51 protein-coding genes and 1 riboswitch (1 of these 52 only partly in view) are annotated in these 55,858 nt (G+C 68.2%); of the genes, 24 read left to right on the top strand and 27 right to left on the bottom strand.

Features of this window, described 5'->3' with window-relative positions; translation table 11 throughout:
* Positions 1–1,883: the 3' portion of a putative bifunctional diguanylate cyclase/phosphodiesterase gene (locus ASG62_RS00450; RefSeq protein WP_162246014.1), read on the top strand. 19 nt of this gene lie to the left of the window's left edge; only the last 1,883 of its 1,902 coding nucleotides appear in the window; its start codon lies beyond the left edge, outside the window; it ends in the stop codon at positions 1,881–1,883.
* 54 nt (positions 1,884–1,937) lie between these two features.
* Here ASG62_RS00450 and ASG62_RS00455 read toward each other — a convergent pair whose 3' ends face one another.
* The 8 genes from ASG62_RS00455 to ASG62_RS00490 form a co-directional block, all read right to left on the bottom strand.
* Positions 1,938–3,041, bottom strand: coding sequence for a substrate-binding domain-containing protein (locus ASG62_RS00455; RefSeq protein WP_056694789.1), 1,104 nt, complete (start codon positions 3,039–3,041; stop codon positions 1,938–1,940).
* A 65-nt stretch (positions 3,042–3,106) separates the two neighbouring features.
* Positions 3,107–4,051 carry an ABC transporter permease gene (locus ASG62_RS00460; protein WP_056694787.1) on the bottom strand — a complete coding sequence of 315 codons (945 nt, stop codon included), beginning with the start codon at positions 4,049–4,051 and terminating at the stop codon, positions 3,107–3,109.
* A gap of 14 nt (positions 4,052–4,065) precedes the next feature.
* Positions 4,066–5,019 carry an ABC transporter permease gene (locus ASG62_RS00465; protein WP_056694785.1) on the bottom strand — a complete coding sequence of 318 codons (954 nt, stop codon included), beginning with the start codon at positions 5,017–5,019 and terminating at the stop codon, positions 4,066–4,068.
* Positions 5,016–6,536: a sugar ABC transporter ATP-binding protein gene (locus ASG62_RS00470; RefSeq protein WP_056694782.1), complete on the bottom strand. Its 1,521-nt coding sequence runs from the start codon at positions 6,534–6,536 to the stop codon at positions 5,016–5,018. Before ASG62_RS00470 ends, ASG62_RS00465 begins: the two co-directional genes overlap by 4 nt.
* The gene (locus tag ASG62_RS00475) at positions 6,526–7,251 is read right to left on the bottom strand and encodes an SDR family oxidoreductase (protein ID WP_056694780.1); all 726 of its coding nucleotides are present in this window, start codon (positions 7,249–7,251) and stop codon (positions 6,526–6,528) included. The genes ASG62_RS00470 and ASG62_RS00475 overlap by 11 nt, the downstream gene beginning before the upstream one ends.
* A gap of 115 nt (positions 7,252–7,366) precedes the next feature.
* A complete protein-coding gene (locus ASG62_RS00480) occupies positions 7,367–8,440 on the bottom strand; it encodes an NAD(P)-dependent alcohol dehydrogenase (protein ID WP_056694778.1) in 1,074 nt (357 codons plus the stop codon).
* Positions 8,441–8,518: 78 nt separating this feature from the next.
* Positions 8,519–9,466: a helix-turn-helix domain-containing protein gene (locus ASG62_RS00485; RefSeq protein WP_082537204.1), complete on the bottom strand. Its 948-nt coding sequence runs from the start codon at positions 9,464–9,466 to the stop codon at positions 8,519–8,521.
* The gene (locus ASG62_RS00490) at positions 9,459–9,854 is read right to left on the bottom strand and encodes an acyl-CoA thioesterase (RefSeq protein WP_056694775.1); all 396 of its coding nucleotides are present in this window, start codon (positions 9,852–9,854) and stop codon (positions 9,459–9,461) included. Before ASG62_RS00490 ends, ASG62_RS00485 begins: the two co-directional genes overlap by 8 nt.
* Positions 9,855–10,027: 173 nt before the next feature.
* Between ASG62_RS00490 and ASG62_RS00495 the strand changes: the two genes are divergently transcribed.
* Together ASG62_RS00495 and ASG62_RS00500 are read left to right on the top strand one after the other, a co-directional pair.
* Positions 10,028–10,420, top strand: a complete 393-nt coding sequence (locus ASG62_RS00495) for a type II toxin-antitoxin system RelE/ParE family toxin (RefSeq protein ID WP_200944685.1) — start codon at positions 10,028–10,030, stop codon at positions 10,418–10,420.
* A complete protein-coding gene (locus tag ASG62_RS00500; RefSeq protein ID WP_056694773.1) occupies positions 10,392–10,715 on the top strand; it encodes a helix-turn-helix domain-containing protein in 324 nt (107 codons plus the stop codon). Before ASG62_RS00495 ends, ASG62_RS00500 begins: the two co-directional genes overlap by 29 nt.
* 77 nt (positions 10,716–10,792) lie before the next feature.
* Here ASG62_RS00500 and ASG62_RS00505 read toward each other — a convergent pair whose 3' ends face one another.
* The gene (locus ASG62_RS00505) at positions 10,793–11,971 is read right to left on the bottom strand and encodes an alpha/beta hydrolase (RefSeq protein WP_056694771.1); all 1,179 of its coding nucleotides are present in this window, start codon (positions 11,969–11,971) and stop codon (positions 10,793–10,795) included.
* 231 nt (positions 11,972–12,202) lie between these two features.
* Between ASG62_RS00505 and ASG62_RS00510 the strand changes: the two genes are divergently transcribed.
* The 8 genes from ASG62_RS00510 (at position 12,203) to ASG62_RS00545 (ending at position 19,292) form a co-directional block, all read left to right on the top strand.
* Positions 12,203–13,369, top strand: coding sequence for a Gfo/Idh/MocA family protein (locus ASG62_RS00510; RefSeq protein WP_056694768.1), 1,167 nt, complete (start codon positions 12,203–12,205; stop codon positions 13,367–13,369).
* 122 nt (positions 13,370–13,491) lie between these two features.
* A riboswitch (TPP riboswitch) is annotated at positions 13,492–13,597 on the top strand.
* A 122-nt stretch (positions 13,598–13,719) separates the two neighbouring features.
* Positions 13,720–14,484, top strand: coding sequence for an ABC transporter permease (locus ASG62_RS00515; protein ID WP_056695022.1), 765 nt, complete (start codon positions 13,720–13,722; stop codon positions 14,482–14,484).
* Positions 14,485–14,504: 20 nt separating this feature from the next.
* The gene (locus ASG62_RS00520; protein ID WP_056695021.1) at positions 14,505–15,452 is read left to right on the top strand and encodes an ABC transporter substrate-binding protein; all 948 of its coding nucleotides are present in this window, start codon (positions 14,505–14,507) and stop codon (positions 15,450–15,452) included.
* The gene (locus ASG62_RS00525) at positions 15,449–16,186 is read left to right on the top strand and encodes a hydroxyethylthiazole kinase (protein WP_056694766.1); all 738 of its coding nucleotides are present in this window, start codon (positions 15,449–15,451) and stop codon (positions 16,184–16,186) included. The genes ASG62_RS00520 and ASG62_RS00525 overlap by 4 nt, the downstream gene beginning before the upstream one ends.
* On the top strand, positions 16,173–16,832 hold the full coding sequence (gene thiE, locus ASG62_RS00530) for a thiamine phosphate synthase (protein ID WP_056694764.1): 660 nt from the start codon (positions 16,173–16,175) through the stop codon (positions 16,830–16,832). Before ASG62_RS00525 ends, thiE begins: the two co-directional genes overlap by 14 nt.
* Positions 16,829–17,638: a bifunctional hydroxymethylpyrimidine kinase/phosphomethylpyrimidine kinase gene (thiD, locus tag ASG62_RS00535; RefSeq protein WP_056694762.1), complete on the top strand. Its 810-nt coding sequence runs from the start codon at positions 16,829–16,831 to the stop codon at positions 17,636–17,638. Before thiE ends, thiD begins: the two co-directional genes overlap by 4 nt.
* Positions 17,635–18,309 (top strand): thiaminase II, encoded by a 675-nt coding sequence (tenA, locus tag ASG62_RS00540; RefSeq protein WP_056694761.1) that lies wholly within the window; start codon positions 17,635–17,637, stop codon positions 18,307–18,309. Before thiD ends, tenA begins: the two co-directional genes overlap by 4 nt.
* Entirely contained in the window at positions 18,306–19,292 is a 987-nt protein-coding gene (locus ASG62_RS00545) for a TRAP transporter substrate-binding protein (protein WP_056694759.1), read from the top strand. The genes tenA and ASG62_RS00545 overlap by 4 nt, the downstream gene beginning before the upstream one ends.
* A 41-nt stretch (positions 19,293–19,333) precedes the next feature.
* Here the strand turns inward: ASG62_RS00545 and ASG62_RS00550 are convergent, their stop codons facing one another.
* Together ASG62_RS00550 and ASG62_RS00555 are read right to left on the bottom strand one after the other, a co-directional pair.
* On the bottom strand, positions 19,334–21,109 hold the full coding sequence (locus ASG62_RS00550; RefSeq protein WP_056694757.1) for a TRAP transporter large permease subunit: 1,776 nt from the start codon (positions 21,107–21,109) through the stop codon (positions 19,334–19,336).
* A 17-nt stretch (positions 21,110–21,126) separates the two neighbouring features.
* Positions 21,127–22,683 (bottom strand): phospholipase D family protein, encoded by a 1,557-nt coding sequence (locus ASG62_RS00555; RefSeq protein WP_056695020.1) that lies wholly within the window; start codon positions 22,681–22,683, stop codon positions 21,127–21,129.
* 773 nt (positions 22,684–23,456) lie between these two features.
* Here ASG62_RS00555 and ASG62_RS00560 point away from each other — a divergent pair.
* Positions 23,457–24,491, top strand: a complete 1,035-nt coding sequence (locus ASG62_RS00560; RefSeq protein ID WP_056694755.1) for a helix-turn-helix transcriptional regulator — start codon at positions 23,457–23,459, stop codon at positions 24,489–24,491.
* Between the two features lie 488 nt (positions 24,492–24,979).
* On the opposite strand, the gene ASG62_RS00565 is transcribed toward ASG62_RS00560, so the two are convergent.
* Positions 24,980–26,026 carry a glutamine synthetase beta-grasp domain-containing protein gene (locus ASG62_RS00565; protein WP_056694753.1) on the bottom strand — a complete coding sequence of 349 codons (1,047 nt, stop codon included), beginning with the start codon at positions 26,024–26,026 and terminating at the stop codon, positions 24,980–24,982.
* A 447-nt stretch (positions 26,027–26,473) separates the two neighbouring features.
* Between ASG62_RS00565 and ASG62_RS00570 the strand changes: the two genes are divergently transcribed.
* Positions 26,474–26,650: a DUF2735 domain-containing protein gene (locus ASG62_RS00570; RefSeq protein ID WP_162246013.1), complete on the top strand. Its 177-nt coding sequence runs from the start codon at positions 26,474–26,476 to the stop codon at positions 26,648–26,650.
* Positions 26,651–26,788: 138 nt separating this feature from the next.
* On the opposite strand, the gene ASG62_RS00575 is transcribed toward ASG62_RS00570, so the two are convergent.
* A complete protein-coding gene (locus ASG62_RS00575; protein WP_056695019.1) occupies positions 26,789–27,760 on the bottom strand; it encodes a glutaminase in 972 nt (323 codons plus the stop codon).
* A gap of 236 nt (positions 27,761–27,996) precedes the next feature.
* Between ASG62_RS00575 and uxuA the strand changes: the two genes are divergently transcribed.
* From uxuA to ASG62_RS00605, 6 genes are all read left to right on the top strand, one after another.
* Complete coding sequence (gene uxuA, locus ASG62_RS00580; RefSeq protein ID WP_056694751.1) at positions 27,997–29,175, top strand: mannonate dehydratase; 1,179 nt, start codon at positions 27,997–27,999, stop codon at positions 29,173–29,175.
* Positions 29,176–29,445: 270 nt separating this feature from the next.
* Positions 29,446–30,666, top strand: coding sequence for a tonB-system energizer ExbB (gene exbB / locus ASG62_RS27450; RefSeq protein WP_244487571.1), 1,221 nt, complete (start codon positions 29,446–29,448; stop codon positions 30,664–30,666).
* Positions 30,667–30,670: 4 nt separating this feature from the next.
* Complete coding sequence (gene exbD / locus ASG62_RS00590; protein ID WP_056694750.1) at positions 30,671–31,183, top strand: TonB system transport protein ExbD; 513 nt, start codon at positions 30,671–30,673, stop codon at positions 31,181–31,183.
* A 2-nt stretch (positions 31,184–31,185) separates the two neighbouring features.
* Positions 31,186–32,178 (top strand): energy transducer TonB, encoded by a 993-nt coding sequence (locus ASG62_RS00595; RefSeq protein WP_056694748.1) that lies wholly within the window; start codon positions 31,186–31,188, stop codon positions 32,176–32,178.
* A gap of 113 nt (positions 32,179–32,291) precedes the next feature.
* On the top strand, positions 32,292–32,672 hold the full coding sequence (gene rpsU, locus ASG62_RS00600) for a 30S ribosomal protein S21 (RefSeq protein WP_244487570.1): 381 nt from the start codon (positions 32,292–32,294) through the stop codon (positions 32,670–32,672).
* 168 nt (positions 32,673–32,840) lie between these two features.
* Entirely contained in the window at positions 32,841–33,317 is a 477-nt protein-coding gene (locus tag ASG62_RS00605; RefSeq protein WP_056694744.1) for an OsmC family protein, read from the top strand.
* Positions 33,318–33,333: 16 nt separating this feature from the next.
* On the opposite strand, the gene aroQ is transcribed toward ASG62_RS00605, so the two are convergent.
* The 3 genes from aroQ to ASG62_RS00620 form a co-directional block, all read right to left on the bottom strand.
* Entirely contained in the window at positions 33,334–33,759 is a 426-nt protein-coding gene (gene aroQ, locus ASG62_RS00610) for a type II 3-dehydroquinate dehydratase (protein WP_056694742.1), read from the bottom strand.
* A 99-nt stretch (positions 33,760–33,858) separates the two neighbouring features.
* Positions 33,859–34,734, bottom strand: coding sequence for a rhodanese-related sulfurtransferase (locus ASG62_RS00615; protein WP_056694740.1), 876 nt, complete (start codon positions 34,732–34,734; stop codon positions 33,859–33,861).
* Positions 34,735–34,744: 10 nt separating this feature from the next.
* Entirely contained in the window at positions 34,745–35,803 is a 1,059-nt protein-coding gene (locus tag ASG62_RS00620) for a succinylglutamate desuccinylase/aspartoacylase family protein (protein WP_056694738.1), read from the bottom strand.
* 166 nt (positions 35,804–35,969) lie between these two features.
* On the opposite strand from ASG62_RS00620, the gene ASG62_RS00625 reads away from it, so the two are divergent.
* Complete coding sequence (locus ASG62_RS00625; RefSeq protein WP_056694736.1) at positions 35,970–36,671, top strand: GntR family transcriptional regulator; 702 nt, start codon at positions 35,970–35,972, stop codon at positions 36,669–36,671.
* Here the strand turns inward: ASG62_RS00625 and mntR are convergent.
* Entirely contained in the window at positions 36,668–37,102 is a 435-nt protein-coding gene (gene mntR / locus ASG62_RS00630; protein WP_056694735.1) for a manganese-binding transcriptional regulator MntR, read from the bottom strand. The two genes, ASG62_RS00625 and mntR, sit on opposite strands and share 4 nt — an antisense overlap.
* A 419-nt stretch (positions 37,103–37,521) precedes the next feature.
* On the opposite strand from mntR, the gene ASG62_RS00635 reads away from it, so the two are divergent.
* The gene (locus ASG62_RS00635; RefSeq protein WP_056694732.1) at positions 37,522–38,235 is read left to right on the top strand and encodes a TerC family protein; all 714 of its coding nucleotides are present in this window, start codon (positions 37,522–37,524) and stop codon (positions 38,233–38,235) included.
* A gap of 419 nt (positions 38,236–38,654) precedes the next feature.
* Here the strand turns inward: ASG62_RS00635 and ASG62_RS00640 are convergent, their stop codons facing one another.
* The 5 genes from ASG62_RS00640 to ASG62_RS00660 form a co-directional block, all read right to left on the bottom strand.
* The gene (locus ASG62_RS00640) at positions 38,655–38,840 is read right to left on the bottom strand and encodes a hypothetical protein (RefSeq protein ID WP_056694731.1); all 186 of its coding nucleotides are present in this window, start codon (positions 38,838–38,840) and stop codon (positions 38,655–38,657) included.
* A gap of 188 nt (positions 38,841–39,028) precedes the next feature.
* Positions 39,029–40,276: an NAD(P)/FAD-dependent oxidoreductase gene (locus ASG62_RS00645; protein WP_056694729.1), complete on the bottom strand. Its 1,248-nt coding sequence runs from the start codon at positions 40,274–40,276 to the stop codon at positions 39,029–39,031.
* A 377-nt stretch (positions 40,277–40,653) separates the two neighbouring features.
* On the bottom strand, positions 40,654–42,177 hold the full coding sequence (locus ASG62_RS00650; protein ID WP_056694727.1) for an amino acid permease: 1,524 nt from the start codon (positions 42,175–42,177) through the stop codon (positions 40,654–40,656).
* Between the two features lie 103 nt (positions 42,178–42,280).
* The gene (gene eutC, locus ASG62_RS00655) at positions 42,281–43,063 is read right to left on the bottom strand and encodes an ethanolamine ammonia-lyase subunit EutC (RefSeq protein ID WP_056694726.1); all 783 of its coding nucleotides are present in this window, start codon (positions 43,061–43,063) and stop codon (positions 42,281–42,283) included.
* Positions 43,063–44,433 (bottom strand): ethanolamine ammonia-lyase subunit EutB, encoded by a 1,371-nt coding sequence (locus ASG62_RS00660; protein WP_056694724.1) that lies wholly within the window; start codon positions 44,431–44,433, stop codon positions 43,063–43,065. The genes eutC and ASG62_RS00660 overlap by 1 nt, the downstream gene beginning before the upstream one ends.
* Before the next feature lie 170 nt (positions 44,434–44,603).
* Here ASG62_RS00660 and ASG62_RS00665 point away from each other — a divergent pair, with 170 nt between their 5' ends.
* Positions 44,604–47,114 carry a heavy metal translocating P-type ATPase gene (locus tag ASG62_RS00665; RefSeq protein ID WP_056694722.1) on the top strand — a complete coding sequence of 837 codons (2,511 nt, stop codon included), beginning with the start codon at positions 44,604–44,606 and terminating at the stop codon, positions 47,112–47,114.
* A gap of 75 nt (positions 47,115–47,189) precedes the next feature.
* Positions 47,190–47,537, top strand: a complete 348-nt coding sequence (locus ASG62_RS00670) for a hypothetical protein (protein ID WP_056694720.1) — start codon at positions 47,190–47,192, stop codon at positions 47,535–47,537.
* Between the two features lie 108 nt (positions 47,538–47,645).
* On the opposite strand, the gene ASG62_RS00675 is transcribed toward ASG62_RS00670, so the two are convergent.
* Positions 47,646–49,715 (bottom strand): NADH:flavin oxidoreductase, encoded by a 2,070-nt coding sequence (locus tag ASG62_RS00675; RefSeq protein WP_056694718.1) that lies wholly within the window; start codon positions 49,713–49,715, stop codon positions 47,646–47,648.
* A 303-nt stretch (positions 49,716–50,018) separates the two neighbouring features.
* On the opposite strand from ASG62_RS00675, the gene ASG62_RS00680 reads away from it, so the two are divergent.
* Positions 50,019–51,743 carry a methyl-accepting chemotaxis protein gene (locus ASG62_RS00680; protein WP_056694716.1) on the top strand — a complete coding sequence of 575 codons (1,725 nt, stop codon included), beginning with the start codon at positions 50,019–50,021 and terminating at the stop codon, positions 51,741–51,743.
* A gap of 65 nt (positions 51,744–51,808) precedes the next feature.
* On the opposite strand, the gene rpe is transcribed toward ASG62_RS00680, so the two are convergent.
* From rpe to ASG62_RS00700, 4 genes are all read right to left on the bottom strand, one after another.
* On the bottom strand, positions 51,809–52,495 hold the full coding sequence (rpe, locus tag ASG62_RS00685) for a ribulose-phosphate 3-epimerase (protein WP_056694715.1): 687 nt from the start codon (positions 52,493–52,495) through the stop codon (positions 51,809–51,811).
* The gene (cbbX, locus tag ASG62_RS00690; RefSeq protein ID WP_057180244.1) at positions 52,492–53,436 is read right to left on the bottom strand and encodes a CbbX protein; all 945 of its coding nucleotides are present in this window, start codon (positions 53,434–53,436) and stop codon (positions 52,492–52,494) included. The genes rpe and cbbX overlap by 4 nt, the downstream gene beginning before the upstream one ends.
* A 226-nt stretch (positions 53,437–53,662) precedes the next feature.
* Entirely contained in the window at positions 53,663–54,082 is a 420-nt protein-coding gene (locus ASG62_RS00695) for a ribulose bisphosphate carboxylase small subunit (RefSeq protein ID WP_056694711.1), read from the bottom strand.
* 230 nt (positions 54,083–54,312) lie between these two features.
* On the bottom strand, positions 54,313–55,782 hold the full coding sequence (locus ASG62_RS00700; protein ID WP_056694709.1) for a form I ribulose bisphosphate carboxylase large subunit: 1,470 nt from the start codon (positions 55,780–55,782) through the stop codon (positions 54,313–54,315).
* Between the last annotated feature and the right edge of the window lie 76 nt (positions 55,783–55,858).

The following is a 55,858-nucleotide window of genomic DNA, read 5'->3' on the forward strand; positions in this document are numbered from 1 at the left end:
AGGAACTGCGACGGCAGATCCCGATGCTCTACGCCCTCCTCAGCGTCAACGCGCTGGCGGTCGCCTACACCCATGTCGGCTACGCGCCGAACTGGATGACGATCTACGTCCCGGGTGCGCTGATCTCGGTCAGCCTCTACCGAATGTTCGCCTGGTGGTTTTCGGCGGAGTATCGGAACGCGGACGCCGAGCGCGCGAAGATCCTCCTGCAGCGCACGATCCTCCTCGCCGACGCCCTCGCGGCCGCCTTCGTCAGCTGGGCGCTGATGCTCAACTCCTATGGCGACGCCTACGAGCACGCCCATGTCGCCATCTTCATCGCGATCACCGTCATCGGCTGCATCTTCTGCCTGATGAAGTTGCCGCAGGCCGCGCTCAGCGTCACCGTCATCGTGACGGTTCCCTATCTCCTCTATTACGGCGTCGGGCAGAACACGGTCTTCGTGGCCATCGCCCTCAACATCCTGCTCGTGACGCTGGTCATGGTCCGGATCCTGATGAACAGCTTTCGCAGCTTCACGCAGCTGATCCTGTCGCGCTCCGAGACCGAGCGGCTCGGCCGCGAGAACCTACGGCTGGCCCATACGGATGCCCTGACGGGCCTGCCGAACCGGCGCTACTTCTTCCTGGAACTGTCCGAGCGGCTCGAGGCGGCGCGGCTGAAGGGCAGCCCTCTCGCCATCGGCATTCTCGATCTCGACCGCTTCAAACCGGTCAACGACACGTTCGGCCATGTCGTCGGCGACCGGCTGCTGGAACAGGTCGGCCAGCGTCTCGGCGCGCTCTCGGGGGCCGATGTCGTCCTGTCGCGTCTCGGCGGCGACGAGTTCGGGTTCTTCGTGGAACTGTCCGAAAAGGACGCGCGGGCGCTCGGCCAAAGCTTCTGCGACAGCCTGTCGGAGCCCTTCCAGATCAACGGGCTCACCATCGCGATCGGCGGCTCCTGCGGCGTCGCCGTCTTCCCGGATGGCGGATCAACGCCGCACGAACTCTTCGACCATGCCGACTACGCGCTCTACGATTCCAAGAGCGCCGGCCGGGGCACGACAACGCTCTACAGCGCGGCTCACGAGACCAGGATTCAGTCGGACCGCGCCATCGAGGCCGCGCTGCGCACCGCCCATTTCGAAACCGAGATGGAGGTCCATCTCCAGCCGATCGTCCGGGGCCCGGATGCGCGGGTCATCGGCGTCGAGGCGCTCGCCCGCTGGACGCATCCGGTGCTCGGCAACGTGCGGCCCGATCTCTTCATCGTCATCGCCGAGCGCGCCGGCCTCATCCACGACCTGACGCTCGTCCTTCTGCGCAAGGCGCTGAGCGCGCTGGAAAAGCTGCCGGCAACGCTCGATCTGTCCTTCAATCTCTCCGCGCACAACGTCACCAGCCCGCGAACGGCGCTGGCCATCGTCGCGCTCGTGCGCAACGCACCGATCGATCCGGCCAGACTGACGCTCGAGCTGACGGAGACGGCGGTCATGCGCGACTTCGAGGTCGCGCGGCGCTCGATCCAGATGTTCCGCGCCATGGGCGCGCGCGTCGCGCTCGACGATTTCGGCACGGGCTATTCCAGCCTTAGCCATCTCCACCGGCTGCCGATCGACCGCATCAAGATCGACCGCAGCTTCGTTCGCGACTGCGCGAATCCGACGGGCTTCAGCATCCTCGCCTCGATCCTGGCGCTCTGCGCCTCGATGAATCTCGAATGCGTCGTGGAGGGGGTCGAGGATGCCGAGCAGCTGGCGGTTCTCAACACGCTCGGCTGCGACTGCTTCCAGGGCTATCTCTTCGCAAAGCCGATGCCGCCTCAGGCGCTGACGGCCTGGCTCGCCGAGCGCCCGGCGCTGGATGCCGTGGCGACGCCACCGGCCCGTCGTCTCGGCTGAACGAGGAAGCGGGACGGGACCTTCGCCCCGCCCCGCCCGCTCTTCGTGCTTCGATCAGAAGTCGAAGTCGTTGATGTCGGCCTTGGTGAAGACCTTCGGCGCGCCGAGCAGGATCTGGCTCTGGTTGACGATCTGCAGCTCGCCGAGGCGGCCGGCCTTGAAGCTGGTATCGCCGGGCTTCAGCGTGCCGTCCGCGACCGCGCGAAGGGCAAGACCCGCCGCATAGCCGAGATCCACCGTCGACCAGAGGATGGTCGACTTGATGCAGTCGCCGTTGACATAAGGCTTCATGGCGTTCGGCAGCGCGAGGCCGACGACGGAGACCTTGCCGCAGAGCTGGCCCTGCTGCACGGCCTCGGCCGCCGCAGGCGTCGCGACGGAGGTCATGCCGAGAATGCCCTTCAGCTCGTCGCCATACTTGTTGATCAGCGTCTGAGCCTGATTGAAGGAGAGGATGTTGTCCTCCTGGGCCTCGACCGTCTCCAGGAACTTCAGCTTGGGATGGCACTTCTCGGCATAGCCGGCCATCTCGGAGATCCAGCGCGCCTGGTTCGGCGTGGTGAAGGTCGAGGTGACGATGGCGAAGGAGCCCTCCTCGCCGATCTCGGAGGCGAGCTGGTCGATCATCGCCTTGGCGACGCCGTTCGGCTGCGCCTGGTTCACGAACCACTGGCGCGCGTCCGGCTCGGCCTCGGCGTCGTAGCCGACGACGTTGATGCCCGCTTCCAGCGCCCGCTTCAGCACCGGCGCGATGGCGACGGGATCGTTGGCGGCGAAGAGAATGCCGTCGACGCCCGACGTGATGTAATTGTCGATGAAGGTGATCTGTTCGTCGATGTTCGCCTTGGTCGGGCCGTCCGTGGTGACGGTCATCGAGCCCGTCTCCTTGGCGGCTTCCTGGATGCCCTGCGCCGTCGAGTTGAAATAGCCGACGCCGACGAGCTTCGGCACGTCCACCACCTTCAGCGGCTTGCCCTTGCGGTCGGGCGCGCCCGTCGGCACGCCGCCATTGTACTCGCCGGGGGGAACGGGCGTGACGCTCGCGTCGCAGGCGAGCGGGTTGGCCGGCTGGTCGTCGCCGCCGGTCCAGGCGCTCTGCGCCATGGCGGGGGCCGAAAGTAGGCTCGTCGAGACGAGCAGGGCGAAGAGCTTGCGCATCGGGGTGTTTCCTCCAGAGGTCCGTGTTTTCGTCGGCCGGCCTCCCGCCGGGACGCTTGCATCCCTCAGTCGTCGGTGAATCGGCTGAGGAAGTTCGAGATGAGGACGGCCGCGATCAGCACGACCCCGATGATGACGATCGTGCCGTCGCCCTTGACGCCGGACAACGCGAGCCCGCTCTTCAGGACCTGGACGAGGCAGAGCCCGACCAGCGTGCCGACGACGAGCCCCCGTCCGCCGAAGATCGAGGTGCCCCCCAGCACCACGGCGGTGATCACGTCGAGCTCGATGCCCGAGCCCATGTCCGAGCGCGTGGTCGAGACGCGCGACACGAAGACGACGGCGGCAAGACCCGAGACGAGACCGGAGGCGGCGTAGATGAGAAGCTTCACGCGCGTCACGTCGATGCCGGAAAAGGCCGCGCCCGCCTCGTTGTTGCCGATGGCGTAGACCGCGCGGCCGAAGGGCGTGTAGCGCAGGACGAAGAAGCCGATGGCCGCGACGCCCGCCAGCAGCCAGAGCTGCGTCGGCAGGCCGAGAACATTGCCCTGGCCGAGCGTGAAGAACCATTTGGGATAGCCGCGGATCGACTGCGCCTGGCTGATCCCTTCGGCCAAGCCGCGATAGAGCGCCAGCGTCGCCAGCGTCGCGATCAGCGGCGGCACGCGAAAGCGCGTGACGATGATCCCGTTGACCACGCCGCAGATCGTGCCGACGACGACCGAGAGGCCCATGGCGACCGGCAGGGGCAGGCCGAGCGTCTTCCAGAAGACGCCGACGAGGATCGCGCAGAGGCCGAGGATCGAGCCGACCGAGAGATCGATGCCGCCGGTGATGATGACGAAGGTCATCGGCACGGCGATCAGCCCGACCTCCGTCATCAGGCGGCCCTGGTTGAGAAGGTTCGCCGAGGTGAAGAAGCGCTCGTTGTTCATCGCCAGGATGGCGAGAGCGACGACGAGGATGAGGGTCAGGATCGCCTCGTGGCGAAGAAGGATGCGAAGGCTCATGGGTTCGCGCTCCTTCAGCCGGACCGGCCGCGCCGCGCCATGTCGGCGAGAACGGTTGCGAGGATGAGAATGCCCTGCACGGCCCGCAGCCAGTAGGCGGAGACGTTGAGGAAGATCAGCGAGGAGCCGATCGCGGCAAAGAGGATCGCGGCCAGCGTCGAGCCGGTGACGGTGCCGATGCCGCCGAGGATCGACACGCCGCCGACGACCGAGGCGGTGATGATGATGAGCTCCAGCCCGTTCGGCACGGTCGACTGGATCACCTGGAGCTGCGTGGCGAAGAGAATGGCCGCGACGCCGGCGATGAGGCCGTGGATCGCGAAGACCTTCACGATCGTCGTCTTGTAGGGAATGCCCGAGGCCTCCGCCGCCTCGCCGTTTCCGCCGACCGCGTAGATCGAGCGGCCGAAGGCGGTGGAGCGCAGGAAGAAGGCCGCCGCGATCGTCATGCCCACCATGAACCAGACCGGCGAGGGCACGCCGAGAAGCCGGAACTGCGCCAGCTGGAACTCCGGCGGCAGGCCGGATATCCAGGCGCCGCCGGTGAAGGTGATGAGCCCGCCCCGCAGGATCGAGAGCATGGCGAGCGTCGCGATGATCGAAGGCACCTTGAGATAGGCGATCAGCGCCCCGAGCCCGGCATTGACGAGGCCGCCGGCGAGAATCGGCAGGAGCCAGGCGAGCCAGACGGGATAGCCGTTGGTGACGAGCAGGCCGGACAGAGTGGCGAGAACGCCGATCAGCGCGCCGACCGAGACGTCGATATGGCCGGAGATGATGACCATCGACATGCCGATCGCGGCGACCGCGATATAGGCGTTGCCGACGAAGATCGTGGTGAGGTTGTTCGTCGAGACGAAGCGCGGATTGATCCAGCCGACGACGGCGAAGAGCGCCACCAGCGCCAGGACGAGGAGGATCTCCTGGCCGGACGCCGAAAAGCGGCGCGAGAGCGTCGGGCCCTTCATGCCGCATGCCCCCGCATCATGGCCGCGCCGACCCGGTCGGACGTCGCCTCCGCACGGGTCAGGATGGCGGACATGCGCCCGCCGTTCATGACGAGCACGCGGTCGCTCATGCCGAGCACTTCGGGAAGTTCGGACGAGATCATCACGATGGCGATTCCGCTCCGGGCGAGCTGGTTCATGAGCTTGTGGATTTCCGTCTTGGCGCCGACGTCGACGCCGCGCGTCGGCTCGTCGAGAATGAGGATGCGCGGGTCGGTCGCCAGCCATTTGGCGATCACGACCTTCTGCTGGTTGCCGCCGGAGAGCTGCGCCACGACCTGTCCCGGCCCCCGCGCGCGGATCTGGAAGCGCTTGATGGCGTCGGCGGCGAGCACCTCCTGCCGCTTGGTGTCGACGACGATGCCGCGCTTCACCCGGTCGAGGATCGCCATGGAGACGTTCTCGCGGATCGACTGCGCCCGCACGAGCCCGTGCTGCGCGCGGTCCTCCGGCACGTAGGCGATGCGCCTGGCGATGGCCTCGCGCACGGAGCGGATCGTCACCGCCTCTCCGTCGATGCGGATCTCGCCCGACGTCGCGGGCGTGATGCCGAAGATCGTCTGCGCCAGTTCCGTGCGGCCGGACCCGACGAGGCCGGCAATGCCGAGGATCTCGCCCGCCCGCACCGAAAAGGAGACGCCCTCCACCTTGCCGGCATGGGTGAGGTCCTTCACCTCCAGCACGGTCTCGCCGAGCGGAATGTCCTCCTTGGGGAAGAGCTGCTCGATGTCGCGCCCGACCATCATCGAGACGAGCGCGGCTTCCGTGACCTCGGGCGTCGGACGCGTTCCGATCGTCTGCCCGTCGCGCAGGACCGTCACGCGGTCGGCAATCTCGAAGATCTCGTTCATGCGGTGGCTGACATAGACGATGCCCACCCCCTCCGCCCGCAGCGAGCGCACGACGTCGAGCAGCCGCTTCACGTCGGCCTCGGCGAGCGCGGCCGTCGGCTCGTCCATGATGAGGACGCGGGCGTTGCGCGACAGGGCGCGGGCGATCTCCACCCGCTGGCGGTTGGCGACGGACAGGCGCGAGACCGGCTCGTCCACGTCGAGATCGGGGCAGTCCAGCCGGTCGAGGATGGCGCGGGCGCGCGTGCGCATCGCGGCCCAGTCGAGGAGGCCGCTCGCCTTGCGCGGCTGGTGGCCGAGGAAGACGTTCTCGGCCACCGTCATGGCGGGGAAGAGCAGAAGCTCCTGATGCACGACCGCGATGCCGAGGCCTTGCGCCTCGCGGGGACCGGAGAAGCGGATCGCCTGCCCGTCCAGCTCGACGCTGCCCTCGTTCGGCTGGTGCGCGCCGGACATGACGCGGATCATGGTCGACTTGCCCGCGCCGTTCTCGCCCATCAGCGCATGGACCTCGCCGGCGCGGAGATCGAAATCGACCCCGCGAAGGACGTGAACCGGGCCGAAGGACTTGTTCAGGCCGCGAAGCGCCAGGATCGGGCCGCCCCCCGGCGAAGGCTCAGTTGACAAGGAAGCCTCCTTCGACCGGAAGCGCCAGACCGTGGAGCATGGCGCTCTTCTCCGACAGAAGGAAGCAGACGACCTCTGCGACGTCGCCGGTCTCGCAGAAGCGGCCGAGCGGCGTGCGCGCCAGCATGGGGCCGCCTTTCTCCGGCGCCTCCCAGGCGACGCGGGCGAGATCGGTCAGCGTGATGCCGGGATTGACCGCGTTGACGCGGATGCCGTGCGGCCCGAGCTCCGTCGCCATCACGCGGGTCAGCCCGTCCATGCCGCCCTTGGAGGCGCAATAGGCGGCGTGGTCGCGAAAGCCGAGGAAGGAGGAGAGCGAGGAGACGTTGACGATCGCGCCGGGGCGCCTGGCGGCGACCAGCGAGCGCGCGACGACCTGGGAGACGATCGCGGTGGCGCGCAGGTTCACGGCCTGGATGAGATCGAAGGACTCGTCCTTCATCTCCAGAAAGGGCTCGAGGATGTTGATGCCCGCGCAGTTGACGAGAAGCTCCGCCGGCAGCGCCGCCTCGGCCGCCCGCCGCGTGGCGCCCGCATCGGACAGATCGACCGCGATGCCGCGGCTGCCGATCTCCGCGCCGAGAGAGGCGAGATCGTCGTCCGACCGCGACAGCGCGACGACGCTCGCGCCCCGCTCCGCCAGCATCCGCGCGACGTTCCGCCCGATGCCCTTGCCGGCGCCCGTCACGAGCGCCGTCTTCCCCGCAAATTCCATCCCCGCCCCTCCCAAGGCATCATGGGTCCGATCGAAACGGCGACCCTCCCGGCCGCCTCCCTTCAGTCGCGCATCCTCGCGAAAGCGCGATCCGTCACGACGGCATCTCGATCCGTCACGACGGCATCTCGATCTGCATCTTCACCTCGCCCTTCGGCGCGCTCGCGGCGAGTTCGAAGGCCCGGACGCTCTCCTCGAAGGCGAAGGTCTTGGTGATCAGCGGCGAGACGTCGATCGCCCCCGATGCGAGCATGGCGACGCAGCGCGGGAAGACGTGAGCGTAGCGGAAGACATGCTCGACGCGGGCCTCCTTCAGCATGGCCGCCGAGACGTCGTAGGCCACCGGCTTCAGCGGCAGGCCGACGAGCACCACGACGCCGCCCGGGCAGAGCGCATCGAAAATGCCCGCGATCGCCCGGTCCGAACCCGCGCATTCGTAGATCACGTCCGCGCCCCAGCCGGCGCTCATGCGCTTTACCGCCTCCGCGAGGTTCTCGCGGGCGACGTTGACGGTCGTCACCTTGCCGAGCCCGGCCGCGATGGCGAGCTTGGAATCGTCGACGTCGCTGACGACCACCTCCGACGCGCCGGCGGCGAAGGCGGAGAGCACGGTGACGAGGCCGATCGGCCCGGCGCCGATGACGACCGCCAGATGGCCCGGCGCGCCCCGCGCCTTGGTCGCGGCATGAACCCCGACCGCCAGCGGCTCGACCATCGCGCCCGCCGCGAAGGACACGGTGTCCGGCAGCTTGAAGGTGAAGGCTTCCGGATGGACGACGCTGGAGCGCAGCACGCCGTGGACCGGCGGGGTCGCCCAGAAGCGCACGGCCGGATCGAGATTGTAGAGGCCGAGGCGGGTCGCTCGGCTCGCCGGGTCGGGCACGCCCGGCTCCATGCAGACGCGGTCGCCGACGGAGAGCGTCTCCACCTCGGCGCCGATCTCCGTCACCGTGCCGGAGGCCTCGTGCCCGAGGATCATCGGCTCCTTCACGACGAAGGGACCGATGGCGCCATGGGTGTAATAGTGCACGTCCGAGCCGCAGATGCCGACCGTATGGACCCTGATCCGCACGTCACGCGGCCCGAGCGGCTCCACGACGGGCAGTTCGCGCAGGCTCAGCCGATCCTTCGCCTCCAGGACCAGCGCCCTCGTCTCGTCACCTGCATCGCGCTTGGCTGCAACACTCATCGCCGACGCCCCCCGACATTCTAGAAGCCCACTTTGGGCGGGAGACTAGTCCGGGAACGGCCCGATCGAAAACGCCTTTTAGGACGAGCTTGCAAACTTTCTTGGCAATGACGCGTCTTCCGGAGCCCTCTCCGGCGATGGTGCGTTGCGGCGAATCTGGTGTGCGTCGCGGCGATAGGCGGAGGGCGTCTGGCGGCACACGGCGAAGAACTGACGATTGAAATTGGCCGTGTTGTTGAAGCCCGCGTCGTAACAGATCTTGGTGATCGGCAGGTCGCTGCCGGAGAGCAGCGTGCAGGCATGCTGGACCCGCAGCTGATTCACGTAGAACGAGAAGTTATGCCCCGTCTGGTGCTTGAAGAAGCGCGAGAAGGCGGTCGCCTCCATGTTGCAGACCTCGGCTGCCTCCGCGAGGCCGAGATCGCGCTGGTAGTTCTCGCCGAGAAAGGCGATCACCCGCTCCAGCCGCCGCGAGGTGACGCTGTGAAGGCCGAGACTCGGCGCCCCGCGCGAGAGCGTCCGGCGCCCCGCCGGATCGGCCGACAGCTCCGCCATCATGTCGAGGAAGAGGATCAGCCGGCGCGGCCCCGCAGCCGGCCCGATTTCGCAAAGTTTTCTGGCACCGCGCCGAGCGGTCTCGCCGATGAACTCGACCCCGAAGGCGCTCTCCGCGATCAGCGCGCCCACCTCCGCCAGCTCCGCAAAGCCTTGGGACAGCGTGTCCGCGAAACCCTGGCCGAACTGCACGAGCATGTCGCGGTCGCAGACCCGCTCCCCCGGCCCGATCGCGCTGACCCAATTGTGCGGCAGGTTCGGCCCGGTCAGGACGAGGCTCCCCGGCTCGAACGGGCCGACATGGTCGCCGATCATCATCTGCCCGCTCGTCGCCTGGATCAGATGCAGCTCATATTCGGGATGGCGGTGCCACTTGGCCAGATGGTGCGGATGGTCGTGGACGGCCCAGCGAAAGGACTCGCCGGGGCCGCAGATGACGACCTCGCCGGCCGGATGCGGCCCGCTAGCCATCGATCACACGGGGTTTGCGAAGGGCATCGATGGCGACGAAGGTGAAGAGGCCCCGCGTCACCTGCTCGGTCTCCTCGCTCTCGCGCGAGCGGCGCCAGGCCTCGACCGAAATCTTCATCGAGGTCCGGCCGACCGAGACGACGTCGGCATAGAGGCTGACCTCGTCGCCGACGATCACCGGCTTCAGGAACTGCATCGCGTCGATCGCCACCGTCGCGCAGCGCCCCCGCGCACGCCGCGCCGCAGCGGCCCCCGCCGCGAAATCCATCTGCGCGAGCAGCCACCCGCCGAAGATATCGCCGGCCGGATTGGTGTCGGCGGGCATGGCGATGGTCCGAATCGTCGGCGCGGACAACTGCCGGTGCTCCATCGCGGACACATCTTCCATGTTTAGAACGCCTCTCGTGTACCCCATCCGATAGGGCCGCAAACGCCCGCCGGCCGCAAGGGCGGAACACGAGGGAAAAACGAGAATCCGACGGGCCTCACGCCTTCGACGAAGCGAACGGCCCGAAACGCTTCTCCGTTGAATAAGGTAGCACCAAGAGCTACCTTGCAAAGATGATCGCTTCCGCGAAGCCGACGAGGGCTTTCAAGACCCGCTGGTTCTCCAAGGCCGCAGCGAAGGCGCGCATTGCGGACGAGGAGCTTTGCGAAGCGGTGGCCCAGGCGATGCTGGGGCAGATCGACGATCTCGGCGGAGGAGTCTTCAAGAAGCGCCTCGACAAGAACCGGCACCGCAGCATCATCCTCGCCCGGGGCGGGCGAAACTGGTTCTACACCTATCTTTTCGCCAAGAAGGACAGGGACAATATCGATGCGGACGAACTCGCCGCCTTTCGCGACCTTGCCGACATCTACGCCGCCAAGACGGAGGAGTCGCTGCTCAAGGAGCTGGCGGCAAACGAACTGACGGAGATCTGCCATGACGACGAAATCCAAGTTCAAGAGTGACGCCTTCGAGGCGATCCACAGCAGCGCTGCCGGCATGTTCCGGGCCGGCACGATCGACAAGGCGACGATGCGGCATTTCGACGAGTCCTGCCTGTCCGTTCCACGAGCCATCGAGCCGGCCGAGATCAAACAGCTTCGCGAAGCGAACCATGTCAGCCAGCCCGTCTTCGCCCGCTATCTCAACACAAGCGAAAGCACGATCGAGAAGTGGGAGACCGGCGCCAAGAAGCCGAGCGCCATAGCGCTGAAACTCCTGTCCATCGTGCAGAAGCACGGGTTGCAGATCCTGACTTAGAGCCTAGAGCCTCGGACGGTCGGCAGAGCATTCTGCGGGACCGAGCGGATCGACCGCCCCGGTCTCTTCGATGACTTTCAACGCCCTGCCAGCGCACCGCCGACGAGGGTGAAGGGGCTCGCGATGGCGGCGCCCGCCGCGTTGAAGACGTAGGCGCCCGCCTGGCGCAGGCCGTTCGGCTCGCCCGCGACATCGGCCGTGGAGGCATAGACGCTGGCGAAGGCGACGAAGCGGTCGTGGTTCAGCCGGTCGCTTGCGCTCAAGGTGGAAATGTCGACGATGCGCAGGTCGAAGCGCCGCGCGATTTCCAGCGATCGGGGGTCCTGCACGTCGATCGCGCCGATGCGCGGCCGCCCGCCGGCGACGCGGCTGGAGACGGCCAGCGCCCGGTCGTCCTGCGAGACGAGGATCATCAGGGGGCGCTTCATCGACCCGAGCGTCTCCATCTGCGTGCGGAAGACGTCGACGTCGATGTCGGGCGCGGCCAGGACCACGTCGAGCCCGGCAAGGACTGGGTCGTGCTTCAGGAGGCGAAGCTGGCGGAGGGACTCCACGACCAGCCAGCCGCCCATGCTGTGGCCGATGAGGGTCGTCTTGCGAACGCCCGGCACCTCGTGGACGGTTGAAAGCAGCTTGACGAGATGGTCGCGCGAGAAGGTGACGGCGTCGCGGTCGGCGACGTAGCCGGTCACGGCCGCCTCCGAGGGCCAGGAGAAGAGGACCGGAACCGTGCCCCCGCCGGAATCGGAGGTCAGCTGCGCGAGCCGGAAGAGCCCTTCCTGCAGGCTGTAATTGTAGCCGTGCACGAAGACGGCGACCTCGCCCGGCTTGCCCTCGACCGAAGCGGGCGAAGCCTTCGCCACGCGCGTCGCGAGCCCGTTGCGGAACTCGGCCTCGGTCAAAGGACGGCGCCGCACCGTGGCGAAGCTCTTGTCGGGACCGGGCTGTCGCTCGAACCATTCGACCCGGCCGGACTCGTGGCCCGGCGGGATGGAGATCGTGAACTCGGCATAGGCGAGATCCCGCGCTCGGCCGCTGCCGAAACCGGCATCCGGCTTTCCGTCGGACGGCCCGAGCCGCTCGCGGTCGGTCGCCACATAGACCGTCACGAGCTTGGCGCCGGGAACGCTCGCCTCGACCGGCACGAGCGCGATCGAGCCCGGCCGCGTCCCGCAGCCGGCCAAGGAGAGCGCCAGGGCGAAGAGGAGGCTCGCCGTCAAGGCGAGGCGGCAGCCGCAGGCAGCGAAGGTCGTCATCGGTCCGATCCCGTTCGGCTCCGCCCTGCGGAGAGGTCGCGCCGGAGCGATGCCCCCGAATTGGCACGCGCACAAGACGGCTCACGGCTTTTCCAAGTGGTCCGCCATCACGCTTTCGCGGGACCGTGCCTTGAAGACGGCATCGGCGTTCCGCGCCGGGCGCCCTCTGGAACGGGCGCGAAATCCGACTATGGTCCGCCTCGCAGACAGACCCCGGAGGAGGAAACGGGCATGATCGAAGGAAAGACCACCGGCCGTAGCAGGCGCATCCGTCTCGGCATGGTCGGCGGCGGGCAGGATGCCTTCATCGGCGCCGTCCACCGCATCGCCTCGCGCATCGACGACCGCTACGAGCTCGTCGCCGGCGCCCTGTCCTCCACGCCGGAGCGCGCCGCGCGCTCGGCCGCCGCGATCGGTCTCGATCCCGAACGCTCGTACCCGGACTTCCAGACCATGGCGACGGCCGAGGCGGCCCGCGCGGACGGGATCGAGGCGGTTGCGATCGTCACCCCGAACCATGTCCACATCCCCGCCGCCAAGGCCTTTCTGGAGGCCGGCATCCACGTCATCTGCGACAAGCCGCTGGCGACCTCGCTGGAGGAGGGCCGCTCCCTGGAGGAGGTCCTCGCCCGTTCGGGCGGCGTCTTCGCGCTGACGCACAACTACACGGGCTATCCCCTGGTGCGGCAGGCGCGCGCCATGGTCGAGGCGGGAGAACTCGGCCGCATCCGCATCGTCCAGGTGGAATATCCTCAGGACTGGCTGGCCGAGAAGATCGAGGAGACCGGCCACAAGCAGGCCGAATGGCGCGCCGATCCCGCGCGCTCAGGCGCTGGCGGCTGCATCGGGGATATCGGAACCCACGCCTTCAACCTCGCCGAATTCGTGACCGCCGGAACGGTCCGCGAGGTCTGCGCCGAGATGACGACCTTCGTGGAAGGGCGCCGGCTCGACGACGACATCCAGATCCTTCTGCGCTTCGACGGTGGCGCGAAGGGTTTTCTCTGGGCGAGCCAGGTCGCGCCGGGCCACGAGAACGGCCTGAAGATCCGCGTCTACGGCGAGAAGGCGGCGATCGAATGGGTGCAGGCCGATCCGAACCGCATGATCTTCTCCCCCCTCGGCGGCAACCAGGAGATCGTCACGCGCAACGGCCCCGGCGCCAACGCGGCGAACAAGCGGGTCTCGCGCATCCCGGCCGGCCACCCCGAGGGCTATCTCGAAGGCTTCGCCAATCTCTACACCGAGATCGCCGATGCGATCGCGGCCGCGCAAGCCGGAATGGCCCCACCTCCGGACGTGATCTACCCGACGCTCGCCGACGGCCTGCGCGGCCTGTCCTTCATCGAAGCCTCCATCCGTTCCTCCAAGGCCGGCGGCGTGTGGACGGCCATCTGAGAGGACCCAATACATCAGGGCCGGTCTCTTCCCCTTCGGCGGAGATCGGCCCCGTCGGTGGAGATCGGCTCGTCTCGGCCTCCCGTCCCGGTTGACACCCGAACGCCGCTCGTCCAGGGTCGCCGCATTCCGAGGGGCGCACTTCCTGCAGTGCTGAGATGGCGTCGAGCCAGCACCCTTGAACCTGATCCGGGTCATGCCGGCGTAGGAACGGGAATGGGCTGAGGCCCCCTCACCTTCTTCGCACGCCGAACACCCGCGATCGTCATGGATGCGGCGGGCGGATGATCGAGGCAGGAACGGCGGAATTGAACGGCGGACGCGAGCGGCGCCTCCGCGCGCCCTGGCGAATGCCGGCCGGGCGCGGCGTCTCCATTCTCGGCGCGACGCTGCGCGGCATCCTTGCCATTGTCCTGATCTGGCTTCTCGCGCTTCTCGCGCTCGACCCGCCCCCTTTCATGCTGCCCTCCCCGTGGAGCGTCGCCGAAACGCTGGTGGCGCGGTACGATTTCCTCCTGCGGCAAGCCGCCGTCACCACGCTCGAGATCGCGCTCGGCCTCGTGCTCGGCACCGCGACCGGCGTAGCGGTGGGGCTCGGCGTCGTCATGGTGCCGCGCTTCGGCCACCTCGCCTGGCCGCCGATCCTCGCCATCCAGGCCATGCCCGTCTTCGCCATCGCGCCGCTGCTCGTGCTCTGGTTCGGCTTCGGCCTTGCCTCCAAGGTCGTGATGGCGGCGCTGATCCTCTTCTTTCCCGTCGCCTCCGCCTTCGCCGACGGCCTGCGCCGCACCGATCCCGATCTTCTCGACGCGACGGCTCTGACCGAGGCCTCCCGCTGGCAGGCCTTTCGCCATGTGCGCATTCCGCTGGCGCTGCCCGCGCTCGTCACCGGCCTTCGCGTCGCCGCCCCGCTCGCTCCGCTCGGCGCGGTGATCGGCGAATGGGTCGGCGCGTCCGGCGGCCTCGGCTTCGTGATGATCCAGGCCAACGCCCGCATGCAGACCGATCTCCTCTTCGCCGCCCTCGCCATTCTCGCCGTCCTGACGCTGGCCCTGCGCGCCCTCGTCGATGCCCTTGCCGCCCGCCTGACCCCCTGGGCGCCCGAAACCCGCTAGCCTTCGAAAGCTTTGTCATGATCCGCAGATCCCTTCTCGCCGCCGGCTTCGCCCTCGCCGCCGCGATCCTTCCCGCCAAGGCCGAGGCGGCGGAGAAGCTGTCCGTCCTCCTCGAATGGTTCGTGAACCCCGATCACGCGCCGCTGGTCGTCGCCAAGCAGCTCGGCCTCTTCGAGAAGGCCGGGCTCGACGTCGAGCTGATCCCGCCGGCCGATCCGTCGGCACCGCCGCGCCTCGTCGCGGCCAAGCAGGCCGACATCGCGCTGCACTACCAGCCGAATCTCTTCCTCGACGTCGAGAACGGCCTGCCGCTCGTGCGCTTCGGAACGCTGGTCGAGACGCCGCTGAGCACGGTGATGGTGCTGGCGGACGGCCCGATCAAGTCGCTGGCCGACCTCAAGGGCAAGCGGGTCGGCTACTCCGTCGCCGGCTTCGAGGACGTGATGGTCAAGCGCATGTTGGAGCACAACGGCATCGACACGCCCGACGTCGAGCTGATCAACGTCAACTTCTCGCTCTCGCCCTCGCTGATCGCCGGTTCGGTCGATGCGGTTGTCGGAGCCTACCGCAATTTCGAGCTGACGCAGCTGGAGCTCCAGGGCCGCAAGGGTCTCGCCTTCTACCCCGAGGAAAACGGCGTGCCGGCCTATGACGAGCTCATCTACGTCACCCATCGCGATCTCGTCGCCGACAAGCGCCTGCCGAAGTTCCTGGATGCGGTGGAAGCGGCCACGATCTACCTGACCAACCATCCGCAGGAGGGCTGGGAGCTCTTCGTCAAGGCCTATCCCGATCTCAACGACGAGCTGAACCGCCGCGCCTGGTTCGACACGCTGCCCCGCTTCGCCAAGCATCCGGCGGCGCTCGATGTCGGCAGCTACGAACGCTTCGGCGCCTTCATGAAGGAAACCGGGCTCATCAAGTCCGTGCCGCCGCTGGCCGACATGGCCGTGGCGCTCACCCGATGAGCCACGACATCGAGACGGTCGCCGTCGCCGACGTTCTCGCCCGCCTTCGCGAGCGGCGCCCGCGCGTCCACTGCCTCCTCAACACCGTGGTGCAGAACCTCGTCGCGGATGGGCTGACCGCGCTCGGCGCCGTTCCCTCCATGACCGCGAGCCCGGAGGAGATCGTCTCCTTCGTCGGGCGAGCGGACGCGCTGCTCGTCAATCTCGGCACGCTCTCGGCCGAGCGCGCGAAGGTCAGCGAGATCGCGGCGGCGGAGGCGGTGCGGTCGGGCAAGCCCTGGGTGCTCGATCCCGTGAAATGCGAGGATTCGCCGACGCGCCTCGCCCTTGCCCGGCGCCTCGTGGCGGCCGGCCCCTTCGCCGTGAAGGTCAATGCCAGCGAGGCGGCGGCTCTCGCCCCGGCGCCCGGCATCCTCGTCGTCGAGACGGGGCCGAGCGACCAGCTGCGCCTCGGCGATCGACGCGCCGCCGTGGCGAACGGCCATGCGCGCCTCGCCGGCGTAACGGGCACCGGCTGCCTTGCGGGCGCCATTCTCGCCGCCTGCGCCGCGGTGGAGCCGGACAAGCTTCTGGCGGGAGCGGCGGCCATGGCGATCATCGGCGTCGCCGCCGAGATCGCGGCGCCCCGGAGCCGCGGCCCCGGCAGCTTCGCCGTCGAGCTGCTCGACGCGCTCGGCAATCTCTCGGCCGGAGATCTCTTCGCCCATACGAGGATCCGCCATGCCGGCGCCTGACATCCGCCTCTATGCCCTTGTCGACGCCTCGCTCGGCGCCGATCGCCTGCCCACCCTTGCCGGTCTCGCCGCCCGGAACGGCGCGACGCTGATCCAGTACCGCGACAAGACGGCCGGCACGCGCGCCATGGTGGAGCGCGCCCGCGCGATCCGCGCGGCGCTGGCCGGCACCGGCGTGCCGCTTCTCGTCAACGACCGCGTCGACGTCGCGCTCGCCGCCGGGGCCGAGGGCGTCCATCTCGGCCGCGAGGACATGCTGCCGGGCGAGGCGCGCGCGCTGCTCGGCCCGAACGCCATCATCGGCATCACCGTGAAGAACGAGGCGGATGCGCATGGCGCGGCCTCGCCTTGCGTGGACTATGCCTGCATCGGCGGCGTCTTCGAGACGCTGTCGAAGAAGAACCCGGATGCGCCCGTCGGCCTCGAAGGTCTGGCGCATCTGCGCGCGCTCGTGCGGACCGTCCGGCCGGAGATCCCCGTCGGCGCCATCGCCGGAATCGATCTCGCCCGCACCCCGCTCGTCCTCGCGGCGGGAGCGGACGGAGTGGCGCTGATCTCCGCCCTCTTCCGTGCGAAGGACGTGCCGGAGACCGCGCGCGCCTTCCGGGCCGCCGTCGATGCGGCGCTCATGGAGCGTGGCCGATGAGCGTCCCCATCGCCCTCACCATCGCGGGTTCCGACAGCGGCGGCGGCGCCGGCATCCAGGCGGACCTGAAGACCTTCTCCGCCCTCGGCGTCTTCGGCACGAGCGCGCTCACCGCCGTCACCGCGCAGAACACGCGCGGCGTCACGGCCGTGGAGGATCTGTCGCCCGCGATGGTCGGCGCGCAGATCGACGCGGTCCTCTCCGACATGGCGGTCGGCGCGATCAAGGTGGGCATGGTCTCGCGCGCCGAGACCGCCAGAGCCGTGGCCGAAGGGCTCCGGCGCCACGATCGGCGCGTGGTGCTGGACCCCGTCATGGTCGCGACATCGGGCGACCGGCTGCTGCGGGCCGACGCGGTCGCCGCCCTCGTCTTCGAACTCCTGCCGCTCTCCGACATCGTGACGCCGAATCTGCCCGAAGCCTCGATCCTCTCCGAGATGCCGCTGGCGGAGGACGAGCGCGCCATGGCCGTCCAGGCCGAGCGCATCCTCGCGCTCGGCGCGCGCGCCGTCCTGATGAAGGGCGGCCACGGAACAGGGCCGGAAAGCACCGACATCCTCTTCGACGGCGACACGGCGCACCGCTTCGCCGCCCCGCGCATCGACACCGCCAACGACCACGGCACGGGCTGCACGCTCTCCGCCGCGATCACGGCGGGCCTTGCGAAGGGACTGCCTCCGGTCGAGGCCGTCGAGGCCGCCAAAGCCTATCTCGGCGCGGCGCTCGCCGCCGGCCGGACGTTCGGCATCGGACGGGGCCGCGGCCCCGTCCACCATTTCCATGCCTGGTGGGGGGCGAACCGATGAGACTGATCGAGCATCTGAAAGAGGCGGCCGGCGCCAGCTGGACCGCCTATATCCGGCACGACTACCTGCGCCGGCTGGCGGAGAACCGGCTGCCCGCCGAGGCGTTCCGCCACTATCTCGTGCAGGACTATCTCTTCCTCATCCAGTTCGCCCGGGCGCAGGCGCTCGCCATCTACAAGAGCCGGACGATCGCCGAGATGCGCCATGCGCAGGGCTCGCTCGCCGCCATCCTCGACGTGGAGCTTGGCCTCCATGTGCGCATCTGTGCCGGCTGGGGCCTTTCGCCCGCCGATCTCGAACGGGCGCCGGAACACGCCGCGACCGTCGCCTATACGCGCTTCGTGCTGGATGCGGGCATGTCCGGCGATCTCCTCGACCTTCGCGTGGCGCTCGCCCCGTGCGTCGTCGGCTATGCCGAGATCGCGAAGGAGCTTGAAGACGAGGTCCGCGCGATCGACGGCCATCCGCAGGGCCCCTGGGTCGAGGAATATGCCGGCGCCGCCTATCAGGATGTCGCGGAGACCGCCCGCCTCGAACTCGACCGCCTCGGCGAGGGCGTCGTCCCGCCCCGCCGCCTCGCCCATCTCGAACGTATCTTCACAACCGCCTGCGATCTCGAATCCGCCTTCTGGCAGATGGCGCTCGACGTGGCGGGAAAGGACCGGCCATGACGATCACCCGCCGCAGACTTCTGGGAACACTCGGCGCGAGCCTTCTCGCCGCGCCCGCCCTCACCGGCCGCGCCAGAGCCGCGACGCGCCTCACCGTCGCCTCGCTGCTCGGGCCGGACAAGCCGGAGACGCGCATCTGGAGCGTGATCGCCGAGGCGGTGGAGAAGCGCCTGCCCGGCGCCTTCGCCTTCCGCACCGTGGCGAACGCGGCGCTCGGCGGCGAGCGGGATGTCGGCGAGGGCCTTCGCCTCGGCTCCGTCCAGGCAAGCCTCCTCACCACGGCCTCGCTTTCGGCCTGGGCGCCGGAAACGCAGATCCTCGACCTGCCCTTCCTTTTTCGCGACCATGCGCATCTCATGACGGTCGTGGGGGGCGAGACCGGTGCGCGCCTGAAGGCCCGGCTTGCCGCGGAGCGCTTCGCCGTTCCTGCCTTCATCGACTACGGCGCGCGAAACCTCATCGCCAAGGCGCCGATGGAGACGCCGGCCAGCGTCGCGGGAAAGCGCATCCGGGTGCTGCAGAGCCCGCTCCATGCCGCGCTGTGGAAGGCCTACGGCGCCTATCCGACCGCGATCCCGATCCCGGAAACCTACAACGCCCTCCAGAACGGCGTCGTCGACTGCATGGACCTGACGCGCCCGGCCTATGCGAGCCTCAAGCTCTACGAGGTCGTGCCGGTGATGACCGAGACGCGCCACATCCGCGCCTCCGGCGTCGTCGCCTTCGCCGGCGCCTTCTGGGACGGGCTCGACGCGGCGCAGCGCGAGGTCTTCACCGAAGCCTCCGTCCTCGGAGCCACGGCCTTCCAGACTCTGATGGACGAGGAGGACGCAAAGGCGACCGCCGTCATCGAGGCCGCCGGCGGCTCCCATGTCGAACCCGCCGACCGCGCCGACTGGGAGCGCATCGGCCGCAGCATCTGGCCCGACTTCGCGGAAACCGTCGGCGGGATGGCGCGGATCGAGGCGGCGGCAGCGGCGTAGCGGGCGGAACCCGCCCGCCGGCTCGTAACCCACCGTCTGCCCTACACCCGCAATCCGGCGGCGATGCAGAGCACGGCGAGCGCGCCGAGGAGAGCGGCGAGATAGGGCAGGACCGCACGGAACAGCGCGCTCGGCGGGATCTGCGTCACGGTCGCGACGACATAGACGAGAATGCCGACCGGCGGCGTCAGGCCGTGGATCATCAGGTTGACCACCAGGATGACGCCGAAATCCGTTCCGTCGATGCCGCTCGCGACCGCCAGCGGCACGAGGATCGGCGCGAGGATGAGGATCGCCGCGCCGATGTCGAGCACGCATCCGGCGACGAGAAGCACGAGGTTGCAGGCGAGAAGCACGCCCCATGGCCCCTCGCCGAGAGCGCCCGCGATTCCGGCCACCTTGTCGGCGACGCCGTCCACCGCGAGGAGGAAGGCGAAGGGCGCGCAGGCCGCGATCAGGAGCCCGATCGCCGCCGTCTCCGCGCCGGCCGAAGCGAAGGCGGTCGCGATCCCGCGTCCGCGAAGGCCCGCGCGAAGCGCCAGGACCAGCGTATAGGCGGCAGCGAGAGCGGCCGCCTCCGTCGTCGTGACCACGCCGAAGCGGATGCCGGCGACGACGATGATGCCGAGCCCGAAGGCCGGCACCGCGCCGAAAAGCGCCGCCTGCCGCTCCGCGCCCGAGGCGCGCGGGAGCGCGGCGGCCTGCCCGGCGCGCAGGCGGATCGCGATGGCGAGCGCTAGCGCCATCACTCCGCCGGCGAAGAACCCGCCGACGAGCAGCTTGCCGATCGACAGATCCGTGGCGGAAGCCAGAATCAGGAAGGCGATGGAAGGCGGGATCACGTTGTCGAGCGTCGACGTCGCCGCGATGATCGCACCCGCCTCCGCCGGCCGCGTTCCGCGCCGGATCAGCTCGGGCGCGAAGGTGCGCGCGCCGAAGGCGGCATTGGCGATGGAGGAGCCGGAGGCGCCGGAGAAGAGGACGCTGGTCAGGAGCGTCGTCTGTGCGAGACCGCCCCGCAGATGCCCGGCGAGCGCCGCCGCCAGCCGAACCAGCGCGCCGGCCGCGCCCGAGGCGGAAAGCAGCCCGCCGACGAGGAGAAAGAAGGGCACGGCGAGCAGCAGGAACTTCGAGACGCCCGACACGGCGGAGGCAACGAGAGCCGGCGCCGGCAGCATTGCGCCAAAGGGCTCGGCCGCGACCGTGGCGGCGAGGAAGACATGCGGCATCGGCGCGCCGACGAGGAGACCCGCCGCAGCAAAGAGGCCGGCGACGAGGCTCGGCGAGAGATCGAGGAACCGCGCCGCGAAGACCAGGCCGAGACCGAGAAGACCCGCGATGCCGGCGCCGAGCGCGAGCACGCCGAGCCGCCCCTCTCCGGCGCGGCGCAGCGAGAGGCTCGCGAGCGTTGCGACCCCCGCGAAGGCGAAGGCGGCTAAGCGCAGCCATTCGGGAAGACCGAGCGCCGGCGAGATGCCCCCGACATGGCCGGCCGCCGCAAAGCCCCCCAGCGCCAACGCCGCGCCCGCCGCAAGAACGGGAGCGTCCGCACCGGCATCCGCGACGAACCGGGCGCGGGGCCCGAGCCTTGCGACCGCGACGTCGAAGCGCATGGCGAGCGGACCGCCCAGCGCCAGCGGGGCGCCGAGAGCGATCAGCGCGACGAAGAGCCAGATCGCCGCCTCCTCCGCGCCGAAGAGACCCGCGCCCCATCCATAGCGCATCGCGACGGCGAGGAGGACGACGGCTAGAAGCAGCGCCAGAAGGAGGCCGCAGAGCGCTCGCAAAAGCCGCTCGAAGGCGCCGAGCAGCAACATTGCGGCGGGCGAGACGATCACAGCTGCGATTCCAGCGGCAGCCAGGAGACGACGCGCGCCAGGATGCGGCGGGCGAGACTTGCCTCCGGTTCGCGCGTGTGGACGACGGAAACGCCGCCCTCCTCGCTCGTCCAGCGCAGATCGCCCGCGGCATCGAGGGTCACGCGATAGCTGTCGGTCGGCCGCGTCTCCTGGCGGAACAGGTCGCGGACGACGCCGACCAGCTCCGGCACCTCGAAGAGGATGCCCATTTCCGTGTTCAGCGAGGCCGAGCGCGGATCGAAATTGAGCGAGCCGACGAAGCCCAGCCGATCGTCGACCGTGAAGGCCTTGGTGTGGAGGCTCGCCTGGCTGGAGCCGCGAAAGGACAGCGTCTGGGGCCCCTCGCCGAAGGGCCGGAGCTCGAAGAGATTGACCCCGCCGCCGAGGAGATCCTTGCGATAGGGCGCATAGCCGCCATGGACGGCCGCCACGTCCGTCGCCGCCAGCGAGTTCGTCAGCACCGAGACCTCGACGCCGCGCGCGGAAAGATCGACGAAGGCGGCCGTGCCCTCGGCGCCCGGCACGAAATAGGGCGAGATGATTTCCAGCCGCTCCTTGGCGGAAAGGAGCTTGGGCACGATGCGCTGCATCATCGTGTTGCCGTCGCTGTTTCCGGCCGCCTTTTCCGGCGGATCGGCGACGAGGCGCGCCGTCGTCGTCCAGTGCAGCTTGTCCTCGTCGAGCAGCGTGAATACCGAGACGCGCTCGCGGATGCGCTCCGCATAGGGCCGCAGCGCCTCGTCGGCGAGGCGCGCGTCGAGAGCGACCTTCAGCTCCGCCAGCGGCAGCGCCTTGCGGCTGGAGAGCGCCGCGACGGGCAAAGCGAGGCCGCTGTTCCAATAGGCGTCGAACATCGCCTCGGTCTCGCCGAGCACGGGGCCGGTCACGATGAGGTCGAGATCGCGGAAGTTGGAGCTTTCGGCGGCGTCGAAATACTCGTCGCCGATGTTGCGCCCGCCGACGACCGCGACGCGCCCGTCCGCGATCCAGGCCTTGTTGTGCATGCGCCGGTTCACGCTGAAGGCGCGCAGCGCCATCTCGATCCCGCGTCGGAGCGCGTTCTCGCGGGCCCGCGTCGGGTTGAACATGCGCACCTCGATCGAGGGATGCGCATCGAGCGTCACCAGCGCCTCGTCGTAGCCCTTCGCGCCGAGATCGTCGAGGAGAAGGCGCACGCGCACGCCGCGCCCTGCGGCGTCGATCAGTTCGCGCAGGAGGAAGTGGCCGGTCAGGTCGTCCTGCCAGACGTAGTAGAGAATATCGAGGCTGCGCCCGGCCGCGCGGGCCGAGAGCGCGCGCGCGGCGAAGGCGTCGAGATTGGAGGAGACCGCGGCAAGGCCGCTCTCGGTCTCGTGATCGGCCGAGAGCGCGGCAATCTTGGCGTCGATCTCGGTCGTTCCGCCCGCATGGCTCTGCGCATGGGAGGGGGGGCCTGCCGCCCGCTCCGCGAACCGCCCGAACGCATAGGCGGCCAGGACCGCCGCGACGACGAAGGCGAGCGCGACGATCCCCGCGATCATGATCCAGCGCATGAAGGGCTCCTCCGAAAGACCGGCCGCTCCAGCGCCCATCGCAACGGAAGCGACGACCCCCTTGCGGCAGCGCGGGAACCTATAGGCGATCCTGCGGGACGCCGCATCCTGCCGCGCCCTGCGCTGCACGCGATCGGCGAAATCCGTTCGCTCGACGATCCGCGATCCGGGGACCTGCTTCATCACCGGAGAGCGACATCTTCGAAATCGACCGACCGGAAGGCCCCTGCCTATCGGCCGAGGGCTGCCGACGTCGTCGCGTCAGGGATGCAATACGAATCACAACCGACCACTTTGTTTCAAATGTCCCAAAATATTTGATGTCTCCTTTGCGGGGCGATAGCAACTCAGCTGGAAATCAGGAATTTCAATCCCTTAAGACGTATAAAAAAGGCGCATTGACATTATACTTAATACGTAAATTTTGCGCTATATTTTTAACTTCACATTCGCCGGCCGCTCCGGCTGGGCGGATTTGTCTTACGAGTGGCATTTACGCTTGCCTTGACTATCAGTCAGCCAATATAGATGGGCTTAGACGACGCCGGAAACTTGGCAAAGCACACTCGAAGAATAGGGGGACGCCCTCGCCGACGACATTGGATATCGGGACTTCGCGGGCTGCCCGACAGAGAACATAGTAAGCTTCAAGAAGAGTTAGTCTTCTCGAGAACTGCTCTGCAAGCCAGCCGTACCTGAGGACTAGATGTGTTTCAATCTGCTGAATCACATGCGGAAGCTTGCATCTGATGCATACTCGTCACGACCACGACATGATCGAATTGCGAAACTTCGTCGATCTCGGCGATGATGACCGCAAGTTCGTGTACCGCCGGAACGGGCCTCCCGGCAATTCCGCTTTCGAAGTTCGAATCACGAACGCGGCGGAACTCGCCCTCTACAACCGGGCGCCGATCCTCTTCAACTTCGGCAGCCTGGAGGATGGCGACATCGACATCACGCTGTCCGGCATCTCCACCCGATGGTTCGGGGTCTGGCGCCTGACGACGCGGAGCGGGTTTCGCGCCACGGCGAGCGACAGCGCGCTGGAAGACGTCGCCTTGGTCCAGATGACGCTGAAAGGCCGCGCGTCCCATCGCGGACTGACGGGAGAGCATGTGGCGGAGGCGGGTTTCGGCTTCATCCGCTCCTTCCGCGACATCCACGACTGCTCGATCTCGCCCGGCTACGAGTCGATCAACTGCGTGCTGCGCATGAAGCCGCTGCTTCAGCAGATGCACCAGATGAACGAGGAGAACGACACGCTCTCCCACGACTTCCACCCTCTGACCGAACTCAACACCCCGGCTTTGCGAAGCTTTCAGCAGAACCTCCAGACCATTTTCGATCGCGTGGTGATGTCGGGCGAAGGCGCCAGTTTCGCCGATCCGCTGGTCGAGGAAATCCTGATCGGCCAGTTGCTGGGCTCCTGGCCGCGCAAGGCGACCCAGACGACGCCCCCGCGCCCGGCCTCTTCACGGCATATCCAGCGCTCGCTCGACTTCATCGAGGCTCATCTGGCCGTGCCGATCTCGGTGGCCGAGGTCGCGACCGCCGCGGGCGTGGGCGTGCGCGCCCTTCAGTCGAGCTTCCGCAAGGATCTCGGCCGCACGCCGATCCAGTACATCATCGACCGGCGCCTGGAAAAGGTGCACGACGAGTTGCAGCGCGGCGGCTCGACATCCATATCGAGCGTCGCGTCGCGCTGGGGCTTCGTCCATATGAGCGACTTCTCGCGCCGCTACCGCCAGCGCTTCGGCTGCACGCCCTCGGAAACGCAGATCCGGGCCGGACACGGCAATCCCTGATCCGACCGAGAGCCTGTCGGGTTCATGCCGAACCGGACAGACCCTCGATTGCCTTGTCGTCGTTTGCCTTTTCGGGACCGCCGGCTTCCACGGGTCCCCGACAGACTCTCGGCCGCCTCGAAGCGGAAAAAGCAGCGGCCGACGCGGCATCTGAACGAGCCCTCGCAACCCGGGATCGCCCCGATCCTGGAACGTCGAGCGATCGTGTCGATCGCCGCAGGAGGCCTATTTCGATCCGGCCCCGATCGAAATGCCACGCGCCGCGGCTGCGCGTGGCCGCGCTTGCGCGTGCCGCCCGATTGCACCGAACCTCCCGCTGCGAGACGGCGCTCGGCCGGCGACACTTTGCGTGACGCACCCTCCATCGCGCCCTACGACCCGACACGAGCCCCCGCCGCGCAACCGCTGAACCCATGCCTTTCAAACGAAGAGCCCCGCCGGCAGGACCGGCGGGGCTCTTTGCAATCAAACGATGGTGCTTGCGTCGATCAGGCGGCGGCGGACACGCCGGCCTCGACGCCCGTCGGGACCTCGGAGATCGTCTTCAGGATCTGCGAGGCGATCTGGTAGGGGTCCCCTTGCGAGTTCGGACGGCGATCCTCGAGATAGCCCTTGTAGCCGTTGTTCACGAAGGAATGCGGCACGCGGACCGAGGCGCCGCGATCGGCCACGCCGTAGCTGAACTTGTTCCAGGGCGCCGTCTCGTGCTTACCGGTCAGACGCAGGTGGTTGTCCGGGCCGTAGACCGCGATATGGTCTTCGAGATTGGCCTCGAAGGCGGCCATCAGCGCCTCGAAATACTCCTTGCCGCCGACTTCGCGCAGATAGGTCGTGGAGAAGTTGGCATGCATGCCCGAGCCGTTCCAGTCGGTGTCGCCGAGCGGCTTGCAGTGGTACTCGATGTCGATCTTGTACTTCTCGGTCAGGCGCTCCAGCAGGTAGCGCGCCATCCAGACCTCGTCGGCGGCCCGCTTGGAGCCCTTGCCGAAGATCTGGAACTCCCACTGGCCCTTCGCGACTTCCGCGTTGATGCCTTCATGGTTGATGCCGGCAGCGAGGCAAAGGTCGAGATGCTCTTCCACGATCTGGCGCGCGATGTCGCCGACGGCGGAGTATCCAAGACCCGTGTAGTACGGACCCTGCGGCGCGGGATAGCCGGACTCGGGGAAGCCGAGCGGACGGCCGTCCTTGTAGAAGAAGTATTCCTGCTCGAAGCCGAACCAGGCGCCTTCGTCGTCGAGGATCGTGGCGCGCTTGTTCGAGGGATGCGGGGTCTTGCCGTCCGGCATCATGACCTCGCACATGACGAGGACGCCGTTGGTGCGGGCGGGATCGGGATAGAGAGCGACGGGCTTCAGCACGCAATCGGAGCTGCGACCCTCGGCCTGCATGGTCGACGAGCCGTCGAAGCCCCAGAGCGGCAGCTGCTCCAGCGTCGGGAATTCCGCGAATTCCTTGATCTGGGTCTTGCCGCGCATACCCGGCACCGGCGTGTAGCCGTCGAGCCAAATATACTCGAGCTTGTATTTGGTCATCGCGTCTCTCTCATGAGTTGATCGTCGAAACGAAAGAAATCCGAGACCGCGCGCCTCGTCGAGCATGGTCCGACAAGCGGCGGCTGAACCATCCTATGCAGGGATCGTGCCAGTTCCGCCGACGACGGGATCACGTCCACCGTGATTTGCTGCGGTGCACCCTCGACATCGCGGCGCGAGGCCCTATCGCGAAGCGGCTTCGACCTCTCGAGCGCCACTCGCCGGATCGATCGCCGCCCTCGTAAATTCTTCCATGTGCCTCGTTTCTAGGCTGGAGAAACGAGGTGTCGCGGAAGATCGCACTCTGTCCGAGAGCAAACATTCCTCTGAAATGATCATAAAGTAGGCACTTGCTGATTTATTTTTGTGCGTTCGGCACAGAACGCCATCAGACGTGTTATAGAGATGTCACAGACGCATTTGCAGGTCAGCAAAAGGTCGATCACCATGAACACCAGCATCGAACGCCCCAGCGCCGTCATCTACCAGTTCCCCGTCCGCCGCCGCGCGGAAACGGGTGCCCGCACAGGCGTGGAGATGAAGCCGGTCTACGAGGTCGCGGTCATCGACGGCTGGTATCACGCGGACGCGATCCGCGAGAGCGACCCCGTCCGTCACTCTTAAGTCGACGAGTTCGCTTCGTTTCCCGTGCTCTCGACGCATCGGACATGACCGCCATCGTATAGGTGACAGCCTCCTTCGCCTCGCATCCGAACGGCTTCGACCTTTGTCGTCGCGGCGTTGGAAGCCAAGTCGCCGACATCAGCTGCCGAAGATCGACCATCCCATGCGCTTGGTCAGCGCCTCCAGGGCGATCCGCCCGAGATGGGAGTTTCCGGCGGCGTCGAGCCCCGGCGACCAGACGGCGACCGAGGCCTTGCCCGGTGCCACCGCCAGGATGCCGCCGCCGACCCCGCTCTTGCCGGGCAGGCCGACGCGGTAGGCGAAATCTCCCGAGCCGTCGTAATGGCCGCATGTCAGCATGATCGCGTTGATGCGGCGCGCCCGCTCGGGGCTCACCACCCGCATGCCCGTCGCCGGGTTGACGCCGAGATGGGCGAGGAACCGCCCGGCCATCGCGAGCTGGCGGCAAGACATGGCGATCGCGCAATGGTGGAAATAGACGCCGAGCGTGAAGTCGACGGGATTTTCCAGGACACCGAAGGACTTCATGTAATTGGCGAGCGCGGCGTTGCGGTAGCCCGTGCGCTGCTCGGAAGCCGCGACGGCCGCATCGATGACGACCGACGTATCGTCGCAGAGAAACTGCATGAAGCGCAGGATCTCGCCGAGCGCCTCGCGCGGCTGACGGCCGGCAAGGATCATGTCGGTCACGGCGATGGCGCCGGCATTGATGAAGGGATTGCGCGGAATGCCCTTCTCGTTCTCCAACTGCACGATCGAATTGAACGGGCTGCCCGAGGGCTCCCGCCCGACCCGGCTCCACAGCCGGTCGCCGGCCCTGCCGAGGGCCAGCGTGAGCGTGAAGACCTTCGAGATGCTCTGGATCGAAAAGGGCAGATCGCTGTCGCCGCCCGCCGCCACATGGCCGCTGCCGTCGATGACGACGAGGCCGAAGGCGGCGGGATCGACCCGCGCGAGCTCGGGAATATAGCTCGCAACCGTCCCGCGATCGGTGCGCTCGCGCATTTCCTCCGCGATCTCGCGCACGGCGCGGTCCAGCGCGTCGCGCTCATCGATGGCACGGGCTTCTGCGATATCGGTCTCGGTCATGAAAGCCCGGCTGCGGATGAACTGCACCGCAACATGACATCAAGGCCGGAGCCCTGTCCACGGCCGATGCGCCGGCTTCGACGGCGGAACGGGGCGGCCCGAACGTTCAGCGACATCCGGCCGTCGAATGTCAGGTCTCCCGAAGCATCCGGCTTGCCCCGCCGAAGGAGCTCCGCCTATTCAGGCGGCGGAGCACCCGGGAGACAGGACGGGACGCGCTGAAACGGGAGGACGGCATGGAACAGACCTGGCGCTGGTTCGGGGACGACGATCCCGTCAGCCTCGACAACGTCAAGCAGGCGGGTGCGACGGGCATCGTCACGGCGCTCCACCACATCGCGCCCGGCCTTGCCTGGAGCGACGAGGAGATCGGCCGGCGCAAGGCGCGGATCGAGGCGGCGGGCCTTGTCTGGAGCGTTTGCGAATCCATCATGATGCCGAACGCGATCAAGCTGGCGGATGCGCAGGCACCGCGCGCGATCGCCGCCTGGAAGGACACGCTGGCCGGCCTCGGCCGGGCCGGCATCAAGACCGTCTGCTACAATTTCATGCCGGTCGTCGACTGGACGCGCACCGACCTTCACTTCCGCCTGCCGACGACCGGCCTGGCGCTGCGCTTCGACATGGTAAGCTTCGTCGGCTACGACGCCTTCGTCCTGAAGCGGCCGGGCGCGGAGGGTGACTATCCCGCCGAGATCGTGGCACAGGCGAAGACGCGCATCGAGACGATGGACGCGAGCGCGATCGACCGGCTGGAGGCCAATATCATCCGCGGCCTTCCCGGCGGCGAGGCGCGCTACGACCGCGCCTCGATCGCCCAGTTGATCGCGCGCTACGACGGCCTCACCGACGAGGGCATGCGGGACAACCTGAAGGCCTTCCTCGCCGAGGTCGCGCCGGTGGCCGAAGAGTTCGGCATCCGCCTCGCCATCCACCCGGACGATCCGCCCTTCTCGCTCTTCGGCCTGCCGCGCGTCGTCTCGACCGCGGACGACATCCGCGCGATCCTTTCGGCTAGCGACAGCCCGGCCAACGGCATCACGCTCTGCACGGGGTCCTACGGATCGCGGGCCGACAACGATCCCGTCGCTATCGCGCGCGAATTCGCCGAGCGCATCCATTTCGTGCACCTGCGCAACGTGACGGTCGAGCCCGACGGCTCCTTCTTCGAGGACGAGCATCTCGAAGGCGGAACCGACATGGTCGCGGTGATCGAGGTCCTGATGCGCGAGGAGCGCCGCCGCCGCGCGGCGGGCGACGCCAAGCCGATCCCGATGCGGCCCGACCACGGCCATCTCCTGGCCGACGACATCGGCAAGGCGACCAATCCCGGCTATTCGCTGATCGGCCGGCTGAAGGGTCTGGCCGAGCTGCGCGGCATCATGCGGGCGCTGGAGCGAAGCCTGCCGGCCTGAGCCGCGATCCAGGAAGGCCCTTGCGTCGATCCGCGAGGGCCTTCATGCTGTCGAAGACGGCAAGTCGTTGCATTCGCTCATCTTTAGAAATGTTCTAGACAGAAAGCGAGCCCTGGACTCCGGTCGACATCTCCGACTATGAGAAAATATGACTATCGGTATCCGGTTATCGGACGCCGGAGGACCACCCATCCGCGACCGGAGGCCTGACGCTCGCACGAGCGATTCCAGGCCCGGCCGTGTCGATGGGGCCAGTCGAGGTTTTCATCGTTGCGTCATTTCCAATCGCCCCGCCCGATCCATCCTGCCCGGACCGACCGGCGCTCTCGCCGGCACGGCCTGCGAGCCCTTGCCGCCGCCGCGGCTTTCCTGATCGGCGCTTCGGCCCTCGAAGCGCAGGAGACCGGCACGCCCGACCTTCGCCCGGCCGTCTCGGAGCAACCGGCCACCTCGCCGCGTGTTCTGACGACGCAAGCCCTGTCCGCAACTCCCGCGACCCCGCCGGCGGCCCCGTCGGCGCCGGCTGCCGCGACATCCGCAACGGCCGAGCCCGCGCCCCCGTCCGAGCCCGCGCCGACATCGAGCGCCCCCGCAGCGGCGCCCTCCCCGGCCCCAGGCGCGGCTGCAGACGTCGCGCCGTCCAGCGCCACGGCCCCCGCGCTGGCATCGCCCGCAACGAACGCGCCGGTCGCCGCCGATGGAACCACCGCCGTTCCCGGCGCCGTCCCTACTGCTGCCGGTTTCGCCGAGCCCGAGACGGCCGGCACCGCGAGCCTGCCGCATGATCTGTCCCCCTGGGGCATGTTCATGGCCGCCGACATGATCGTGAAGGGCGTCATGATCGGCCTCGCCTTCGCATCCGTCGTCACCTGGACGATCTGGCTCGCCAAGGCGCTCGAGCTCTTCGCGGCCCGGATGAAGGCGGCGCGGGCCCTGCGTTGCCTGGAGCGCTCCACGACGCTGGCCGAAGCGGTCGGCGCCGGCCGCCGCTGGCCAAAGCGCGGGCCCGTCGCGGCGCTGGCCCAGGCCGCCCTTCTGGAGCGCGAGCGCTCCGGCGGGCTGGAGGCGGAGGGCGTGAAGGACCGCGCCGCCGTCGCCCTCCACCGGATCGAGGCCCGTGCCGGACGCTCCATGGCGCGCGGCACCGGCCTTCTCGCCACGATCGGCTCGACCGCGCCCTTCGTCGGCCTGTTCGGCACGGTCTGGGGCATCATGAACTCGTTCATCGGCATCAGTCAGGCCAACACGACGAACCTTGCCGTCGTCGCGCCCGGCATCGCGGAAGCACTGCTCGCCACCGCCATCGGCCTCGTCGCCGCCATTCCGGCCGTCATCATCTACAACGTCTTCGCCCGCTCGATCGCCGGCTACCGCGCGGTTCTGGCCGACGCCTCGGCCGAGGTGCTGCGCCATCTCAGCCGCGATCTCGACCGCAGCGGGCAGAGGGCCGAGCCGAAGGCCGCGCTCGGCGCGCTCCAGGCCGCGGAGTAACGGTATGGGGATCAGCATCAAGGAAGGCGACGAGGACGGCGGCGGCGAAGTCGCCGACATCAACGTCACGCCCTTCATCGACGTCGTCCTCGTTCTCCTCATCATCTTCATGGTGGCAGCGCCCCTGTCCACGGTGGACGTGCCGGTCGATCTTCCCGTCTCCAACGCGGCCCCCCGCGAGCGCCCGGACGAGCCGCTGTTCCTCACAGTGAAGGAGGATCTCGGCCTCGTCGTCGGCAACGAGCCGATCATGCGCGACGCGCTGCAGGCCGGACTCGACGCGCGCTCGGGCGCCGACCGCGAGGAGCGCATCTTCCTGCGCGCCGACGGGGCGGTGCCCTATGGCGAGCTGATGGAGGTGATGAACCTCCTGCGCAGCGCCGGCTATCTGAAGGTCGGCCTCGTCGGCCTCGAAGGCGCGCCGGCCGCCGCGACGCCCGCGACCTCTGCCGGCGCGCCAGCACCCGCATCGGCCGCGCCCGGCGCGCCGGCAGGCGGCACCGTGCCGGGACCGTGACGATGCGGCAAGAGGATCTCCATCGGCTCGAATCGGTGCCGGCGGGCCGGGTCGCGGCGCATTGGGCCGGCGCCGCCGTCACGGTGGTCGTCACCTATGCGGCGCTGGTCTGGCTCGCCCTCGCCATGACGCCGGAAGGCGCCGCCGGCGAGTTGCAGGACATGGTGATGATCGAGCTGGAGCCGATGACGGCGTTCGAAGAGGCTCCGCCGCCCGCCCCCGAACCCGAAGTCGCGGAGGCGCCGCCCGCCGAGCTCGAACCCGTCGCGCAGCCCGAGCCCGAGCCGGAGTCTCCGGTCGTCCCCGAGCCCGAGCCATTACCGCCGGAGCCGACACCGCCTGAACCGGTCGTGCCCGATCCCGTGGTCCCCGAGACGGTGGTCCCCGAGCCCGTGGTCGAAGAGCCGGTCGTGCCGCCCGAGCCCGCGCCCGAGCCCCTGCCGCCCGAGACGGTCGAACCCCCTCCGGAGCCGACGACGGAGGAACTCGTCCCCGACCTGATGGAGACGAACACCATTGCCGAGGCGGTCATCAATCCGCCGGTTCCCCGGCTCCGTCCGCCCCCGCCCAAGCCGGTCGAGAAGAAGCCTGCTCCACCCAAGAAGGCCGAGCGTCCCAAGCCGAAAGTCGAGAAGCCACGTCGCGTCGCCGAGACGAAGGCGCCGACGCAGCGCTCCTCGGCCGCCCGGTCCGACGCGCCCGCCTCTCGCGCGTCCGCACAGGCACCGCGCGTCTCCACCGCCAGTTGGGCGGGAAAGGTCAACAGCCATATCAGGCGCTTCAAACGATCCGTCGGCTCCAAAACGAAGACGTCCGGCGTGACGCGACTCGGCATGACGATCGATGCGAGCGGTCGGGTCAGCGGTTTGCGCGTCGTCTCGTCCTCCGGCAACGATGCCTTCGATGCCGAGGCCATCGCGCTCGTTCGCCGGGCGAGTCCCCTGCCGCCACCGCCCCAGGGCGGACAGCAGCTGACCTTGCCGGTGAAGATGTGAAAAGCGAACGAAAACAGGTCTTTTCGGCCGGCTTTCACCACGAAACGCGGTCCCGGCGAAAAAACCCATAGCGCCGGGACGGCAAAATGTGCCACACACGGCACGAACACCGCATGGTCGTCGTGACGATCGTGCGGTCGCCCTATGGAAGAATGTCTGCCGTTTGGCATCGTCCGTATCGGACGAGCGGACGGACCTTTGCTCGAACCACCAGGTTAGGACAGAATTTGCGAGTCGAAGTTCGGGATAACAACATCGATCAGGCCCTTCGGGTCCTGAAGAAGAAGATGCAGCGCGAAGGCGTGTTTCGCGAAATGAAGGCGCGCTCCTTCTACGAGAAGCCCTCGGAGAAGCGCGTCCGCGAGAAGCAGGCCGCCATCAGCCGCGCCCGCAAGGTCGCCCGCAAGCAGCAGCAGCGCGAAGGCCTGATCCCCGGCCCGAAGAAGAAGCCGCTGGACGCCCGCGGCGCGCCGGCCGCGCGCGCAGCCTCCTGATATCACGCCAGCCGCCGGCCTGACCGGCGGCGTCGGCACCGATCGAAAAGCGCTCTTGCGGCCCGTCCGCCGGAGCGCTTTTGTTTGGGCGGTCGATATCCCGTGGTGCCCGGGTGAAGCCGCCGTCCCAGGAATCAGCCCCCGAAACATCCAACGGAAAGGCCCGCCATGCCCGGCAAGACGCATTCCTATTCCGTTACCGTCACCTGGACCGGCAACGAGGGCACGGGGACGTCGAGCGCTCGTGCCTATAGCCGCTCCCATCTCATCGAAGCATCGGGCAAGCCGCCGATTCCCGGCTCCTCCGATCCCAGCTTTCGCGGCGATCCCGCGCGGTGGAACCCCGAGGAGCTGCTCCTCGCTTCGCTCTCGGCCTGTCACAAGCTCTGGTATCTCGGCCTCTGCGCCGGAGCCGGCATCGTCGTCCTCTCCTATGAGGACAAAGCCGTCGGCGAGATGATCGAGGAGCCGAACGGCGCCGGCCAGTTCACCTCCGTGACCCTCCGTCCCCGCGTCACCATCTCGTCCGCCTCGGCCGTCGCCGATGCCGAGGCTCTGCATCACAAGGCGCACGAGATGTGCTTCATCGCGAGATCGGTGAACTTTCCGGTCGGCGTCGAACCCAAGACGATTCGGGAAGCGTAGAAACGGCGAGCCTTCCTCAGCCCGCCAGCAGCGCCTCCAGCGCGAGCGTGTAGGAGAGCGGGCCGAAACCGGCGATGACGCCGCGGCAGACGGGCGCGATCATGGAATGGTGGCGGAAGCTCTCGCGGGCGTGGACGTTCGAGAGATGCACCTCGATCACCTCCGCCTTTGCGCCCGAGATCGCATCGCGCATCGCGATGGACGTGTGCGTATAGGCGCCGGCATTGAGGATGACCGCCACGCCCGCCTGCCCCGACTCCTGAATGGCGGTCACGAGGTCGCCCTCGTGGTTCGACTGGCGAAAGGCAATCTCGGCACGCCCGGCCGCCCGCTCGCGAAGGTCCGCCTCGATATCGGCCAGCGTCTTCGCCCCGTAGATGCCGGGCTCGCGCAGGCCGAGAAGGTTGAGGTTCGGGCCGTTGAGGACGAGGATCTTGCGCATGGCGGGCTTGGCTCCACAGGACCGCCGCCGGCGGCGGGATCGGGACGGGTGACGGATCGCGATCCATACCCTGCCGACGCCCCGCGTCCAATGCCGGCGCTATCGGCGGTCGAGCTGGCTTTGGCGCATCCTGAAGCCAGCCGCGCGCTCCAATGTCAGATCGGCGATGCAGTGCGGGCAGGAGACGCCGAGTTCGTAGGCGGGCGCTGCCAGATCCTCCGCCGAGAGGGGCGCGCCGCAGCCGTAGCAGCGGTCCCATTCGGCCTCGGCCAGTCCGTGCCCCAGCGCCACCCGCCCGTCGAAGACGAAGCACTCGCCCTGCCAGCGGCTCTCCTCGGGAGGAACCTCCTCCAGATATTTGAGGATGCCGCCCTTGAGGTGGTAGACCTCGGAAAAGCCGTGCGCCAGCATGTAGGACGAGGCCTTCTCGCAGCGGATGCCGCCGGTACAGAACATCGCGACCTTGCGTGTGCGCGCCGGATCGAGCGTTTCGGCGACGAAATCCTTGAATTCGGTAAACGTCTCGATCCCCGGATCGACCGCGCCCTCGAACGTGCCGACGCGCGTCTCGTAGGTGTTGCGCGTATCGAGGACCAGCACGTCGGGATCGGCGATCAGCGCGTTCCAGTCCTTCGGCTCGACATAGGTGCCGACCTGCCTCGTCGGGTCCGCCTCCGGCGCGCGCATGGTGATGATCTCGCGCTTCAGCCGCACCTTCAGCCGGTTGAAGGGCTTCTCCTCGGCGCCCGAGAATTTCAGCTCGCCCTGCCGCACGCCGAAGAGACCGTCGAGCCCGTCGATCAGGCCGGCCATCGCCGCGTCGGGCGCCGCCAGCGTGCCGTTCACGCCTTCCGGCGCGACGAGCAGCGTGCCGCAGGCGCCGGCCGCCTCCAGGACGGCGAGCGCCTCGACCTTAAGGCGCGCGGGATCGTCGAGCGCGACGAAACGGTAGAGGGCGGCGACCGACCAGTTCAAGGCGCGCCTCTCAGGATTCCAGCGAGCCCGGCCGCGCGGTCGCGGAGGGGCTTGTGCCGAGAAGCTTCAAGAGATCCTCGCCCGTGCGCGTCAGGCGCTGGCGGCGGCGCGTCAGCACGAGGCCCGACTGCGGGGCCGTGACGACCGTCTCGCCGCCGGCCTCGCCCGGCGCGGTCACGATGGTGACGAGCGGCTGGCCGGCCTGCACCTCGTCGCCGGGGCCGGCATGGAAGAGCAGCGCGCCGCCGACGGGCGCGCGGATCATCTCCACATGATCCAGCGGCGTCACGGGGCCCGACCAGGGAGCGAGCGGCGCCACGCTTTCGTCGCGGATCGTGCCGCGCGCGACGAGGAAGCGGTAGAGCCCGGCCGCGTCCGCCTCGGCGAAAGCCGGCGTCACGTCCATCATGCCGCGAAACTCGACGGTCGTGACCGCGATGCGATTCCAGGTCTCGTCATCGGCCGGAAGCCCCTTGTAGGGCGACCAGGCCGCTTCCTCGAAGGCGCCGTCGGACGTCTCGTCCCAGATGAGGATGGCCTTGGCGCCGAGCGCGGAGGCGAGGTCCTGCAGATGCGGCCAGAGCTGGCGCGCGACGTAAAGATAAGAGGGGCTCTCGTCGTCGCTGTGCAGGTCGAGAACGATCTCGTGGCCGAGCGCGAGCTTGAGAAGCCGCGCCTTCAGGCGCTTCTCCGCCGGGATCGGCGCGTCGTCGCCGGGAAGGCCGCTCGTGTCGGTGGTGGCGAGAAGCGGGAAGTCGCGGTTGAAGTTCGTGCGGGTCTGAAGGCCGAAACGCCCGAGATGCTCGTGGAAGACATGCTGGCCCGTTGCGATCGGATTGGCCTGCGGAACGAGGGTGATGCGTCCGAGGAGCCGGCCTTCCCGCTCGGCGGCCTCCAGCATCGGCACCAGCCGATGCAGCGCGACGGTGCCGGCCAGTTCGTTGCCGTGCAGCGCGGCCTGGAGATAGGCGCCGGGGGCCCCCTCCTCGGTTCCCTCGAAGGAAAGGACGGGAAAGCGCCACTCGGTGCCCGGCGTGTCGCCCTTCAGGATTTCGACGGTCTTCTTCATGGCGGCAGGTCCTTTGGCGAAAGGCAGTCGGCGGCGAAGGGCGTTTGCCGCGGTTTTCCGCCGGACGGCGCGGAAAGGCAAGGGCGCAGGTCCTTCACGCGCCCGGCCCGGCGTTGCGGGGGCCCGCGCCTTGGCTTATGCGACAGGTCTGACTGGAGGCGCGAAAATGCCGCTCGATCTCATACCGCCGGATGCGCTGGTCTCCTCGCGGAGCACGATCGCGGAATCGATCTATGAGGAGCTTCGCCGCGCCATTCTCGAACTCCGGCTCCAGCCGGGCACCAAGATTTCCGAGGCCGAGATCGCCAAGCGGCTGGGCGTCTCGCGCCAGCCGGTGCGCGAGGCCTTCGCAAGGCTCGGCCGCTCCGGCTACCTGCGCATCCAGCCCCAGCGCGCGACCGAGATCGTGCGCATCTCGACGCGCGAGGTGATGAATGCGCACTTCATCCGCGAGGCGCTCGAGGTCGCGACCGCCCGCCGGGCCGCCGACCGCGCGACGCCGGCCATGCTGGACCGCCTGTCGGCGCTCCTCTCGCGGCAGGACGCCGCCCAGCGGGCGGACGATCGGACCGCCTTTCAGCGCGAGGACGACGCCTTCCACCTCGCCATCGCCGAGGAAGCCGGCTGCGGCTTCGCCTGGCGCCTGATCGACGAGCAGAAGGCGCAGATGGACCGCGTGCGCTTCCTCGCCCTCGCCTTCGGCCAGCCGGACGCGCTGGACGACCACCGACGGATCTTCGATGCGCTGAGCGCCGGCGATCCCGACGCCGCCGAGACCGCCATGCGCGCCCATCTCGCACGCATCGTGGAGATCGTGGAACGGCTTCGCGGCGAGTTCTCGCACTACTTCCAGGAAGAGAATTTCTAGCGCTTCAGGTGCTTTCGGAAGGCTTCCAGCGTTTCCGGCCCGACATGATGCTCGATCCCCTCCGCGTCCAGCTCCGCCGCCTCCGGCGAGACGCCGAGCGAGAGGAGAAAGTCCTCGACCAGCCGATGCCGCGCCCGGGCCGCGAGGGCGACCTCCCGGCCCCGTTCGGTCAGGAAGATCGCGCGATAGGGCTCGGAATTGACGAGCCCGTCCCGGATGAGGCGCTGGACGGTGCGAGCGACGGTGCCGGGCGAGACGCCGAAACAATCGGCGAGATCGGCCGAGCGCGCCTCGCCGCGCGTCGCGATCAGATCGTCGATCATCTCGACATAGTCTTCGGCGAGCTCGGACTGATGCGCCTCGCGCACCCGCGCGAAACGGGCCGCATGGCGCAGCGCCGACATCTCACCCCTGTCCCCACCGTCCGTCATTCCACCCCTTCCGGTATCCGCATCCGCTCCATCCGTGGTGCCGGCGGCGAAGGCCGGCGCGATGCGCCGGTCTCCTCCGGGCCAGCGCCATGGAAAGACAGGCTCTAACCCGTCGCCGCCCGCCGTGCAAAGTTTGCCCTCGGACAAACCGACCCTTGCATCCACCGGTGGTCGAACGCATCGCCGTTGCCGACTTGCCGCGCCGCGAAGACTTCCGTCGATTTCGACCGATGCGCGAACCGTTTCGGGCGCCGCGCCTCTTGCAACACAAGGTCTCTTCAGCGAGGAGGATTGACCCTCCGGCCGGCACGGTCTCGACGCCGCCGGAGAACGGAGCGAAGCCGCCGGATGGGCGGGCGGCAGGCACATCGCGAAGAGACCGGGCGGGCGCGCCGGGCGGACGATCGAAGGATCAAGGCATGGATTTCCTGACGACAGCATCGCTGACGGCACTTCTGCAGATCGTCATGATCGATCTCGTCCTGGCGGGCGACAATGCGATCGTCATCGGCCTTGCGGCGGCCGGCCTTCCCAAGGACCAGCGGGCGAAGGCCATCCTCGTCGGCATCATCTTCGCCACCGGCCTTCGCATTCTCTTCGCCGCCATCACGCAGCAGCTTCTGGAACTCGGCGGCGCGCTCCTCATCGGCGGCGGCCTGCTGCTTCTCTACGTCTGCTGGAAGATGTGGCGCGAGCTGCGCACGCCGCAGCACGATCTCGATGCCGCGGAAGGCGCGCTGAACGCGGACGGAACGTTGGCCGAGGGCGCCCCGCGCAAGACCTTCGCGCAGGCCGCCTGGCAGATCGTCATCGCCGACGTCTCCATGTCGCTCGACAACGTGCTGGCGGTGGCGGGTGCTGCGGGCGAGCATCTCTGGGTTCTCGTCGTCGGCCTCATTCTCTCCATCGCGCTGATGGGCCTTGCCGCGAACTACATCGCGCGCCTTCTCAACCGGCACCGCTGGATCGCCTATGTCGGCCTCGTCATCATCCTCTATGTCGCGCTGAAGATGCTGGTCGAAGGCGCGGAGGCCGTCTGGCCCGGCACGTTCGACTGGCTGCCCTTCTTCGGCGGCCACGGCGCGACGGTGCCTGCCGCGACGCCCGCCCCGGCCCTCGCGCCGGCCGGCTGAACCAGAACAGCGATCGAAGGCCCGCTCCGGCGGGCGTTCGGCTCGCTCCTCCAGATCGTCTTATAAGATCATCGAGGAGGCGACAGCCGTCGCCCTCCTCCCATGGCACCGGAACCGGACCGAGAATGGCGACCTCTGCGCCGCATCGGTCTCGGGCCGGGAGACCCGAAGAGGTCACAGACGACGAGAGATGCCCCCGGCGCCGATCGAATCGGTCGGTTCCAGACGCAAAAAGACCCGCGGAGCCGAGCTCACGCGGGTCTTTTTCTATCGGTGTCGAAATTCGGTCCGAGGGAGACGCGCGCTGCGATCGAGACGGCTCGAGAGCTGCGCGATCCATGCCTCGATCGAGAGGCGGACCGAGCCATCGGACCCCGCCGTCCCCGTTCGGGACGGCCGAGCCCTGACGATCCAGATGCTTAGTAGGCGGTGCCGATGCGGTCCCAACGGGCGGCGTCGATGCCGACGGCCTCGAGGGCGCGGTTGGACGGGCGACGACCGGCTTCCGCAGCGGCCGCGCAGGCCTGGGCTCCCGCGAAGACGTCCACGATCGACGAGAACGTCGAGCGGATCGAGCGGTGGGCGCGGCTGTTCGGGCGGGTCATTGGGTCTCTCCTGTTGTGTTGAGACCAATATGGCAGTGCACCATACTTTGCAGAAGTGCTGGGATCAGACCGCAGCCATGCGCTAGGCGCAGGGCATTTGCCCTTGAATCACTCCGTAAAATTCAGCTTTGGGCAAGCTTTCGATGATAGGGGCGCCGTCCGGCGTCGCCTTCCAGATCGGCACAGCGTTAGACCTTCGCGGAAAGCTCCGCCAGATGGCGCTTCAGGTCGAAATCCTCCGCCGAGACGTCCTCGCGCAGGACCTTGAGATCGCCCTCCAGAATGCGGCGCCCCAGCATGTGCTCGCCCGGCCGGTTCACCGTCTCGATCCCGAGAAGCCTGTTGCCGCGGAAGCAATAGGCGACGAGCCGCCCATCCTCGCGCGATCCGGCCAGATGAACATGGTCCGCCCCGGTCGTGATGCCGACGATCTGCAGCTTGAAGCTGCCCTGATCGCTCCAGAACCAGGGCACGCTGCGATAGGGCGCGGTGCCGCCGAGAATGCGGGCGGCGACGCACTTGGCCTGATCGATGGCGTTCTGCACCGATTCCAGCCGCACCGGCCCTTCCGCGAAGGGGCTCTCGAAGACCGCGCAGTCGCCGATCGCGAAAATGGCGGGATCGCTCGTCGTCATGAAGCGGTCGACATGAACGCCGCCTTCCGTGGCAAGCCCCGCCTCCGCCGCGATCTCGGCATTCGGCACCACGCCCGTCGCCAGAAGCACGAGATCGGCCGGCAGGACCTCGCCATTGGCAAGGCGCACGCCGGTGGCCGGGCCGGCTTCGCCCTCGCCCTCGATCCCGGCGACCGCCGCGCCGAGGCGAACGGTGGTGCCCATGGCCCCGTGCGCATCGAGGAAGAAATCGGAGAGGACGGGCGAGACGACGCGGCCCATCAGCCGCGCGGCACCTTCGAGCACGGTCACGTCGAGGCCGCGCGCGCGGGCGGAGGCCGCGACCTCCAGCCCGATGAACCCGCCGCCGACCACGACGAGCCGCGCCCCCGCGACCAGCGCCTCGCGCAGCCGCTCGGCCTCGCCGGCATCGCGCAGGGCATGGACATTCGGCCGGTGAACGCCGGAGAGCGGCGGCAGGCGGTTGCGTGCGCCCGTCGCGAGCACGAGATGGTCATAGGCGAGATGGCCCCCGTCCGAGAGCGCGACACGGCGCCCGGCGCGGTCGATCGCCTGGACGCGGGTGCCGAGGAGCGTCTCGATCCGGTTGGTCTCGTAGAAGGCGTCGGGTTTCAGAAGCAGCGAATCCGTCGCGGCGTCGGCCTTCAGATAGGCCTTCGACAGCGGCGGCCGCTGATAAGGCAGACGTGTCTCCTCGCCGACGAGGACGATGCGTCCGCCGAAACCGCCCGCGCGAAGGCTGACGGCAACCTGCAGACCGGCTTGGCCCGCGCCGGCGATGACGACGGTGCCGGCGGTCATGCGCTAAGCTTTCGGGCGAACGCGGAGAGGCAGGCGATCTCGGCCGAAACGCGAACCAAACGGAGGTAAGCGCTCGACGGCGCCCCCCTCTGTCCTGCCGGACATCTCCCCCTCAAGGGGGGAGATCGGCGGCTTTGCCGTTTGAGATCAGCCTGATCTCTCCCCTTGAGGGGGAGATGCCGCCCCTCGACCAAGGCTCGGGAGGCAGAGGGGGGCGCTTCGCACAAGCCGCTCAAGCCCGCCGTCTGCCCCAACCCACTCGCCGCGCATATCGAAGGCATCATCGTCGGAAAACCTGAAACCGCTTCGTTCTCCGAATCTTCTAGAAGCCCCGTCGCCCGCCGTCCATGGAGGGCGGCAGCCGGTGCTTCAGGGGCTCACTCCGCCGGCTTCACCACTCCGCCCGGCACGCGGCCCTGCGCAGCATGCTCGATCGCGAATTCCTCCTCGGGAGAGAGGATCAGCTTGTGACGGCCAACCAGCGCGAAATAGGCGATGGCGACGGCGAACCAGGCCGCGACCCAGACGACGCCCTTGAAGAAGTTCGGGTCCTGAACCTGATAGAAGAGCGTGACGAGGGCGATGACGATCGTCAGCACGGCGCCGGGAATGCCGAGCGGCGAGCGGAAGGGCCGCTCGATATGGGGCATGTTCCGGCGCAGCAGGATGAAGGAGGCCGCCTGGAGGATGTAGGAGAACATGGCGCCGAAGACCGCCATGTTGAGGAGGATCGTCCCGATCGCCGTGCCGCCTTCGGTCGCGCCGAGCGCGAACCAGATGATGAGCATCACGGCGAGGCCGACCAGCGCGCCGCCGATCATCGCGACATGCGGCGTGCGGAACTTCGGATGCGTCACCGAGAGGAAGGTCGGGAAATAGCCGGCGCGCGAGAGCGAATAGACCTGTCGTCCCTGCGCATAGAGGATCGTGTGGAAACTCGCGATGAGCCCGGTCAGCGCGACGAGGCCGAGCAGGACGACGCCGCCGTCGCCATAGACCGCCTTGAACCCGTCGAGCAGCGGCTCCAGCGCGGTCGAGAGATGGAACGTGCCGACGCCGGGCAGCGACGGGTTGAGCAGCATGATCATGAAGGCCGAGAGCATCAGCGTCGCCATGCCGAGGATGATGCCCTTGGGCATGTCGCGCTTGGGATCGACCGATTCCTCCGCCGCCAGCGGCAGCTGCTCGATGGCGAGGAAGAGCCAGACCGCGAAGGGCAGCGTCGCCAGCACGCCGGACAGGCCGAAGGGGAACCAGGGGCCGTTGCCTTCCGGCAATTCGACAGCCGCGCCGTCCGGCCCGACGCCGACATTGAGCGCCCAGCGTGAGAAGTCGATGTTCGGAATCGCCGAGATCCAGAAGAAGACGAGAACCGCTAGCGAGATCAACGTGATGACGAGCGTCACCTTGAAGGAGAGCTCCAGCCCGTAGATGTTGAGCGTCAGAAAGATCGCGTAGAAGGCGATCCAGACAAGCGGCGAATAGACGGGGTCGAGGCCGAGAATCGAGTTCACGTAGGCCGTGATGAAGGTGACGATGACGGCCGGCGTGATGACGTATTCGACGTTCTCGCAGAGCCCGGTGACGAAGCCGCCCCAGGGGCCCATGGCGGTGCGCGCGAAGGAATAGGCCGCGCCCGTGTGCGGCAGAGCCGGGCTCATCTCGGCGATCGAGAAGGTCAGCCCGAGATACATGACGGCGATGATCGAGGCGGCGACGAGCATGCCGCCCCAGCCGCCCGTGGCGAAGCCGAAGTTCCAGCCGGAAAAGTGCCCCGAGATGACCGCGCCGACGCCGAGCGCCCAGAGCGACCAGACGCCCGCATAGCGCGAGAGCCCCCGTTTCTCGAAATAGCCGGCATCCGCCGTCTTGTAGGAAACGCCCGTCGTGCCGTCCTGCATCGCCCGATCCCCTCGAAAGCCCCGAGGCAGATGTGACTCCGAGATGACGATGCTGTCAATCACGGCAGGATGCAGGCCTGCCTAGTTCGTCGGCATAATCAGGTTAGACCGGACGTTCCGAAAGGAGAACGGCTTCGGGCGCCGCCTCGATCAGGCCCTCGTCGTCCTTCAGCCGGACGCCGCTGAAGCCGAGCGCCCGCGATCTCGTGAGAAACCCCGCGAGCTTCACCGCCGCCAGCGGCGGCGCGAGACCGCCCGCGCGGATATTGGAGACGCAGTTGCGGTCGGCGTCGGTGCGCCCGATGCGCGGGCTGTGGGTGATGTAGGCGCCGAGGCTGTCGGCGGCGGAAAGGCCCGGCCGCTCGCCGATCAGCATGAGAACGAGGCCCGCCCCCAGCGCCTCGCCGATGGGATCGGACAGCGCCACCCGTGCGCCAGTGGCGAGGAGAACAGGCGCGATTCGCCAGTCGCCGGGCAGAAGGGCCAGGATGGCGAGCGCCGTCTCGCTCGCATAGGTGTTCACCGCGTGGGCCGAAAGCCCGTCGCCGATGACGACGCAAAGGTCCGGCGCCGGCCCGCCGAGGCCCGTCAGGGCCTGCCGCGAGGGGCCGGACAGGCTGCGGCCGAGATCGGGACGCCTCAGATAGCTCGCCCGCCCGTCCGCCTGGCTGGAAACGGCAAGGCTCGCGACCCCGCCTTCCGAAAGACGCCGGGCGATCGCGTCCTCGTCGAAACCGGCATGGACCGCGTCCCGCGCCTTGGCATGGGCTTCGGCGAAATCGAGATGGGCCGAGGTCGGCAGGCCCGCGCCGTGCCGCCCGAGAGCGATGCGCGCCGCCGTGTGCCGGCGCAGGATGGCGAGCGGGTGGTCGGGCGTATCGGCCATCACGAGGCCTCCAGAAGGCGCGAGCGCTGGAGAAGCTCGATCTCCAGCGCGCCCGCCGGAGCCGGCGGCGCCAGCCGGCCGTCCCCGTCCAGAATGCCGAACGCTTGCGCCCAGGCCTCGAACTCGGGCGCCGCCCGCAGGCCGAGCGCGCCGCGCACATAGGCCGCGTCGTGATAGGAGGTCGACTGGTAGTTCAGCATGATGTCGTCCGAGCCTGGAACGCCCATCACGAAATTGACGCCGGCGACGCCGAGCAGCGTCAGGAGCGTATCCATGTCGTTCTGGTCGGCCTCGGCATGGTTGGTGTAGCAGACGTCCACCCCCATCGGCAGGCCGAGCAGCTTGCCGCAGAAATGGTCCTCCAGCCCCGCCCGCACGATCTCCTTGCCGTCGTAGAGATATTCCGGGCCGATGAACCCGACGACCGTGTTGACGAGCAGCGGATCGAACTCGCGCGCGACCGCATAGGCCCGCGTCTCGATCGTCTGCTGGTCGATGCCGTGATGCGCGTTCGCCGAGAGCGCCGAGCCCTGCCCCGTCTCGAAATACATGGCGTTCCGACCGACCGTTCCCCGGTCCAGGCCGGCGGCGGCATCGTGCGCCTCCTTCAGAACGGCGAGATCGATGCCGAAGGAGGCGTTCGCCGCCTGGCTTCCCGCGACCGACTGGAACACGAGATCGACCGGCGCGCCGCGCTCCATCACCTGCAGCGCCGTCGTCACATGCGCCAGGATGCAGCTCTGCACGGGACAGCCGAGTTGAAGGCGCAACTCGTCGATCAGATGCAGCAGCCGGATCATCGCGTCCGGACTGTCCGTCGCGGGATTGATGCCGATCGTGGCGTCTCCGCAGCCGAACTGCAGCCCGTCGAGGATCGAGGCGGCGACGCCCTTCGGATCGTCGGTCGGGTGGTTGGGCTGGATGCGCACCGAGAGGTGCCCGGGCAGGCCGACCGTCGTGCGGAAGGCGGTCACGACCGGCCGCTTGCGCGCGATGGCGATGAGATCCTGGTTGCGGCAGACCTTGGAGACCGCCGCCACCATTTCCGGCGTCAGCGCCCAGGTCAGCGCCGAGATCGCCTCCGTCGTCGCCTCGTCCGAGAGAAGCCATTCGCGGAACGTGCCGACCGAATGATGGGAGATGGCCGAAAAGGCCTTCGCATCGTGCTGGGCGAGAATCAGCGCGGAAACCTCGTCGATCTCGGGATCGATCAGCGGCACGTTAAGGAAGGTCGGGAGCGCGGTGTCGGCCAGCACCCGCTGCGCCCGAACGCGCTCGGCCTGCGAGGAGCAGGCGAGCCCCGCCAGGAAATCGCCGGAGCGGGCGGGCGTCGCATGCGCCAGAAGGGTCTTCAGTTCGTCGGGCGTCATCTCGAATCCGCTCCTTCGTCCGCACGGGACGACACCGCCTCAATGGAAGGCATTTTCGCCTTCTGGTCAATTTCCAGCCAGACGACAAGAGGCGACGTCACCGCTTGACCTTCCAGCAACGGGAAGCCCCATCTGAAGCGCATACGGCCTTCGCCCGCCAGGAGCCGCCCATGTCGACAGCCCACTCCCACACGCATCCGTCATCCGGCCCGACGGGTCAGGCACCGGTCGTCCGCGATCCCGTCTGCGGCATGATCGTCGACGTAGAGGCCGGCAAGCCCAGCGCGGAGCACGCCGGCCGCCTCTTCCACTTCTGCTGCGCCGGCTGCCGCGCCAAGTTCGAGGCGGACCCCACGGCCTATCTCACGGCCGAGGACCCCGTCTGCGGCATGAGCGTCGATCGGGCGAGCGCCCGGCACATGGCCAGGCACGAGGGCCGTCGCCTCTATTTCTGCTCCGCCGGATGCGAGGCGAAGTTCACCGCCGACCCCGCCGCCTATCTCGGCGACCGGCCGGCGCCGCCCCCGGCACCAGCGGGAACGCGCTACACCTGCCCGATGCACCCGGAGGTCGTCAGCGACCATCCCGCCGACTGCCCGAAATGCGGCATGGCGCTGGAGCCGATGGGCCTGCCGACCGGCGAAGAGGGTCCGAACCCGGAACTGGTGGACTTCACCCGCCGCTTCTGGGTCTCGCTCGCCTGCGCCGTGCCGCTTCTCGTCCTGACGATGGGCCCGATGCTCGGCCTCCCCGTCCGCGCCTGGCTCGGCGAGCGGACGGCGGTGCTCGCCGAGTTCGCTCTGGCGACGCCGGTCGTCCTCTGGGCGGCGCTCCCCTTCTTTCGCCGGGGTTGGCAGTCCATCCTCAACCGCAGCCCCAATATGTGGACGCTGATCGCCATCGGCGTCGGGGCGGCCTATGCCTACAGTGTCGTCGCGACCTTTTTCCCCGGTCTCTTCCCCGCTTCGTTCCGCGAGGGCGCGATGGGCATGCCCGGAATGGCCATGGACGCGGCGGAGGGAACGGTTCCCGTCTATTTCGAGGCCGCGACCGTCATCGTCGCCCTCATCTTCGTCGGACAGATCCTGGAGCTGAAGGCGCGCGAGCGCACCGGCTCGGCCATCCGCGCGCTGCTCGACCTCTCGCCGAAGACCGCGCGGCGCCTCGCGCCGGGTGGATCGGAGGAGGAGATCGAGCTCTCCGCCGTCGCGCCCGGCGACCGCCTTCGCCTTCGCCCCGGCGCCGCCGTGCCGGTCGACGGCGTCGTGCTGGAAGGCCGATCCTCGGTGGACGAGAGCATGATCACCGGCGAGCCCCTGCCGGTGGAGAAGACGGCGGGCGACCCGTTGACCGGCGGCACGCTGAACGGTTCGGGTTCGCTGATCATGGAGGCGCGGAAGGTCGGCGCGGAGACGATGCTGGCGCGCATCGCCTTGATGGTGTCGAGCGCCCAGCGCTCGCGCGCGCCGATCCAGGGCCTCGCGGACCGGGTCGCGGCCTATTTCGTGCCGGCCGTCGTCGCGGTCGCGATTCTCGCCTTCGCCGCCTGGGCGCTGCTCGGCCCGGCGCCGTCTCTGGCGCATGCGCTGGTCGCCGCCGTCTCCGTCCTCATCATCGCCTGCCCCTGCGCGCTCGGCCTCGCCACGCCCATGTCGATCATGACCGCCACCGGGCGGGGCGCGCGCGCCGGCGTGCTGGTGCGCGAGGCCGAGGCGCTGGAGCGTCTGGCCGAGGTCGACACGCTGGTCGTCGACAAGACCGGCACGCTCACGGAAGGCAAGCCGAAGCTGACGGAGGTCGTCGCGCTCGACGGCGACGAGATCGCACTGCTCCAGGCCGCCGCGACGCTGGAACGCGGCTCGGAACATCCGCTCGCGGGCGCCATCGTGGCGGGCGCAGAAGCGCGCGGCGCGGTGCTCGGGGAGGCCGCCGACTTCCGCTCGGAGACCGGCAAGGGCGTTCGTGGCATGGTCGGCGGACGGGCAGTGATGCTCGGCAATGCCGCGATGATGGCCGGCCTCGATCTCGGCCCGCTCGAAGCCCGCGCGGCCGAGCTTCAGGCGGAGGGACGCACGGCCATGTTCGTCGCGATCGACGGGCGGCCGGCCGGCCTCGTCGCCGTCGCCGATCCGATCAAGGCGAACGCTGCGGCCTCGATCGCGGCGCTCCGCTCGGCGGGCCTTCGCATCGTCATGGCGACCGGCGACACCGAGCGCACCGCCAAGGCCGTGGCAAGAGCCCTCGGCATCGAGGAGGTGCGCGCGGGCCTCCTGCCGGAGGGCAAGCAGGCGCTGGTGGCCGAACTCCAGGCGAGCGGCGCCAAGGTCGCCGTGGCCGGCGACGGCGTCAACGACGCGCCGGCTCTGGCGGCGGCCGATGTCGGCATCGCCATGGGCACCGGCGCCGATGTCGCGCTGGAAAGCGCGGGGATCACGCTCCTGAAGGGCGATCTCGCCGGCATCCTGCGCGCCCGCCGCCTTGCGCACGCCACCATCGCCAACATCCGCCAGAACCTCGCCTTCGCCTTCGGCTACAACCTTCTCGGCGTGCCGATCGCGGCGGGCGTTCTCTATCCTCTGACGGGCTGGCTCCTGTCGCCGATGCTGGCTGCGGCGGCGATGAGCCTGTCGTCCGTCTCCGTCATCGCGAATGCGTTGAGGCTGCGGACGCTGAAGCTGTAGATCCTAAAATTAACTCGTGCGGAAACGCGGATCGCATGCTTCTTATACGCATCATCAGCAGCACGAGCGTTTAGTATGTTCAATATACCAAAGTATATTTCGACAATCGTCGTCGCGTCGATGGCGCTATCGGGATGCGTGTCCTCGACCAATTACGCCTCTCTTCAAGAGGCGATGAAGGGAAGTCCGGAATTGGTCGAGAAAATGACGGACGATTGCGCTGGCAGCTATCACGGCTCGGCGACGGAACGAGAGTACCTCGCCAAGCTCGCGCGAGTGCCGAACAACGACAAGCTCCCGAAGGTCATTTGCTTGAGGGCCTATCGCGGCATCGCCACTGGGCGCATCACCTACGAGGATTTCATGTCGATGTCCTCGGGGCAACTCCGACCGGTGGTCATCCGCGTTATCCAGAACCGGTAGCACGGAGGCCGGGCGCGACGTCTCACACCAGCGCCGCTCGGGCTTGAGCCCTTGCCGGAATTCCTTCGGCGTAAGGGTATAGCCGCGGTCCCGTCCCGGGGCGCCCTTTCACACCAGCATCGCGTAGCGCAGCCCGTCATAGACCGCGGCGTGGATGTTGCGCGAGGAGACGGCGTCGCCGAGGCGCACGAGGTGGAAGGCGCCCGCCGCGTTGCGATCCGGCAAGGGCCAGCGCTGGGCGAGGAGCGCGTCGTAGTCCACCGCGCCGAGATTCTTCGATTGCGGCTTCAGCTCGAAATAGAGCTCGTCCATCGCCATCGTGCCGTGCTCCACGACGACCTGGCGCACCTCGCGCTCCTCGACCGCGCCGGGCGCCCAGGCGGAGGCGAGCACGGCGACGAGCCCGTTGCCGCGGCGGCGGACGGCGGTGAGGCGCGTCGCGATCGTGATGCGCGTGCCAGCTTCCGCCAGCGCCTTCTGGTAGGGCACATGGTTCATGCCGCCGATCTCGGAGGCGAAGTTGCGCTCGGGCGAGACGACCTCCAGCGCGATGCCGGCCCGCGCGATCATCTCGGCGGCGGACAGGCCCTGGTGCCCGCCATTGTCGTCGTAGAGAAGCACCGGCCCTTCCGGCTTCACCGAGCCCGACAGGATGTCCCAGCTGGACACGACGAGATCGTCCCCCTCCGTGAGTTCGGGGTTCTGCGGCAGGCCGCCGGTCGCGACGAAGACCATGTCGGGCGCCTCTGCCAGAACGTCGGCGCCGTCGGCATAGGCGTTGTAGCGGATCTCGACGCCGAGCCGGTCGAGCTCCGAGAGGCGCCAGTCGACGATGCCCTGAAGCTCCCGGCGGCGCGGCAGGCGGGCGGCGAGGCCGATCTGCCCGCCCGCAAGGCCGCTCGCCTCGAAGACCGTGACGCGGTGGCCCCGCTCGGCCGAGACGCGCGCCGCCTCCAGCCCCGCCGGGCCGGCGCCGACGACGACGACGCGCTTCTCCACCGGCGCCCGGCCGAGAATATGCGGCATGGTCGCCTCGCGGCCGGTCGCGCCGTTGTGGATGCAGATCGCGCCGCCGCCCTCGTAGATCCGGTCGAGGCAGTAGGTCGCGCCGACGCAGGGGCGGATCTCGTGCTCCCGGCCGGACATGATCTTGCGGACGATATGCGGGTCCGCGATATGGGCGCGCGTCATGCCGACCATGTCGAGCTTTCCTTCCGCGATCGCATGGCGCGCGGTGGCGACGTCGGCGATACGCGCGGCGTGGAACACCGGATAGCGCGTTGCCGCCCGGATCTCTCCCGCGAAGTCGAGATGCGGCGAGGCCGGCATGCCCTGGATCGGGATGACGTCCACCAGATCCTTGTCGTGGTCGAGATGGCCGCGAATGACGTTGATGAAGTCGATCTTTCCGGAGGCGACGAGCCGGCGGGCGATCTCGACGCCCTCCTGGCGGTTCAGGCCGATGTCCCAGGCCTCGTCCACGACCATGCGCGTGCCGACGATGAAGTCCGGCCCGACCGCCTTGCGCACGGCGTCGACGATCATCCAGGTGAAGCGCAGCCGGTTGTCGAGCGAGCCGCCGTGCTCGTCCGTGCGGTGGTTGGTCGCGGGAGACCAGAAGCTGTCGAGGAGATGGCCGTAGGCCTCGATCTCCACGCCGTCGAGACCGGCCGCCTGCATGCGCGCGGCCGCTGTACCGTAGTCGGCCGCGATGCGCTCGAGATCCCAGTCCTCCGCCTCCTTGGGAAAGGAGCGATGGGCCGGCTCGCGGATCGCGGAAGCCGACAGGACGGGCAGCCAGTCGCCCTGGTTGGCGCCCGTGCGCCGGCCGAGATGGGTGATCTGGATCATCACCGCGCAGCCCTCGTCGTGGCACTCGTCGGCGAGGCGCTTCATGTGGGGGACGATCTCGTCCTTGTAGGCATGGAGATTGCCGAAGGCGGGCGGCGAATCCGGGGAGACGATTGCCGAGCCCGCCGTCATCGTCATGGCGATCCCGCCCTTCGCCTTTTCCACGTGATAGAGCCGATAGCGGTCCTTCGGCATGCCGTCCTCGGAATAGGACGGCTCGTGCGCGGTCGAGAGAATCCGGTTCTTCAGCGTGAGATGGCGCAGCTGGAAGGGCTGGAGCAGCGGATCGTTCGAGGCGGCCTTGGGCACGGACGGAACGGCGGACATGGCGCAACACCTCGCGGGAACCAGTCCCCCATCATGCGCGCCATGCCGGGATGCGTCGATCCAGGCGAGACGTGATCTGGCCTGTTCGCGACACGGGCCGACCGACTGCGGCGCGAGCGGCCCGATGGAGCACCGAACGCGGTCCGCAAGTCACCGGCGCCACCTTATTTGCTTTGGAACGCATGAACCTTTCTTTAGCGATTGAACGGATGTTTTCATGGTTCATTGAGCTCCCGACTGTAGGCCTCACGGCATGACAGGCGCCCCCTCGCCGGGCGCGATGCAGTTCGGAAAGACATCGGCATGTTCTTACAAGGTTCCAGCGCGTCCCATGTTCTGGCGGCGCTCGACAAGTCTCTCGCCATCATCGAATTCGATCCGAGCGGGGTCGTCCTCAAGGCCAACGACAATTTCTGCCGGACGCTCGGCTACGCCTCCGAGGAGATCATCGGCCGGCATCACCGCATGTTCGTCGGCGAGGAACAGGCGCGCTCGGCGGACTATGCGGAGCTGTGGCGCCAGCTCGGCGACGGAGAATTCCTGGCCAAGCGGTTCAAGCGCTATGCCAAGGGCGGGCGCGAGGTCTTCATCCAGGCGTCCTACAACCCGGTCATGACCCCGCGGGGCAAGGTCTACAAGATCGTCAAGGTCGCCGCCGACATCACCGCCGAAACGCGGGCCGCAATGGCCGATGCCGGAAAGATCCAGGCGATTTCGAGGGCCCAGGCCGTCATCGAATTCGACACGGACGGGAACATCCTGACGGCGAACGAGAATTTCCTGTCGACCCTCGGCTATGGCCTCGACGAGATCGTCGGCCGCCATCACCGGATGTTCGTCGATCCCGCCACGGCGGCATCGCCGGCCTACGGAACGTTCTGGGAGCGGCTTCGGCGCGGCGAATTCCTCTCCGACGAGTTCCGGCGGATCGGCAAGGGCGGGCGCGAGGTCTTCATCCAGGCCACCTACAATCCGATCCTCGATCACGAGGGCCGCGTGCTGCGCGTGGTGAAATTCGCGACCGACGTGACGCCGCGCGTCGTGGCCGTGCGCTCGCTCAGCGATGCGCTGACGGATCTGGCCGGCGGCAATCTCGCCCAGCGCATCGACACGTCCTTCACGCCCGCCTTCGAGCATATGCGCGAAAGCTTCAACGCCTCGCTGGAGACCCTCCAGGCCGCCTTGCAGGCCGTCGCACACAATGCCGCCGGCATCCTCTCCAGCGCGGGCCAGATCCGCTCGGAGGCCGACAGTCTGGCACACCGGACGGAAGAGCAGGCCGCGGCTCTGGAGGAAAGCTCCGCCGCCCTTTGCGAACTCACCGAGTCCGTGCACGGCTCGGCCAGAAGCGCCGACGAGATCGGCCATCTCGTGGCGCGCACCAGGAGCGAAGCCGAGCGTTCCGGCACCATCGTTGCGCGCGCCGTCGATGCGATGGCCGGGATCGAGGACTCCTCGCAGAACATCACGCGCATCATCGGCGTGATCGACGAGATCGCCTTCCAGACCAATCTCCTGGCGCTGAACGCCGGCGTCGAGGCGGCGCGAGCCGGCGAGGCGGGACGCGGCTTCGCGGTCGTGGCCCAGGAGGTGCGCGGTCTCGCCCAGCGCTCGGCGGAGGCCGCCAAGGAGATCAAGACGCTGATCTCCGCCTCTTCGGCCGAGGTGAAGAACGGCGTCGAACTCGTCGGCGCCACCGGAAAGGCGCTCGAAGGGATCATCTCGAAGGTCACGGAGATCGACGCCCACGTCTCGCGCATGGTGAGTTCGGCCCGCGCCCAGTCGGTCGGACTGAAGGAGATCAGCACGGCCATCGGCACGCTCGACGAGGGCACGCAGCACAATGCCGCCATGGTCCAGGAGACGACGGGCTCGGCGAACGCACTTGCCGGCGAAGCCTCCGCGCTGAACGAGCTGCTGCGGCAGTTCAAACTGGAGACGCACCGGCGAGCCGCAGGCATCCCTGCGCCGGCGCGCATCCGCCGCGACGAGCCGAGCCTCTCCTTCGCCCGGACCGGAACCTACTGACGAGACGGCGGCGCCGATCGCCCGGCGCCGCCGTCTGGTCATCTCATCGACGTCGATGGGTGACGTCAGGCCGCGCGGGCCGCCGCAGAGCCGACGCTTTGGCGGATCGCGGTGATGTTGCGGGCGTAGTCGGCGGGCGTGCCGCCCTTGAAGATCGCCGATCCCGCCACGAGCACGTCGGCCCCGGCCGCGGCGACGAGCGGCGCGGTCTCGGGCGTCACGCCGCCGTCGATCTCGATATGGATCGGCCGCTCGCCGATCATCCTCTTCACGCGCGCGACCTTGTCCACGACGGAGGGGATGAAGGCCTGCCCCCCGAAGCCCGGATTGACCGTCATCAGGAGCACGAGGTCGAGCCGGTCGAGCACGTATTCGATGACGGTTTCGGGCGTCGAAGGATTGAGCGAGACGCCGGCCTTCTTGCCGAGCGCGCGGATCGCCTGGAGCGAGCGGTCGAGATGCTTCGTCGCCTCGGCATGGACCGTGATGATGTCGCAGCCGGCCTCCGCGAAGGCTTCGAGGAAGTTGTCGCAGGGCTCGATCATCAGGTGGCAGTCGAAGACCTTGGTCGAGGCCTTGCGGATCGCCTTGATGACGGGCGGGCCGAAGGTGATGTTGGGCACGAAATGCCCGTCCATCACGTCGAGATGGATCCAGTCGGCGCCGGCCTGATCCACGTCGGCCACTTCCTGGCCGAGGCGGGAGAAATCGGCGGAGAGAATGGACGGGGCGATGATGAGATCGGTCGTCATGCGGGTATCTCCTGTTCTGTCGTGCCGCCTGCCAGTTCCGGTCCGGTTGATTGCCCGAAGACGCGGCTCGCGGCAATGTCGCTCGCCTCGATCGTCGACAGCGCATCCGCGTCGAGCGGCCCGAGACCGGCCTCGAAGAGCCGGTTCGCCTGGCGCAGCCGCGCCCGGTCGAGCGCGTTGCGGATGGAGCGCGCATTGGCGAAATGCGGCTGGCCCCGGCGATGGGAGATGTAGCTTTCCAGCACCGCCTTCGCCTCGTCGCTGAGCCGGTAGTTCTGCCGCTCCAGCATGCCGAGCGAGATCTGGAGCAGCTCCCCGTCCGAATAGTCGGGAAAGTCGATGTGATGGGCGACGCGGGACCTGAAGCCCGGATTGCTTTCGAAGAACTTGTCCATGCGGTCGGCATAGCCGGCGAGGATCACGACGAGATCGTCGCGCTTGTTCTCCATGATCTGCAGCAGGATCTCGATCGCCTCCTGCCCGTAGTCGCGCTCGTTGTCGGGGCGGTAGAGATAGTAGGCCTCGTCGATGAAGAGGACGCCGCCCATCGCCTTCTTCAGGATCTCCTTCGTCTTCGGCGCGGTGTGGCCGATATACTGGCCGACGAGATCGTCTCTGGTCACCGAGACGAGATGGCCTTTGCGGATATAGCCGAGCCGGTGCAGGAGATCGGCCATCTTCAAGGCGACGGTCGTCTTGCCCGTGCCGGGATTGCCGGTGAAGCTCATGTGCAGCGTCGGCGTGTCGTGGGCGAGACCCATGGCCTTTCGCGCACGCTCCACGAGCAGGAGCGCGGCGGTCTCCTTGATGCGCTTCTTCACCGGCTTCAGCCCGACCAGCGTCCGGTCCAGCTCGTCCAGCACGTCGCCGACGCCCGCCTCCTCATATTCGCGCTGGAGATCGACGGTGAGGGGACGGGTGATGGGTTCGGTGGTGCTCATGGGGTCCTCGGTGTTCGAAGCCGAGGAGGGTTGCGGGAGGCACCCCCCTCTGTCCTGCCGGACATCTCCCCCGCAAGGAGGGAGATCGGCAGCTCTGCGGACGGATCAGGATCTGGAGATGCCGGCAACGAGACTGATCTCTCCCCTTGCGGGGGAGATGCCGGCAGGCAGAGGGGGGTGCCTCCCGCAAAGCGTGGCAAGGCGCCCCCTCCCCTCATCATCGACCTCAGGCGTAGCGCTCGCCTTCCGCGCGGTCGGTCGAGTAGCCTTCCGTCGAGTACTTGATGTTGCGGCCCTTGTCCTCGCTGCGCCTGAGGCGGAAGCCGGGCTCCTCGGCGGGGCGGTTGACGATGAAGGAGAGCTTCACCGACTCCCAGCCGCTGGTGGAATCGAAGGCGGAAAGGCGGATGTAGCGGTTGCCGTAGACCTTGCGGCACTCGGCCAGCTCCAGCATCACGCCGGCCGCGTCCGGCACCTCGAACATCGGGTGGCCCCACATGTCCCAATAGGTGTTGCGGGGATGGGGATCGTCGGTGAACTCGATGTTCACGGCCCAGCCGTTGTCGATGCAGTACTGGACCTGGGCCGAGATCTGCTGGTCGGTCAGATCGGGCAGGAACGAGAAGGCGCCTTGGGTCACGCGCATGGGATGTCTCCTGGCTTGAGAGAATGAACGGAACGGCTCAGCTGCTTTCTTCTCCCCCCAACGGGGGAGAAGGTCGCGGCAGCGGGATGAGGGGGCGGCGCGGCCGTGGCCGAATGTCCGCCGCTCCGCCGCTTGGAGCGGCACCCCCTCATCCGACCTCCGCTTCGCTTCGGCCACCTTCACCCCGCCGGGGAGAAGAATGGCGCTTCGTCTTGCAGCGCTTGCCGCGATCAGGCCGCGGTGGCCGTGTTCTGGTAGTCCGGCGCGTCGGTGGACGTGTAGTTGAAGGTCACGTCCTTCCAGGTGTCGAGCGCCTGGCGCAGCGGGGCGCAGGTCTTGGCGGCGTTGGCCAGGATCTCCGGTCCCTCGTTGACGATGTCCCGGCCCTCGTTGCGGGCGAGGACCATGCATTCCAGCGCGACGCGGTTGGCCGTGGCGCCGGCCGCGATGCCCATCGGATGGCCGATCGTGCCGCCGCCGAACTGAAGGACCGTGTCCTCGCCGAGAAGGTCGAGGAGCTGGTGCATCTGCCCGCAATGGATGCCGCCCGACGCGACCGGCATCATCTTGTTGAGCGAGGCCCAGGGCTGGTCGAAGAAGACGCCGTTGGCGAGGTTCTTCTGCGTGAACTCGTCACGGCAGATGTCGTAGTAGCCCTTCGTCGTCGCCGGATCGCCTTCCAGCTTGCCGACGACCGTGCCGGCATGGATGTGATCGACGCCGGCCAGGCGCGACCACTTGGCGATGACGCGGAACGAGACGCCGTGGATCTTCTGGCGCGTGTAGGTCGAGTGGCCCGCGCGGTGGAGGTGCAGGATCATGTTGTTCTTGCGGGCCCACTTGGCCATGGACTGGATGGCCGTCCAGCCGATCACGAGATCGATCATGACGATGGTGGAGCCGAGGTCGCGGGCGAACTCGGCGCGCTCGTACATGTCCTCCATCGTCGCCGCGGTGACGTTGAGATAGGTGCCCTTGATCTCGCCGGACGCGGCCTGCGCCTTGTTCACCGCCTCCATGCAGTAGAGGAAGCGCTCGCGCCAATCCATGAAGGCCTGGGAGTTGATGTTCTCGTCGTCCTTGGTGAAGTCGAGCCCGCCCTTCAGCGCCTCGTAGACGACGCGGCCGTAATTGCGCCCGGACAGGCCGAGCTTGGGCTTCACGGTCGCGCCGAGCAGCGGGCGGCCGAACTTGTCGAGCCGTTCGCGCTCGACGACGATGCCGGTCGCCGGGCCCTGGAAGGTGCGGACATAGGCCGTGGGCAGGCGCATGTCCTCCAGCCGCAGCGCCTTCAGCGGCTTGAAGCCGAAGACGTTGCCGATGATCGAGGCCGTGAGATTGGCGATCGAGCCGTTCTCGAAGAGGTCGAGATCGTAGGCGATGTAGGCGAAGTAGCTGCCCTCGCCGTTCGGGACCGGATCGACCCGGTAGGCCTTGGCGCGGTACTTCTCGGCGGCCGTCAGGCGGTCCGTCCAGACGACCGTCCAGGTCGCGGTGGAGCTTTCGCCGGCCACCGCCGCCGCCGCCTCGATCGGATCGACGCCGTCCTGCGGCGTGATGCGGAAGCAGGCGATGACGTCGGTGTCCTTGGGCTCGTAGTCGGGCTCCCAGTAGCCCATCTTCTTGTATTCCATGACGCCGGACTTGTAGCGGTCCTTGCCGGTGACGGTCTGCGACTTCTCCTGAAGGGTGCTGGACATCGTCTTCTCCTTGGCTGGGATAGAGGGGCTGGTCTTGGGAGTTCGGGCCGGTCCCTGGATTTTGGACGCGGGTCTT

This window comes from Aureimonas sp. Leaf427, from assembly GCF_001425485.1.
GTDB lineage: Bacteria > Pseudomonadota > Alphaproteobacteria > Rhizobiales > Rhizobiaceae > Plantimonas.

Coding starts and splice junctions, on each gene's coding strand:
- rpsU (WP_244487570.1), top strand. CDS start 32,292: ATGGTCGTCGTGACGATCGTGCGGTCGCCCTATGGAAGAATGTCTGCC.
- uxuA (WP_056694751.1), top strand. CDS start 27,997: ATGGAACAGACCTGGCGCTGGTTCGGGGACGACGATCCCGTCAGCCTC.
- ASG62_RS00465 (WP_056694785.1), bottom strand. CDS start 5,019: ATGAAGGGCCCGACGCTCTCGCGCCGCTTTTCGGCGTCCGGCCAGGAG.
- ASG62_RS00650 (WP_056694727.1), bottom strand. CDS start 42,177: ATGCAGGACGGCACGACGGGCGTTTCCTACAAGACGGCGGATGCCGGC.
- ASG62_RS00550 (WP_056694757.1), bottom strand. CDS start 21,109: ATGTTGCTGCTCGGCGCCTTCGAGCGGCTTTTGCGAGCGCTCTGCGGC.
- ASG62_RS00570 (WP_162246013.1), top strand. CDS start 26,474: ATGAACACCAGCATCGAACGCCCCAGCGCCGTCATCTACCAGTTCCCC.
- ASG62_RS00645 (WP_056694729.1), bottom strand. CDS start 40,276: ATGACCGCCGGCACCGTCGTCATCGCCGGCGCGGGCCAAGCCGGTCTG.
- mntR (WP_056694735.1), bottom strand. CDS start 37,102: ATGACGGACGGTGGGGACAGGGGTGAGATGTCGGCGCTGCGCCATGCG.
- ASG62_RS00480 (WP_056694778.1), bottom strand. CDS start 8,440: ATGAGTGTTGCAGCCAAGCGCGATGCAGGTGACGAGACGAGGGCGCTG.
- ASG62_RS00635 (WP_056694732.1), top strand. CDS start 37,522: ATGGATTTCCTGACGACAGCATCGCTGACGGCACTTCTGCAGATCGTC.
- ASG62_RS00695 (WP_056694711.1), bottom strand. CDS start 54,082: ATGCGCGTGACCCAAGGCGCCTTCTCGTTCCTGCCCGATCTGACCGAC.
- ASG62_RS00555 (WP_056695020.1), bottom strand. CDS start 22,683: ATGCGCTGGATCATGATCGCGGGGATCGTCGCGCTCGCCTTCGTCGTC.
- ASG62_RS00620 (WP_056694738.1), bottom strand. CDS start 35,803: ATGAAGAAGACCGTCGAAATCCTGAAGGGCGACACGCCGGGCACCGAG.
- ASG62_RS00625 (WP_056694736.1), top strand. CDS start 35,970: ATGCCGCTCGATCTCATACCGCCGGATGCGCTGGTCTCCTCGCGGAGC.
- ASG62_RS00660 (WP_056694724.1), bottom strand. CDS start 44,433: ATGACGCCCGACGAACTGAAGACCCTTCTGGCGCATGCGACGCCCGCC.
- ASG62_RS00605 (WP_056694744.1), top strand. CDS start 32,841: ATGCCCGGCAAGACGCATTCCTATTCCGTTACCGTCACCTGGACCGGC.
- ASG62_RS00510 (WP_056694768.1), top strand. CDS start 12,203: ATGATCGAAGGAAAGACCACCGGCCGTAGCAGGCGCATCCGTCTCGGC.
- ASG62_RS00675 (WP_056694718.1), bottom strand. CDS start 49,715: ATGTCCGCCGTTCCGTCCGTGCCCAAGGCCGCCTCGAACGATCCGCTG.
- ASG62_RS00455 (WP_056694789.1), bottom strand. CDS start 3,041: ATGCGCAAGCTCTTCGCCCTGCTCGTCTCGACGAGCCTACTTTCGGCC.
- ASG62_RS00505 (WP_056694771.1), bottom strand. CDS start 11,971: ATGACGACCTTCGCTGCCTGCGGCTGCCGCCTCGCCTTGACGGCGAGC.
- ASG62_RS00485 (WP_082537204.1), bottom strand. CDS start 9,466: ATGGCTAGCGGGCCGCATCCGGCCGGCGAGGTCGTCATCTGCGGCCCC.
- eutC (WP_056694726.1), bottom strand. CDS start 43,063: ATGGCCGATACGCCCGACCACCCGCTCGCCATCCTGCGCCGGCACACG.
- thiE (WP_056694764.1), top strand. CDS start 16,173: ATGCCGGCGCCTGACATCCGCCTCTATGCCCTTGTCGACGCCTCGCTC.
- tenA (WP_056694761.1), top strand. CDS start 17,635: ATGAGACTGATCGAGCATCTGAAAGAGGCGGCCGGCGCCAGCTGGACC.
- ASG62_RS00595 (WP_056694748.1), top strand. CDS start 31,186: ATGCGGCAAGAGGATCTCCATCGGCTCGAATCGGTGCCGGCGGGCCGG.
- ASG62_RS00500 (WP_056694773.1), top strand. CDS start 10,392: ATGACGACGAAATCCAAGTTCAAGAGTGACGCCTTCGAGGCGATCCAC.
- ASG62_RS00560 (WP_056694755.1), top strand. CDS start 23,457: ATGATCGAATTGCGAAACTTCGTCGATCTCGGCGATGATGACCGCAAG.
- ASG62_RS00490 (WP_056694775.1), bottom strand. CDS start 9,854: ATGGAAGATGTGTCCGCGATGGAGCACCGGCAGTTGTCCGCGCCGACG.
- ASG62_RS00475 (WP_056694780.1), bottom strand. CDS start 7,251: ATGGAATTTGCGGGGAAGACGGCGCTCGTGACGGGCGCCGGCAAGGGC.
- ASG62_RS00545 (WP_056694759.1), top strand. CDS start 18,306: ATGACGATCACCCGCCGCAGACTTCTGGGAACACTCGGCGCGAGCCTT.
- ASG62_RS00460 (WP_056694787.1), bottom strand. CDS start 4,051: ATGAGCCTTCGCATCCTTCTTCGCCACGAGGCGATCCTGACCCTCATC.
- aroQ (WP_056694742.1), bottom strand. CDS start 33,759: ATGCGCAAGATCCTCGTCCTCAACGGCCCGAACCTCAACCTTCTCGGC.
- ASG62_RS00700 (WP_056694709.1), bottom strand. CDS start 55,782: ATGTCCAGCACCCTTCAGGAGAAGTCGCAGACCGTCACCGGCAAGGAC.
- rpe (WP_056694715.1), bottom strand. CDS start 52,495: ATGACGACCGATCTCATCATCGCCCCGTCCATTCTCTCCGCCGATTTC.
- ASG62_RS00515 (WP_056695022.1), top strand. CDS start 13,720: ATGCCGGCCGGGCGCGGCGTCTCCATTCTCGGCGCGACGCTGCGCGGC.
- ASG62_RS00575 (WP_056695019.1), bottom strand. CDS start 27,760: ATGACCGAGACCGATATCGCAGAAGCCCGTGCCATCGATGAGCGCGAC.
- ASG62_RS00565 (WP_056694753.1), bottom strand. CDS start 26,026: ATGACCAAATACAAGCTCGAGTATATTTGGCTCGACGGCTACACGCCG.
- ASG62_RS00495 (WP_200944685.1), top strand. CDS start 10,028: ATGATCGCTTCCGCGAAGCCGACGAGGGCTTTCAAGACCCGCTGGTTC.
- ASG62_RS00665 (WP_056694722.1), top strand. CDS start 44,604: ATGTCGACAGCCCACTCCCACACGCATCCGTCATCCGGCCCGACGGGT.
- thiD (WP_056694762.1), top strand. CDS start 16,829: ATGAGCGTCCCCATCGCCCTCACCATCGCGGGTTCCGACAGCGGCGGC.
- ASG62_RS00670 (WP_056694720.1), top strand. CDS start 47,190: ATGTTCAATATACCAAAGTATATTTCGACAATCGTCGTCGCGTCGATG.
- ASG62_RS00640 (WP_056694731.1), bottom strand. CDS start 38,840: ATGACCCGCCCGAACAGCCGCGCCCACCGCTCGATCCGCTCGACGTTC.
- cbbX (WP_057180244.1), bottom strand. CDS start 53,436: ATGAGCACCACCGAACCCATCACCCGTCCCCTCACCGTCGATCTCCAG.
- exbD (WP_056694750.1), top strand. CDS start 30,671: ATGGGGATCAGCATCAAGGAAGGCGACGAGGACGGCGGCGGCGAAGTC.
- ASG62_RS00525 (WP_056694766.1), top strand. CDS start 15,449: ATGAGCCACGACATCGAGACGGTCGCCGTCGCCGACGTTCTCGCCCGC.
- ASG62_RS00680 (WP_056694716.1), top strand. CDS start 50,019: ATGTTCTTACAAGGTTCCAGCGCGTCCCATGTTCTGGCGGCGCTCGAC.